This is a genomic window from Desulfolithobacter sp., from assembly GCF_054025815.1.
The window spans coordinates 57,672-115,342 of record NZ_JBPMMS010000035.1; the positions used below are offsets into that span (position 1 = coordinate 57,672).

Consider the following 57,671-nt stretch of genomic DNA (forward strand, 5'->3'; position numbering starts at 1 on the left):
TGATTTTTTTTCGGCCAGTCGGCGGATGACTTGATGGATATCTGTGCGGGTCCTGGTGCCGCAGGGGTCATGGACGGTGACATCGGAAGCCATGTCCGGGGTCCGGGGAAGTACGGTCATGTCGAGATGTTCGTACACTGTTATGACCTGGAGCCCCTGACCATACTCGGAAAAGATCCGGTGGCAGTTGGGACAGGCCACCAGGATTCTTTTGACGCCCTTCTCCAGGAGTGACCTTGTCAGTTTCCCAAACTTGACCTGGAAAGATTGCTGCCTGCCCAGGTCGTGGGATGGTTTGTTGCAACAGGCCAGTACTGTTCCCAGGCGCGGGATGGTCTGCCGGAGATGATCGAAAAGCTGCCTTACCCGGGTGGGTCGGGTTCCGGGCAGGGCGCAGCCGGGGAAGAACACCGTGTCACAGCCCCGGGGCAGACCATGGAAAGTTAATATTGGCGCATTCCCGGCCCGCTCGTAAAAGAGGATTCCCCGGTGGCGGGAAAAATCAACCACTCCGCGGGCAACCGCTTCCCGGCGGATGGCCAGGAAAAAAGCGGCCGGATCAAGACCGATTTTCGGTGGGCAGACAGCGGTGCACAATCCGCAGAGACTGCAGCCAAAGGCGATACCAAATATCCGCTGGTCAAAAGTTTCGGCAATGGATCCCGGGGAGCCGTGTTTCTGGAGAAAAGAGCATTCTCTCACGCACAACCCGCAGTGGACGCAGCGGGTGGCATGGTCATGGAGCAGCTTGTGAAGGGCAGGGTGTACCGGTCCTGGATCCGGGGATATTTTTTTCTCTTTCTTTTGGATCATCATCTTGTCGGACCGTCTCCAGGGCACCAGGATGGGGCCGGAGCCATAATCTGATTTTTTCCTCTCCGGCGCCGGCAATCGCTCTGCAAAGCTACCTGGTTATGCCTCTTTTGACAAGCGGTGATGGCTGTCACCGTTGCGGTTGAGCGACAAGCGGAGTATTGTGGCAGGGTTGTCCCTGGATCGGGCAACGACCGTATCTGTCTCCACTTCTTTTTTTGATATTCATCTGGACGTATGGACACACCTTTTGAGCTTGTATCCAGTTTTACCCCTGCCGGGGACCAGCCGCGGGCCATTGAGCTGCTCAGCCGGGGGATCGAAGATGGAGTCCGGGACCAGGTGCTCCTGGGGGTGACCGGCTCGGGCAAGACCTTCACCATGGCCCAGGTAGTGGCCCGGGTCCAGCGGCCCACCCTGGTCATTGCCCCCAACAAAACCCTGGCAGCCCAGCTCTTTTCCGAGTTCCGCGAGCTTTTTCCCCACAATGCGGTGGAATATTTTGTCAGTTATTACGACTATTACCAGCCAGAAGCCTACATTCCCCAGTCTGACACCTACATTGAAAAGGATTCATCGATCAACGATGCCATCGACAAGATGCGTCATTCGGCCACCCGTTCGTTGCTGACCCGGCGCGATGTGCTGATCGTGGCCTCGGTATCGTGCATCTACGGCCTTGGTTCGCCCGAAGAGTATCGGGATATGCACCTGTTTCTTCGCCGGGACACGGATTATCCCATGGAAGATGTCCAGCGGCGGCTGGTCTTCATGCTTTATGAACGCAACGAGACTTCGTTTCACCGCGGTACCTTCCGGGTCCGGGGTGACGTGATCGAGATTTTCCCGGTCCACGAGGATGACGTGGCCATCCGGGTGGAATTCTTCGGTGACACCGTGGAGACCATTTCGCTCATCGATCCTCTGCGCGGAGTGGTGCTCCGGGAAATGGATGAACTGACAGTGTTCCCGGGCAGCCATTTTGTCACCGGCCGGGAGCGGCTGCGCCTTGCCATGCACGCCATCCGCGAGGAACTGCGACTGCGCCTGGACGAGCTGCAGGCCGCGGGTCGGCTGGTGGAGGCCCAGCGGCTCGAGCAACGGACCATGTTTGATCTGGAAATGATCCAGGAACTGGGCTACTGTAACGGGATCGAAAACTACAGCCGCCATCTTACCGGCAAGGAACCTGGAGCGCCACCCCCCAACCTGCTTGACTACTTTCCCGACGACTACATCATGTTCATTGACGAGTCGCATATTGCCGTGCCGCAGATAGGCGGCATGTACAACGGAGACCGGTCCCGGAAGAAGACCCTGGTGGAGTACGGCTTTCGCCTGCCTTCGGCTCTGGATAACCGGCCGTTGCGGTTCGATGAATTCGAGGAGCGTGTCAACCAGGTGATCTATGTCTCGGCCACCCCGGGCGACTACGAGATGCAGCGAGCCGATGGCCGGGTGGTGGAGCAGCTGATTCGGCCCACAGGTCTGCTTGATCCACGGATCGAGGTCCGGCCGGCCACAACCCAGGTGGATGATCTGCTGGAAGAGATTCGTCAGCGGGAGGAATGTGGCGAGGCCGTGCTGGTAACCACCCTGACCAAGCGGATGGCTGAAGATCTGACCGAATACTATGAAAATGTCGGGGTCCGCGTCCGGTATCTCCATTCAGATATCGATACCCTGGAAAGGGTGGAGTTGATCCGCGAGATGCGCCGCGGCGCATTCAACGTCCTGATCGGCATAAACCTGCTGCGCGAGGGGCTCGATATTCCCGAGGTATCGCTGGTGGCCATCCTTGACGCCGACAAGGAGGGGTTTCTCCGCTCCGAGCGCTCTCTGGTCCAGACCTGCGGCCGGGCAGCCCGCAACGCAAACGGCATGGTCATCCTCTATGCCGACCGGGTGACCAGGTCCATGCAGTACACCATCGACGAGACCAACCGCCGCCGTGCCATACAGGACGCCTACAACCGCGAACACGGGATTGAGCCACAGACCATTATCTCACAGGTCAAGGATTCCATGACCGAGCATCTCAAGGCTTCGGGCTGGGAGGGACATGGTTTGGACAGCGCCCACGGTCTCCTGGAGGCTGCGGAACCGGAGCTGGACTATCGCGACCTTGGCGATCTTCGTTCCCGTATTCGCGAGCTGGAGAAAAAAATGCATGAGGCTGCTGCGGAACTGGAGTTCGAGGAGGCCGCCATTTACCGGGACCAGGTCAGGAGGCTTAAACAGCTGGAGCTGGAAGTTGGCTGATACCCTCTATCATCTCTCACTTGGTGTTCTGCCCCGGTTTTATCTGGGGTTGAGCCGCATCTGGTACGGCAGCTGCCGGGAACGGGTCTACGGGTTTGAGGGTGTTATCCCGTGGCTTGACAAGGGGCCGGTGGTTGCCTGCTGCTGGCACTACTCGGTATTGTACATGTTGTATCATCTGCGGCATTATCCATCCGCTGTCATGGTCAGTGCCAGTCGCGATGGTGAATATGTGGCCCGGATTACGGAGCAGATGGGCCATCTGCCGTTACGAGGTTCCCGCAACCATGATGGGGCGCGGGCCCTCAAGGGTATGCTCAGGGCCATGCGGGATGGATACAATTGCGGACTGATCGGTGACGGTTCCCAGGGTCCGCCCCGCATCCTGCAGCCCGGCGCTATTCTTCTTTCGAGCCGAACCCGCGCTCCCATCGTCCCGATATCCTGGTCGGCCAGCCGTCACCTGGCCTTTTCCAGCTGGGACCGGCTCTCTCTGCCCCTGCCTCTGGCCCGGGTCCATGTGGTCTACGGTGAACCCTATCTGGTCCCGGAGGGGCTGGACAGCCAGGGCCTGGAGGAACAGCGGCTCCTGGTGGAGGATTTGATGAACCGGGTGTACCATCAGGCCTGGGGCATGGTTGGCAAAGAAGGACATCATTACACGTGATACAGTCATGATCACCAATATCGGGAAGGATATTGGCTTGTGAGACAAACAATTTGTGGACAGCATATTCTATGATACTATGTTGTCTCACCAGGAACAGGCGAGGATGAGATGGCAGACAATATCATACTCATAGGCTTCATGGGGGTGGGCAAGGGGAGAACGGCGAGGGAGCTTGCCCGCCGGACCGGTCTTGTCGCTGTGGACACCGATGACCTGATAGAGAGCATGGTCAAAAAGAAGATCCGCAGGATCTTTGCACAAGAGGGTGAGAGCCGTTTTCGAGAGCTGGAAAAACAGGTTGCTCTCTGGCTTGAAAACCACGTGCGGCAGACCATCGTTTCCACCGGGGGCGGTTTTTTCATGGTCGGTGATCTGCAGAGGCTGGGCAGGGTTTTTTACCTCCACTCTTCGGTGGAAGGCATACTTCAGGCCATCAACATGCACCCCAAAGCTAAGAAAAAAATAAAGAAACGGCCCCTTCTTCAGAATCTTGACCAGGCCCGGGAGCTCTACTGTCAGCGGCTGCCGCTCTATCGGCGGGCCGCGGATCGGGAGATCAACGTGGAGGGCAGGACCATTGACGAGGTGGCGGCCGAGATCGCCGGCTGCCTGTGATGAAAGACCGGGAAAACCACGTCATGCGTGAGCCTGAAAAAAAAATAATCCGGGGCGGTGATCCGGACCGCGACGCCTGGCTGACCAATTTCTACACCGAGAACCACATGGCCTACGAGGCCTTCCCGGACATGGTCGCCTCGCCGGAACAGCTTAATTTCATCGTCCACATGGACAGGGAGCAGTACTACTATCCCTGTTCGGACGAACTGTTCACCGCAATTATTCAGAAGCGGGCCGACACGTTGCTGACCCCTGCCTATATCCGCATCTGGAGCCGACTGGAACAGCTGGTCCGGAAGGTGATCATCGATCCGTACCGGCGACAGTACCTTCTGAGCCTGCTCACCATCAAGTATCAGCACGATACCTCCTCCATGGTTCTGCTGCCCTCCAGACTGGAAAAACGGCTACTGGGCATCTTTACCAATATCTCGGATATCAGCCGGCCTCTGGCCTCCCGGCGGGAGCTGGAAAACAAGCGGGTGGCCCGTTTTCTGGCCTCGCGGGATTTTCTTGAAGCCTTCAACGGCCGCGAGGGATTGAAAATCACCGAGGGGACAACGCTTGATGATATCGACCTCCAGGTGCATCTTCTCCGGCTTCAGCGACTGCTGCTGCTGTCCACGGTCAGGGAAATCTGGGAAGAGGAACAGCCGCCGGACATGAAAAAGCTGCGCCGGATCATGAACACCCCCATAGAGACCGGGGGCTGGAAGTGGTTCTGCGAGCGGCTCGCCGGGGTAATCTCCGGCCAGCACAAGCCTTATCTGCTCTGGCTCGGGGGGCGGGCAGGGGAAATCGTCTTTGACCTGGCCATCATCCGAGTCCTCATGAAACTGGGGATCAAGGTGATTCTGGCTGTCAAGCAGGCCTTTTACTACGACTACATCTCCTTTGCCGACGTCCTGGAGGATCCGGTGCTGGAAAAGGCCATGTCCGGGGCCGAGGTGATCGGTGATCCCCGGATCTCCAAGAAGGAGCTCCTTGGCAGGCTGGACAAGGACAACCGGCTGCTGGTGATCTCCGATGGCACCGGCGAGCAGTTTAACCCTCTGTTGACCTCGGTCACCTTTGCCCGTGCCTTCAAGGAGTCTGATCTGGTGATCAGCCGCTGCCCGGAGAGCAGGGAGTGCATAAACAATCATTTTCAGTTCACCAGGGACCTGGTTTCCATCCTGGCCGAGGACACCGGCAGGCTGGCCATCCATCTCAAGCCGCGCCATCCGGCGGTGATCCGTTTTTCTGAAGCCGATCTGCGGGCCAAGGCCCAGCACCTGATCTACATGGCCCGTAAGGAAAAGGAGAGGGGCAAGAAGATCATGTTCTACTCGGCCATCGTCGGTTCCATCCCCGGCCAGCTCGGAACCGCCAAGAAGATTCTCAACGTCTTCGTCGAACACCTGCGCTCCACACTCACCGACGTGGTGATCATCAATCCCGGTGAACATTTCGAAGAGGGTATGGATGCCGACGATATCATGTACATGTGGGAAATCTTCCAACGCTCCGGGGTGATCGATATCTGGCGCTTCCAGACCTATTCCGACATTGAGAAATCCTTTGAACTCATGGGTGAAAAGGTGCCGCCGGAATGGACCGGCAAGGACGCCACCTATTCCACCGGCTGTACCAAGGAGATGCAGATCGCCCTTGAGATGCAGCGGAAATATCCCGAGATGCAGCTCATCGGTCCGTCCTGGGAGAAATTCAAGCGCCGCCAGGAATACGGGGTCGGCAAACTCTATGACCGTGTACTCACGGACAGCAAGTAGTTGCAAATGTTTATCAATGTATGCTATGTACCGGCAGGCTGGCATACAGGGAGACGGTTGAGATGGCTGTCCGGATGCGACTGATCCGTCATGGCCGGACCGTGGCCCCGGAGGGTGTCTATGTCGGCTCGAGCGATGTGGCCCTGGAACCTGGAGCAAAGGACATGTTGCAGCGGCTTCGGCCCCTGCTCGAGTCCCATGCCGGACCGGTTTATGTCAGTCCCATGCGCCGTACCCGGGAAACCCTGGAGGCGGTTGACCCCGGCTGGGCACCGCAGCAGGTCCGTATGGATCCCCGGATTCGGGAGATTGATTTCGGCCACTGGGAGATGTGTTCCTATGCTGATATCTCCCGGCGGGATCCAGAGCTGATGGATGACTGGGCCAGGTACAAAGGATTTGTCTTTCCAGGCGGCGAATCCGTGGCCGGGTTTACCGGCAGGGTGAGGGATTTCCTGGCCGCGGTTCAGCAGGGCGAGGAAAGGGAGGTGGTGGTTATCACCCACGCAGGGGTGATCCGGACCATGATTTGCCTGGCCCTGGGTCTGGCCGAGCGCCATTACCTGCTTTTCGATGTCCGGCCGGGAACCATGACCGAGCTTCTGCTCTATTCCCAGGGGGGCGTCCTCACTGGATTCAATATCTGACATGGGTCATGTTATTCTCATAAGCGGCGGCTGCCGGTCGGGTAAATCCGCCTTTGCCCAGCAGCTCGCCGAAGAGACCGGGGACCAGCTCATTTTTCTTGCCACCAGTCCACCCCTGGACCAGGAGATGCAGGAACGGATCAGGCTCCATCGGGAAGAGCGGGCCCACAGGGGCTGGCAGACTGTGGAGGAGCAGATCCACCTGGCCCGGGCCATCGGCCACAGTCCGCCTCAGGCCACGATCCTGCTCGATTGTCTGACTCTTTGGATTAACAATATGCTCTATCTTTCTGAAAAAAGGGGTATACTGGTTGATGAAAAAAGCGTCAAAGATAGGGCCGAAGAGTTGCTTTCAACGTGCCGTGAGCGGCCGGGTACAGTGATCATGGTGACCAACGAGGTGGGTCTGGGCATTGTCCCGGAAAACAGGCTGGCCAGGCGCTACCGTGACCTGGTCGGACGCTGTAACCAGTGTGTCGGCCGGCAGGCTGACCAGGTCTACCTGGTCAGCTGTGGCGTCCCTCTCAAGTTAAAAGGCTGACACTCTTTTGTCCCGGCATGGCCTGGTGGCCCCTGGACGATGGCCTTCTGTTCAGGCTGAGCTGTACAGCCGGAAATGAAGCTGAAAAACGAAGATTAAAAACGATACAGGAAGATGCGACCTAAATCATTTCAGCCCAGACAGGATCAGGTGAATTTTCTCGAGGCAACTTTTCGCAAGATCTTTCCCCAGGATACCGAGTATCGGGAGAAGGCCAGGGCCAGGCTGGAACAGTTGACCATGCCTCACTGGGCCCTGGGTGATCTCATGGATCTGGCCGTGGACCTGGCCGGCATTACACGTTCACTCAAACCACCGGTCAGGCGCAAGCGGGTGGTGGTCATGGCCGGAGACCATGGGGTCACTGCCGAGGGTGTTTCCAGGTATCCTTCCGAGGTCACGGCGCAGATGATCTATAATTTCGTCAATGGCGGGGCCGGGATCAACGCCCTGGCCCGGCAGGCGGGTGCCGAGGTCACGGTGGTGGATATGGGTACGGCCGCGGATCTCGACGACCTGGTCAAAGAGGGCAAGATTATTGCCCGCAAGATCGGCCACGGAACCCAGAACATGGCCCACGGTCCGGCCATGACCAGGACTCACGCTGTCATGGCGGTGGAGGCCGGGATCGAGGTGGCCAGCCAGCTGGCCCCCAGGACCGATGTCTTTGGCACCGGAGACATGGGGATTGGCAACACTACTCCTTCCACGGCCATTGTCGCGGCCATGACCGGCGCGCCTGTGGCCGATGTCACCGGTCGGGGTACCGGTCTTGATGATGAGCAGCTCCGGAAAAAGATCCAGGTGGTGGAACGGGCCCTGAAGATCAACCGCCCGGACCCGTCCGACGGCATCGACGTACTCTCCAAGGTGGGGGGGTTCGAGATCGGTGGTATTGCCGGGCTCATCATAGGTGCGGCCGCTCATCGTAAGCCCGTGCTGGTGGACGGCTTCATCTCCACCGCCGGCGCCCTTATCGCCTATTCCCTGGAACCCTTTGTCCGCGATTTCATCATCTGCGCTCATCGCAGTGTAGAAAAGGGGCATCGGGCCATGCACGAGCGGCTCGGGCTCAGGCCCCTGATGAACCTGAACATGCGGCTGGGCGAGGGAACCGGCGCTGCCCTGGCCATGAATCTGGTGGAGGCGGCAGTGGCCGTGCTCACGGAAGTGGCCACTTTTGACGAGGCCGGCGTCACCGGCACCCCGGTCGAGTGATTCCGCGTTCGCCCTTCACTCCCGGCCATCTGGCGGCGGCTTTCCGTTTTCTTACCATCCTTCCTTTGCCCGGCAGACTGGGGACCACAGAAGAGGAACTGGCCGGCTCGGTGGGCTCGTTTCCGCTTATCGGTCTCCTGCTTGGGCTGGTCTGCGCTGCCGGGGCCTGGGTTTTGTGGCTGGTTCTGCCGCCTCTTCCGGCGGCGGCCGGCCTGACCCTGATGTTGCTGGCCCTGTCGGGCGGACTGCATCTGGATGGGTTGGCCGATACCGCGGACGGTTTTTTCAGTGCCCGGCCGGACAGGGCGCAGATTCTTGCCATTATGCGCGATTCACGGATCGGCGCCATGGGAGTGATTGCTCTGATCATGCTGTTGCTTCTCAAGACCACAGCCCTTTCCTCTCTCGACAGGTCCTCGATAATGGCCGCCTCCCTTCTTCTTCCCCTGGCCGGCCGCTGTGGTATTGTTCTGATGATGGGGCTTTTGCCCTATGCCCGCCCCGAAGGAGGCCTGGGCGGGCTGTTCTACACCAGTCGTTCCCGGCTTGTTGCAATCTGGGCCCTGTTCTTCACCAGCCTGGTCACTCTGCTGATCTCCGGAGTTTATGGACTGGTCATCCTGGGCGGAGCCATGGCGGGAATATGCCTGTTTGCCGCCTATTGCCGCCGGAAAATCGGCGGGGCCACCGGTGATACCCTGGGAGCGGCCTGTGAACTGGCCGAACTCTTCATGGCCCTTGGCTTTTCAGCCATGGCAGGAGGTGGGCGATGAGTTCAGGACACGGGGGCAATCTTGTGCGCCTGGCCCGGAAATATGGCTGCAAACCAGGCGATATCCTCGATTTCAGCGCTAACCTCAACCCATTGGGACCACCTCCCGGGCTGCGCGATATCCTCTCCCGCCATATCGGTGAGTTGGTCCATTACCCTGATCCGGATTCGACCCTCTTTCTTGAACGGGTCGCCAGGACCTGGAACCTTGATCCGGCCATGCTGGTTGCCGGGAACGGCACGTCGGAGCTGCTGTTCACCACGGTCCGCAGCCTGCCCGTCCGTCGTGGCGTTGTCCCTGTCCCGTGCTACATAGACTACGAATCTGCCTGCCGGGTCTGCGGCCTGCCGGTGGAGCGGCTGTTCCTGAGTCCGGACAACGGATTCGCGGTGGATCTGGAGGAACTGGGAAATATGCTCCGGCCAGGGGACCTGGTCTTCCTGGGCCAGCCGGCCAACCCCACCGGGGTGGTCACAGATCATCACACCCTGTTGACGTGCATACAGAGCCATCCGGACGTGTTTTTTATTGTAGACGAAGCCTTTGCCGGTTTTGTTTCCGGCTTGCACTCCCTGGCCGGTGCAGCCGACAATTTGATTACCCTCCACTCGCTGACCAAGATATTCGCCATCCCCGGCCTGAGGCTGGGCTTTCTCGCCGCAGCGCCTTCCCTGGCCGGCCGGATTCGTGCCCAGCTGGCTCCCTGGAGCGTCAACACCCTGGCCCAGGCCTGTGGGACCGCTTTTCTTGACAAAAAGGAGTATCTGTCCCGGACCGTGACCGTCACCGGCGAACTGCGCGAGCGGCTTGGAGGAGAGCTGGCCCGATTTTCCGGCCTCTCTGTTTTCCCGGGACAGGCCAACTACCTGCTGCTCAGGTCAAGCACCATTGCAGCCGATGAGCTGGCCCACCGGCTGATGGCCGATCATCGGATCGCCATCCGGACCTGCGGCAACTATCCGGGCCTTGACCTGAGCTATTTCCGGGTCGCGGTACGGCCACAGGAGGACAACCGCGCCCTGGTCGCAGCCCTGGAGCAACTCCTGGCCCGGCCCGGGATCACAGGCCCTGATCGGAAAAACAAAAACAGGAGCAGAAACAGTCGCAACCCGGCCAGGGCCCGCTCCATCATGTTTGTCGGCACAGGCTCGGACGTGGGAAAATCCGTGCTGGCTGCTGCGCTCTGTCGTGTCCTGCTCCAGGAGGGCGTCAGGGTGGCACCGTTCAAGGCCCAGAACATGTCACTCAATTCCTACGTCACCCGTGACGGAGGTGAAATGGGAAGGGCTCAGGTGGTCCAGGCCCAGGCCTGCCGCCTGGACCCGGACGTGCGGATGAATCCGGTGCTGCTCAAGCCTTCGTCGGATGTGGGTTCCCAGGTCATCGTTCTTGGCAGCCCGGTGGGCAACATGCGGGTGGACGAGTACGTGCGCTACAAGGAAAAGGCATGGCAGGAGGTATGCCGGGCCTACGACGAGCTGGCGATGGAATTCGATGTGCTGGTCCTGGAAGGGGCGGGCAGCCCCGGAGAAGTCAACCTCAAGTCGCATGACATCGTCAATATGCGCATGGCCCGCTATGCCGAAAGCCCGGTGCTGCTGACCGGGGACATCGACCGGGGCGGGGTCTATGCCTCTTTTGTCGGCCACCTGGAGGTCATGGACGAGTGGGAACGGCAACTGGTGGCCGGCTTTCTGGTCAACCGTTTTCGGGGCGACAGTTCGCTGCTGGCTTCGGCCCACGACTATATCCTGGAGCGGACCGGCAAACCGGTGCTGGGTGTCTTGCCCTATATCAGAGACCTTGGTCTGCCCCAGGAGGATTCTGTTTCGTTCAAAGCCGGGCTTTTTGACAAGCCCGTGCCGGACCAGGTCCACGTGACCCTGGCCCTTATCGACCTGCCCCATATCTCCAATTTCACCGACGTGGAGCCGTTGTTGGCCGAGCCGGACGTAGATTTGCGCATCATTCGCCGGGCCGAGGATCTGGGCTGTCCGGACGCTGTGATCCTGCCTGGATCAAAAAACGTGATCAACGATATCACTTATCTCCAGGAATCAGGCCTGGCCGGACTCATCTGTGAACTGGCCGGCCGGGGATGCGAGATTGTCGGTATCTGCGGTGGATTCCAGATGCTTGGCCGGGAGATCGGTGATCCCCTGGGACTGGAAGGAGAGCCAGGATCGGTCTGTTGCGGGCTTGGCCTGCTCGAAATGCGAACCGAGCTGGCCCCGGAGAAGACCCTGATCCGACGCCAGGGTATCCATGTCCCCTCCGGATCACCGGTCCATGGCTATGAGATTCACCACGGGGTGACCAGCACCAGGGGAGAGCCGCTCCTGGTGTTCGAAGACAACGCCACCTGTGGCCTGGCCGCTGATCCTGAAGGAGCGCTCAGGGTCTGGGGATCCTACCTGCACGGAGTTTTCGACAGCGATCCCTTTCGCCGCTGGTTCATCAACCGGTTACGGCGGGAGAAAGGTCTGGAGCCTCTGTCGGGTCCCGGGGCCACCTATGATCTCGAACCGGCCCTGGATCGCCTGGCCGGTGTTTTCCGTGCTCACGTTGACCTGGACGAGCTTTTCCGCCTGTTGGCCCTATGATTTTCTGTGCCGCCATTTACCTGGCCTTTCTCCTTGATCTTTTGTTTGGCGATCCCCGCTGGTTTCCCCACCCGGTCCAGCTCATGGGACGGCTGGCTTTGTTCCTGGAGAAGAGGTTCCGGTTTCTTTTTCGAGACCCGGGACTGGCCGGAACCCTCACCGCTCTGGCTTTGCTCTCCACTGTGGCGCTGGTCACTGCCGGACTCCTTGGTTTGGCAGCAATGCTCTCCAGGGCAGCCCTTTTCGTTCTGGCGGTTTTTTTTCTCTATACTACCATGGCCCTGCGCGACCTGCTCCAGCATGCCCTGGAGGTTTATCGGGCGCTCATAGATAACAAAGAGAGCCTGGATCCGGCCAGGAAAAAGGTGGCTATGATCGTTGGCCGGGACACCACCACCCTGGACCGGTCAGGCATTGTCCGCGCCTGTGTGGAAAGTGTGGCGGAAAACATGGCCGACGGGGTCATTGCCCCTCTTTTCTGGAGCTCGGTCGCAGCCCTGGGGGTTGTGTGTGCCGGCTGGCCGCAGTACGCCCCGGCAGCGGGCGCGGTGAGCGGCATGCTCTACAAGGCCGTGAACACTCTGGATTCCATGTTTGGCTACAAGAATGAACAGTATCTCCTTTTCGGCCGTTTTGCCGCCTGTCTCGACGACCTGGCCAATCTGGTACCTGCCCGTCTTGCCGCCCTGTTGATTATCGGTGCCGCCCGCCCGGGCGGAGGAAACGCCATGCGGGCGTTTACCGTCTGGCGAAGAGACCGCCATAACCATACCAGCCCCAATGCAGGTCACCCTGAATCTGCCATGGCAGGAGCACTGGGTGTCCGGCTTGGTGGTCCGGCGGTCTATTTTGGCCGACCAGTGGAAAAACCAACCCTTGGTGATCCGGTTCATGTTCCTGCTCCGCAACATATCCAGCAGGCCGGCAGGATTGTTTTTACTGGCTCTCTTCTGGCCATTTTTACAGCAGGAATTCTGATTCTTCTTTTTGATGTTTCCTGACCCTGCGAGTGCGGCTGGGCACTCAAGGTAACTGGATTTTGTCGCCGATCAGGTGCTTGACATACACGGTGCCTGATGCTAACAATTGATGGGTAAAAAAATGGAGAACCTGCGCCATGAAGAAAATCTGTGCGGTTGTCATTGGAGGTTTCCTCTCCGTCCTGCCGGCTGATTTCAGCCATGCCGTTGACGAGGCGATCGCCTCGATTCATTCTTCACGGCCCCATGATGAATATCCTGCCCGGGAGCAGGAGTTGACCGAGCGGGAAAGGGCCTGGCTGGAAACCTTTTACAAGGGGAACATGCTGGCCGACGGCTGGGAGCGGGTCACTGAAGAGATCCTCGACAAGACCCCCCTGGAGATGCAGGAGGAGCAGAAAAAGGTGCTCGAGATCCTGGGGGAAAAGATCGGCCGGGAGTGGTGTCGTGACAACCGGGTACGGAGGATCGACACCAGGATGCTCCGGCAGTGGGGCGAAAAACTCAAGCAGGCGGCCGGAGAAGATTCCCGCAAGCTGGCCGAGACGATCCGGGAAATCGACCAGAAAGTCAACGAAATACTCAATTAATGCCTGTCTGAAGAAGAGGATTTCCTGAGTCGTTGCCTGCCCGGAGTCTCCCTTTGGGCGTCTTTTACCTGTTTAAGGTCAGATAAACGGAGATTTCAAGGGCTGCGAGAAAAATTACCGCAGGTATCTACTTTATAGTCCGTCCTTTTTGTTCTCGGTCCCGATAATCTGCTCCACCCGGCACCGAAGCCGGCCCTGGTGGAGCAGAACATCCAGCCGCTCGCCGATCCGCGTTTGCCTGCTGCTGGTGACCACGTGCCCCCTGTTTCCTTCTTTTCTGACAATGGCATAGCCCCTGGCCAGGGTGGCAAGCGGACTGACCGCATCCAGGACTCCGGCAAGATGGGCCAGGCGGGCCTGTTTGTCCTCCAGTATGCTGAGCATGGCCTGGCATATCCGTCGATGGAGTTCGTCCGCGCGTCGTCCGGCCAGGTCGATCTTCTGGGCCGGGCTGCGTGACCTGAGCCTGGTTTTGAGCTGATCCAGTTGCTGCTGCCGGAAGTCGAGCAGAACCTCCATGGCCCGGATCAGCCGCTCGGCAAGATGATCGACCTTGAGGAGCATGGTGGTCACGGGGTGGAGCCGGTCGCGGAGCTTGTCCTGAAGCAGGGTCAGCCGGTCACGGTAGATGTCCAGCTGGCGGGTCATGGCCCGGGTCAGGGTAGCGCGCAGCCGGGCAAGCCGGGTCCTGATTTCACTTGTATCGGGCAGGAGTATCTCGGCCGCCGCGCTGGGAGTGGGAGCACGCAGGTCAGCGACAAGGTCGGCAATGGTGAAGTCGATCTCGTGGCCCACAGCGCTGACCACCGGGATATCCGAGGCAAAGATGGCCCGGGCCAGCTCCTCTTCGTTGAACGGCTGCAGGTCCTCGATGGAGCCGCCGCCCCGGCAGAGGACGATGCAGTCGGTGTCGAGGTGGCGGTTGATGTCGCGTATGGCCTGGATCATTTCTTTGTGGGCCTGCTCACCCTGGACGGTCACCGGGTAGATGGCCAGGCGAACCAGGGGGAAGCGGCTGCGGGCCACCCGGATAAAGTCGTGGACCGCAGCTCCGCCGGGCGAGGTGACCAGGGTGATGTGCGCCGGACAGGAGGGTGCGTCCTTCTTGGCCTCACTGGCAAACAGCCCCTCGGCGGCCAGTTTGCGCTTCAGCTTTTCAAAGGCCAGCCGCAGATCTCCGGCTCCCTGGAGCTCCATGGTGTCGATGATCAACTGGTATTCGCCCCGAGGTTCGTAGACCGAAATCCGGCCCCGGCAAATCACCTGCTGGCCCTCTTGCGGCAAGTTTTCCAGGTAGCGCTGCTGCATTTTGAAGAGCACTGCCCTGATGGAAGCCTGGTCGTCTTTGAGGGTGAAGTAGAGATGACCGGAGCGGGGACGGCGCAGGTTGGAGATCTCTCCGGTCACGCTGACATGGGGAAATCTGGTTTCCAGGAGGCCGCGGATGGATCCGGTCAGCTCGGATACGGTGAAGATTCTCTGGCCGGTCATGGCTCTCTTTTTCCTCCCTCTGGATGCACTTTTCTCTTCCGGCTTAACCCGGTAGCGGGTATAGTTATCGGTTTACATGACAAGTGCAATACCAATTTCTATTTTCAGTCAGGGCCGCGGTTCCTGGCCAATATTCAAGGTACTGACAGGACAGACATGGCAGATAAGAGCGCCTTTGACAGACAGCATGTTGAAAAGACCGCCCTGGTGCAAGCATCCGGACTGCTGGAGCAGTTGAATCTGCCGCCGGGCGCCATCTCCTTTATCCGCAGGAACCAGCGGGCCATCTGGATCGGGGTGGCAGTGGTGGTCATCCTGGTTGTCGGCGTGGCCCTGTACGGATCCTGGCGCGAGTACCGGCTGGAAAAGGCTGCCTCGGTTCTGGACGCCGCCTTGATGGCTGATACGGGTAAACGGCTTGCGGCCCTGGAGGAGGTGGTCGACAAGTACGGCTCCACGCCTTCCGGAACCTGGGCCAGGATTGAGATCGCCCACCTGGTGACCGACCAGGGCGAGGTCGACCGGGCTATTGATGAACTGGTCGCGGTGAACAGGAAGGTGCGCGATTCCAACCCGCTCAAGCCTCTTCTGCTCTACAATCTCGGGGCCCTGTACGAGAAACAGGGTCAGCTCGACCAGGCCCTGGCCAGTTATCAGCCGCTTGGTGATTTCAAGGGTTTTGAAGTGGAGTCGTACCGGGCTCTTGGCCGGATTTATGAACTTCAGGGCAAAACCGACCGGGCCAGAGAGATGTATGAGAAATTTCTTGAAGCCGAAAGAGGGCGGGAAAGAGGCATGAATGGTGACCCGGAGACCGAGATCATCCAGTACCGTCTTGGCCGGCTCCAGTGACCGGCAGGCCGGGCTGTCGTTTTTGAAAAAATGAAGATTATCCGCAGTGTCGACGAGATGATCCGCTGGGCCCGGGAGTGCCGCGTCCGGCGAGAAAAACTGGCCCTGGTGCCGACCATGGGCTATTTCCATGAAGGTCATCTCTCGCTCATGCGGCTTGGGAATGAGCGGGCCGACCGGCTGGTGGTCAGCCTCTTTGTCAACCCGACCCAGTTTGGTCCCGGCGAGGATCTGGACACCTATCCCCGCGATTTCGACCGGGACCGGCAACTGGCTGAAAGTGAAGGGGTGGACGTGCTGTTCGCCCCCGCTTCGACGGAGATTTATCCGGATGGTTTCCAGACCAGGGTCGTGGTCTCCGGTCTCACAGGCTATCTTTGCGGAACCGACCGACCGGGACATTTTGCCGGCGTCACCACTGTGGTCTGCAAGCTCTTTAATATTGTCTGGCCCCACATTGCTGTTTTCGGCGAAAAGGATTTTCAGCAGCTGGCCGTTATTCGGCGCATGGTCCGGGATCTCAATATGGATGTGGAGGTCATTGGCCATCCAATTGTCCGGGAAAGTGATGGCCTGGCCATGAGTTCGCGTAACGCCTACCTGGACCCGGAAGACCGGAAATCGGCCCTTTGCCTGTCGCGGTCCATTGCCCGTGCCAGGAAGCTTGTGGCCGAAGGGCTCGTCGATGCCGGCCTGCTGCAGGAGGAGATAACCCGTTTTATTCAATCCCATCCGGCCACGGCCATTGATTATGTTTCACTGGTGGACTGCCGGACCCTGGAACCGGTTTCCCTGATCGACGACCATACCCTGCTGGCCCTGGCGGTCAGAATCCGCGACAAGGTCCGGTTGATCGACAACGGGATTCTGATCAAATCATGATTTTTCAGTACTGATATGCAACGAACACTGTTGAAGGCAAAAATACACCGGGCGACCATCACCGAGGCCGACCTTGAATACGAGGGGAGCCTGACCATTGACCGGGAACTTATGGATGCCGCCGGTATCGTTCCTTTTGAACGGGTTAAGGTGTACAATATCAACAATGGCGAGCGGTTTGACACCTATGCCATCGAGGGCGCTCCCGGCAGCGGGGTGATCGGGCTCAATGGAGCTGCGGCCCGCAAGGGGCTGAAGGGTGATCTGATCATCATCGTCACCTATGTCCAGGTGGAGGAGCAGGAGCTCGACAGGTTTCGGCCGGTTATTCTGCTCCTTGATGAGCAGAATAAGATTAAAGACAAACTGGATAAATAGGGGTTGTCATGCCTGGTTTTGAAGTGTTTGGGGAAGAGGAGAAGCAGCAGGTCCTGGAAGTGCTTGAAACAGGGGTTCTGTTTCGCTACGAATTTGGCGAGCAGCGCCGTGGGGTTTACAAGGTTCGGGAGTTCGAAGAGGCCTTTGCCCGCTACACCGGTGCTGGTCACGCCCAGGCCGTAACCTCGGGAACAGCCGCCCTCAAGGTGGCCCTGGCCGCTCTGGGCGTCGGAGCCGGGGACGAGGTCATTACTCAAGGGTTCACCTTTGTCGCTACCTGGGAGGCCATCTTCGATGCCGGGGCGATACCAGTGTTCACCGAGGTGGATGAAACCCTGAATATGGATCCGGCCGACCTGGAGAAGAAGATCACCGACAGGACCCGGGCTATCATTCCGGTGCACATGCTGGGTGCCCAGGCCAGAATCCGGGAGATCATGGCCATTGCCGACAAACACGGAATTCCGGTGATCGAGGACACGGCCCAGGCCGCTGGAGCCCGGCTTGACGGCCAGCATCTGGGCACCTTTGGCGCTTGCGGCACTTTTTCCTTTGACTCGGTCAAGACCATGACCACCGGAGAGGGTGGAATGGTGATCACCAACGACGAAGAGCTGTGGCGCAACATGTCGGAATATCACGACCATGGCCATGACCACGTGGTGAACCCCGGTGGTCGCGGCGGCGAGGGACGGCGCTTTATAGGTTTCAACTACCGGATGATGGAGCTTCAGGGCGCCATCGGCCTGGCCCAGCTGGTCAAACTCGACGATATGGTGGCGAGCCAGAAGAAGACCAAGGCACTACTCAAGGAAGCTGCGGCCGCCATTCCCGGGGTCGGTTTCCGCACCATCCTTGACGAAGAGGGCGATTCCGCCACGTTCCTGGCCTTCATGCTGGAGAGCGCAGAACGGGCCGCGGCCGTGAATCGGGTCCTGCGGGACAACAATGCCGGGGCTATCGCCTTTGGCGAAAACACCTGGCATTTCTATCCCAGGTGGGAGCATCTCATGGCCGGTTCCACCCTTTGCAACAACGGCTGGCCCTTTAGCCTGAAAGGAAAACGGCGGGTGATCTATCATCCTTCGGCCCTGCCGAAGTCGGCGGAGCTCATGTCCCGGACCCTGGTCTACCAGATACCGGTGAAGATGCAACGTGAGCAGATAGATACCATTACTGCCGCCCTGGGCAAGGCCGCTGCCCTGTAAACGGGGTTGGCCGAGCGGGACAGAGCCCGTTTTTCACTGTCCTTTGGTCAGGTAGATGTCAAATCGGGTTGAACGTCCCTTCAGGGTGTACGAGGGTTTCCGTTTACCCAGAAAGGGGCCTTTTCGCGGCCGCTTCACCACGACCCTGTTTCGGGCCGCTTGCATGGCTGTTGCCAACAGGATTGTTTCTTCCTTTTCCCGGTCCTGAGAATCGCCCAGCAACCACTGAAGGACCTGTAGTTCTTTCTTGGCCTTTGCTGCCTTGTTCCTGTCCCGATACATGGGGTCCAGGTATATGACCTGAAACGGTCTTATCCCGCTTGGCGGCAATGATGCAAGGTACTTGATGACATCTGTGCCGTGCAGGGTGATCCGTGCCGCCGCGTCCCTGGTTTCCGGGCTGTCCTTCGCCCGTTGCAGGCCGTCTTCGAGGAGCAGGGCCAGCACAGGATGACGTTCGAACATCTGCACCTGGCACCCGGCCTGGGCCAGGACAAAGCTGTCCCGGCCCAGGCCGCCGGTTCCGTCCAGGACATCGGGCCTTTCCCCTTTTCTGGCGCCCACCGCCCGTAGCAGCATTTCCCGGCCACCTTTTTCCCTTCGGTATCCGGCCGTTCCCTTGACAAATTCAACCCGTACGGCCAGGTCACCATGCTTCTGGTGGTGAACCAGCTCCAGGTGATCTGCTTCAACCCTCAGAAAAAGGGAGTCGGCAGGAGGATGGGTGAGGAGCGGGACCTCCATCCTTGCGGCCAGTTCAGCGGCTCTTCGGGCAGGCCTGTCACTGCTTGTGATGACCCCGGCCAATGGGTTTGGTCTGGTTTTGTTTTTCCAAGTCATACGGTCAAGTTATATTGCTATTTCTTGTTGTGCAATATATCATGATGCAAGTATATCGGAAAGGGTGTGTCAACCATTACCAGTCATCCGGCCGGAGAGGGTGGATGGCGTGCAGGCAGGACTGAAGATGAAAGAAGAACAACCAGGGGTAGTGGCCATTATTCCGGCCCGCTACCAGTCCAATCGTTTCGAGGGAAAGCCGCTGGCGTCCATAGCTGGAAAACCCATGATTCAGCACGTGGTGGAACGCGCCTGGCAGGTGGAAATGCTTTCCCGGGTCGTGGTCGCCACCGATGACGAGAGGATAGCCGCCAGGGTCAGGGATTTTGGCGGCGAGGTCGTGCTTACCCGCAACGATCACGCCTCGGGCACCGACCGGTTGGCCGAGGCAGCCGAGCTGCTTGATATCCCGGAACAGGACGTGGTGGTGAATATCCAGGGTGATCAACCCCTGTTTCATCCAGAAGTGGTCCGTCAGGTGGCGACTCCTCTTATCAGGGATCCGGCCCTGCCCATGGCAACCCTCATCTACAAGATCGTCCGGCCGGAAGAAATCGCCGATCCCAACCATGTGAAAACGGTTTTTGACTGCCATGGCAACGCACTCTATTTTTCCCGTTCGCCGATCCCGTTTCAGCGCAATCCCGAAGAGGACCGGCAACCCACCTATTACAAGCACCTGGGATTCTATGCCTACCGTAAGGGTTTTTTGCTGACTTTTGTCGGCCTGCCCGAGGGTGAATGGGAACAGTTTGAAAAACTCGAGCAGCTTCGCGCCCTGGAATACGGCTATACCATCCGGGTGGTGCTCACCGACCATGACTCCATCGAGGTTGATACACCCCGGGATGCCGAGCGGGTGGAAGCGCTGCTCAGCGGAAAAGACGATACTTATCCAATCATCGGCCATGCCGGTTGAGGAGGAAAACATGCAGAAGAAAATCACCATCATTGGTGCCGGAAATGTCGGTGCCACCGCCGCCCACTGGGCCCTTGTCCGTAAACTCGGCAACATTGTCTTGCTGGATGTCATGGAGGGCGTTCCCCAGGGAAAGGCTCTTGATCTCTGGCAGTCTGGTCCGCTGGATGGTTATGCCGGTTCTGTGATCGGCACCAATGACTATGCCGACACAGCGAACTCAGACGTGGTCATTATCACTGCCGGCCTGGCTCGCAAACCAGGCATGTCACGTGACGACCTGCTGGTAAAGAACGTGGCCATTGTCAAGGCCTGCGCCGAGGAGGCGGTCAAATACTCGCCTGACTGTTTCATGATTGTGGTCACCAATCCCATCGACGCCATGGTTCATACCGCCTTCAAGGTTTCGGGCCTGCCCAAGCAACGGATCGTCGGTATGGCCGGTGTCCTGGATTCGGCCCGCTACCGGACCTTTCTTGCCGATGCCATCGGGGTGGCGCCCCAGGATGTCTCGGCCATGGTCATGGGCATCCATGGAGACAACATGCTGCCCCTGGTCCGGCTGGCCAACGTTGCCGGAGTGCCAGTCACGGATCTGCTCTCCGAGGAGGAGATCGCCGCCATTGTCAAGCGGACGCAGATGGGAGGGATCGAGATCGTCAACCATCTCAAGACCGGCAGCGCCTTTTACACTCCTGGCCTGGCAGCCATTGAGATGGCCGAGGCCGTGCTCTGCGACAGTCGGCGGGTTATGCCCTGCGCCGCCTACCTGGAAGGGGAATTCGGTATCTCGGGATATTTTCTTGGCGTCCCGGTGGTCCTCGGAGTCAACGGGGTCGAGCGCATCATTGAGTTCGACCTCACCGAAGAGGAAAAGAAGGCCCTCGACGACTCCGTGGAAGCGGTCTCCCGGCAGATGGCCGCAACCGGACTCTAACACCCGTGCAGGCTCGCACAGCCTGCGCAACGAAAGATGAAAGCAGTTGTTGCCCCTGGAGGGCGGGACGGGACTTTCATGTAAACCGGCATCTCCGCTGCGCGGGGAACAACGAACAATGAAAGTCCGCCCGCCCGGCAACGGTGTTCTGGAGACTTTCGTAATAATCCCGGATTCATGCCCAGAGTCGAACCGCATCATATCCTGAGTCGGGAGCTGCAGGAGTTGACTACCCAGGCGGTTCCTGTGCTCGATTTCCTGCAGCACGATAACCTGGCGGAAAAAATAATCGACCTGTCTCTGTCCGGGGTCCCGGATTTCCTGGCCCCGGATCTGGGCCGTCGTTTGAGCCAACTTGTGCAGACCTTCTCTTTGGTCAATACCGATGGGGTCAAGGTCGTGGTCTTTGGCGGTGGGACAGGTTTGTCCAATATCATCGGCGGTGATTCCCGGCGGCCGGCCTGGCGTGATCACCCCTTCACCGGTCTCAAGGAGGTTTTTCCGGACCTGCACTCCATAGTCTGTGTCACCGATGACGGCGGTTCCACCGGAGAGCTGCTCAAGCACCTGCCCCTGGTGGCCCTGGGGGATATCCGCCATGTGCTGCTTTCTTCCATCCGGCGTCAGGACCTGCAGCGGCGTTACAGTCTGAATCGGCTTCAGGCCGAGGTTGTAGCCCGGGAGCTGCATGCGATCTTCAACTACAGGTTCATCTCCAGGCCCGGTTCCGCAGCCCAGCTTCTTGAGGACACTGGTGCCCGGCTCGATAACCTCCCGGACGAGCTTCGCGAACTGCTGGTCATCCTGACCGAACAGATCTTTGCCGACCAGAGGCTCTCTCCGTCTCTCAAGCGTCCACAGTGCCTGGGTAACCTGCTTCTTGCCAGCTCTGTTTTTCTCCTGCTCGATCCCGCTCTTTCTATTACTGACCTTGTGGCCGGCCACCGTATTGTCCGGACCGCCATGATCAAGGGACTGGGCAAGCTGGCGGTCAACATAGGGGCCGGCAAGTACAGCGTCCTGCCCTGCACCACCACCAATGCCCGACTCCAGGTCCAGTATGCAAACGGAGTGCGGGTGACATCGGAAGACAAGTCCTCCCGCGCTCAACGCGGCTATCCGGTTGATCGGGTCCTGGTCGAGTTTGCCCGGCAGCCTTTTCTTCCCACCGAGGCGCTGCAGCAGGTCCGGGAGGCCGATATCATTATCTTCGCCCCAGGCAGTCTTTATACATCCATCATTCCCATTATGCAGGTATCCGGGCTGCCGGAGGCCATCCGTGCCAATTCCCGTGCCATGAAACTGCTGGTGGCCAATATCTGGGTCCAGAAGGGCGAGACCGATGTGGCCCGTGACGCGCCCCATCGCAAGTTTCATGTCTCGGATCTTATCCACGCCTACCATCGCAATATCCCCGGCGGGGTCAATGGCCTTTTTTCCCATATCCTTGCCTTGAATCTGCGCGATATTCCCGGGTCTGTCCTCCAGAGTTATGCCCTGGAGTCCAAGGAGCCCATTTACCTGGACAGGTTCCGGCTCCGGGAGATGGGGTTCGAGGTAATTGAGGCCTCTATTTTTTCCCGCGAGCTGCTCAGCCAGCGCCGGGTGGTCCAGCACGATCCCGACGCCCTGGCCCGTGCGGTTCAGACCCTGTGGGGGCTCAAGGTCAGTGGCTATCTGCCGGACCATGCCCGTTCTCCTGCCTTGAACGGGCCCACAGGACTCAGGCCGGTGGTTCGCAGGGACAACCAGGTCCCCTGTGAGCGGTATGGACAGGTGCGGGTGCTCCTCCGATATCTCAGCACCGAACAGATATCAAGAAATTCCCGGTTCAGCGAGGGCATGCCGGAAACCGAAAGGAAGTGGCTCCTTGAGCGGGTTTCCGAGATTGTCTGGAACCATCCCGATATTCTCCTGGAGCACCTGGAGAACGTGCAGGGGATATCCCTGGTGGACCGGGACTGCTGGCACCGGAGCCAGAAATGGGATAACGTGTTCTCGTTCTACGATCCCTGCGATCGCCGGATCAAGATTCGCTGTGACATGACCGAAGGTCTGGAGCGGTTCGAGATGGCTTTTCTCCTCGCCCTCGGGCAGTCGCTGCTGGGTAATTATGCGGAAAAAAAGGAGATGGAGGATGTGCTGCTGGATGGGGAAAAGGTGGGGCGCATCTTTCGTCTCACGGTTCGGGAACAGCACCACCTGCAGTGTTTTTTTTCCCTTGATGAACTGGATACATTCCTCCGTCTGGCCCGGATGCAACCCTCTGTCAGGAGACCCAGATGCTATTTTCGCCTGGTGAACAGCGACGAGGGATTTACTCCGCCAGGCCTGCTTTTTGGGCTTTTTTATACCTGGTACCTGGACAACAGGTTCGCCACCCATATAGAATATAAAATGTCCATAATGCGGAATAAAATATCAAACTTGATCCCGGAGCAGATCCGTATCGTCGGGCGGAGGAAGGGGTTGATCCGTTTTTTCCGTGAGACCGTGTTTCGGCATCCCGGCGAATTGGCAATCGACGACAGGCTGCAGGAGACAGTTGAGCCGCCCCGGGCCGGCGAGACCGGGCAAATGGGCCGGCCGGCAGGCGGATCAGGGCTCCCTTTATCTACCGGGCGGCGAGCCTGAAAGGAAACCGTAGCGCATCGGTTTTCCGGCAACGACGCCGCTTTGTTCCGCCTTTATCCTGGCGGTTAACGTTTCTATCGAGAGCATTCATGTTTGGGAAAAAAAAGAAAGATGTACATCAGGCATTGAGCCCAGACATTACCTCGGCCCCGCAGCGATCCAGCCGGGAGATGGTTCAGGAGATCGAAAGCCTTCGTCAGACCCTTAAGGCCTTGCGCCAGACAGAACAGGAGTGGCAGCGAACCTTTGATGCGATAAAGGATCCTGTCTTGATCCTGAGCCCGGACCTGAAGGTGAAAAAGGGCAATGCTGCGGCCAGGAAACTGCTTGACGACGGCAAGCCGATCGAAGGTAAATACTGCCATGAGCTTTTTGCCGGCAGCGGTGAAACCTGCCGCAGCTGTCCGGCTACAGTAAACAGTACCAGTACCGACATTCATGTCCAGGAAGTCGAGCACAGGTATCTGGGCCGGGTTTTCCATATCACCTGCACCCCAATCGTTGAAGATGGGAAACTTGCCGGTTATGCCCATACAGCCAGGGATATTACCCTGCAGCGGACCCTGGAAAAACAGTTGATCCAGGCTCAGAAAATGGAGGCCATTGCCACCCTTGCCGGTGGTATCGCCCACGATTTCAACAATATTTTGGGTGCTATTCTCGGTAATACCGATTTGCTGCTCTATCGTCTGCCCGGACAGAACAGCGATGGTGATCCCACGCTTACCTTTCCGGAGGTAACCCAGCACCTGCAGGCAGTCAAGAAGGCAGCCAACCGGGCCAGGGATCTGGTCAGTCAGATTTTGGCCTTCAGCCGTCAGTCAGCCTCCCGACGCAAGAATGTCAGTATCGTCCCGGCCATCAAGGAGGCAATCAAGCTGCTGCGCTCCTCCCTGCCGGCCACTATCGAGATCAAGGCCGATCTTGATCCCGATGTCTGCCGCATCCATGCTGATCTTACCCAGATCCATCAGGTGTTCATGAACCTCTGTACCAACGCTGCTCAGGCCATCGACCATGAAGAGGGACGGCTGGAGATAGTCCTTCGCAGTGTGGACGCTGGTCCCGATGAGCTGCAGCGCTACCCTGACCTGCGGACGGGCAGGTACCTGATGCTCCAGGTCAAGGATAACGGCCACGGAATCCCGGCTGATCTTCTGGAGCGGATTTTTGATCCCTTTTTTACCACCAGGGAGGTGGGCGAGGGGACCGGTATGGGGTTGGCCGTAATCCACGGAATCGTCACCAGCCATGATGGCATTATCGATGTCCGCTCCAGGGAGGGTAAAGGCTCCGAGTTTACCGTTTTTATCCCCTGTGCATCGGAGGAGTCCCAGGACCAGGACGATGTGGTGGTCGCCCTGCCACTGGGTAAGGAAACGATCCTCTTTGTCGACGACGAGGAGGAAATCGTTGCCATGCGTACGAGAATGCTTCAATATCTCGGCTATACCGTCCTGCCGGCCACCTCGCCCGAGCAGGCCCTCGATCACGTGCGGACCGAGGGGCAGCGTATTGATCTGGTGATCACCGATCAGACCATGCCGCGTATGACCGGGCTGCATCTTGCCCGGGAAATTCACAAGCTGCGGCCGGAGATACCGGTTATTCTCTGTTCCGGCTTCAGCGAAGCCGTGACCCCGGATGAGGCCCGCCAGGCCGGCATCAGCACTTTTTTGATGAAACCACTTGATATGCGTCTTCTTGCCCAGACCATCCGTAAAACATTGAACACCAGTGCCAGCTCGCAGGACCAGCGCAAAGAGTCATGAAAGTCGTTGTTCGTCTGCCTGGTGCAACAGGTCTTTCATAAAAAGTCGGAGAAAAGAATGAGAATTCTGGTTATAGATGACGATGAACATATGCGCGAATTGCTCAGCCACGTCATCAAATGGGCCGGCTATGAAGTGTTGCTTGCGGAAAACGGGCGCATTGCCATGGAGATACAGCGGGAAAATCCTGCGGATCTGGTGATTACGGACTTGATTATGCCCGAACAGGAGGGGCTGGAAACCATCAGCACTCTGAAAAAAGAATACAGCAGTGTGAAAATCATTGCCATTTCAGGAGGGGGCAGGATCGGTCCCGAAGCCTATCTGCCCGCAGCATCCGAGCTTGGTGCTGACCGGGTATTCTGCAAGCCTTTTGATATTCAGGAAATGGTCACTGCCGTGAGGGAACTTCTCGGTGATGAAAAAACTCAAGGTTCTGGTAGTTGATAACAGTCCTGTTGTACTAAAAATTCTCAGCGTCATCCTTGAGCAGGAAGGCTGTGAGGTCTGTACGGCGGATAATGGTCTGCAGGCCCTTGAGATGGTGCCTCAACTTGAACCAGATATCATTTTTACTGACCTGATCATGCCCAAGATCGACGGAGCCAAGCTCTGTCGGGTCATTCGCAGCACCTCCCGCTACAGACACATTTTCCTTGTGGTTCTCTCCGGTGTCGCCCTGGAAGATGGTGTGAATGTCCAGGAACTGGAAGCGGATGTCTGTATTGCCAAGGGACCGGCTTCGGTCATGCGCCGGTATATTCTCGATGCCCTTGCCCAATATCGCCGGGGAGAGAGATACGACTGCACTGTCAAGGGGCTGGATGGCCTGCATGTCAGGGAAGTGACCCGTGAACTTCTGACAGCCAAGCGCCATAACGATATCATCCTTGACCGAATGAGCGAAGGGGTGGTGGAGCTCGATGGCAGCGGGCGGGTGCTCATGGCCAACCGGGCCATGCTGCAGATACTTGGCCAGCCAGAGGTCAGGTTGTTGGCCAGCCGGCTCCCTGAATACCTGTTGGGCGAAGAAGGCAGGCAGATAGAGAGCTGGCTGGAAAGCCTGGAAAAAGGTGTTCTCGAGCCGCTTGTCTTCGACGGTGAAGACCCCCTGCATATCCGGGACCGCCTGGTAACGGTCAATCTCGTCCCCTTGGTCGAAGATGATCATATCTTCATTGTCGGTATTTTTCGTGATATCACCCGGCGCAAACAGGCCCAGGAGCGTCAAAAACTGCTGGAACGGGAACTACAGCGGATCCGTAAGCTGGACGCGATGTCCATGATGGCCAGTGGTATATCGCACGATTTCAACAATCTGCTGGCAATAATCAAGGGCAATGTGGAAATGGCCCTGCTCTGCTGCAGGGAACGCCCCAAGATGCTTGAGCTTCTCAAAGAGGCGGACAGGGCCCTGCAGCACACCACCGATCTCATCCGGCAGTTCACGACCTTTTCCGACAATTATCTGCCATCCAGGAGTCAGGTTGATATTCGCGACCTGATAGCCGATGTGCTGGAGCACGCAGTCAAGGGAACCGAGGTGCGGACCGTGCTGGAGGCTTCCGATGGTCTGGAGCCTGTGGATGTTGATCCGTCCCAGATCATCCTTGTGCTTTCCAACATACTTCAAAATGCCCTGGAAGCTGTGGGACATGACGGAGAGATCACCATCCGGATAGACGGCGTGGATGGTGCCCGGGAGGGGGAGAAAACCGGGCTTCTGTTTCGACCGGGACCGTATATCCATGTGGCTGTCATCGATAACGGCCCGGGAATCGATCCTGAGCTGCTCGACCGGGTCTTTGATCCCTATTTTTCCACCAAGCAGAAGGGAATACAGAAAGGCATGGGGTTGGGATTGACCATTGTCCATGCTATTGTCAAGAAACATGGCGGGGTTGTCCGTATCGAATCCGAGGCAGGCCGGGGTTGCACCGTCCATCTCTATTTTCCGCTGGCCTTTGCCCCGGAACAGGATCAGGCCTGTTCATCTGATGATATCAGTATACGGGCTCTGATTATGGACGATGATGAGATGATACGCATTGTCAGCTCCAAGATGTTTTCCCTGCTGGGCTGCTCGGTGGAACTGGCTGAAAATGGAGAACAGGCCGTCCGTCTCTACGAACAGGCCATGGAGGAAAACAGACCGTTTCAACTGGTGGTTCTTGACCTGCGTGTCTCCGGCGGGATGGGGGGCCGGGAGGCGGCAGGCAAGATCCACAGGCTTGATCCGAACGCCAACATGATTGCTGCCAGTGGCGACTCTGCCGATCAGGTCATCCTCAATCCCGGGGCCTATCATTTTAAGGGGACCCTGGTCAAGCCCTATTCCATCGATATGGTGAAGGATATTATCCGTCAGGTGGAAAGGAGCATGGCTTGAGATCTCCTCAGGCATAAAAGGTATGTCAGCATCCATGTATCTCGCACGCCGGTTGGTTTCCGGACAGATCCATTACACCATTTGCCAAAGTTGTGAACTGGACGGGCGCCTGGTCCACAGGGACCTGGTGGAGCTTGGTCCGTCACCCGGGGATTATATCGTCTATCCCGGTGGAACCTCCTACTACATCGATTCCCGGATTCTCGAGCGCCTCCGTCGGTGCGGCCTGGAGCCGGATCCTTTTCAGGTGGAGAAACTGTTCTTCATCTTTCTCGACCCCTATATCCGGGATCGAATCACCCCCTTCATGGACCGTCAGAGTCATCGGCGCTGGAAACCGATGAACGGCGAGCTGCGGCGGCGGGCCGTGCAGGAGACCCACGAATTTGATCGGAGGCGGCAGCATTTTCTCCGCTTCGGCCAGATCGATCAGCGGGAACTCAACCGCTCCCCGGCGCTGTTTCGGGTCTTGCTGGACAAATCACGTGATGAACTGGAGCAGTATTTCATAGAGCAGGAACAGAGCCTGAAACCGCACGAGTATAAGCGCTACGTGTTCACTATCTTCAACCTGCAGCGGTTTTTCAGGACCACGGTCTCCCGTAGCCATCCCGAAGCTCTGGATGAGCAGCAGCTTGATCAATTCTTCCTCAAGGAGATTTGCCGCCTGGACAGGGAAGAAGATTTCTGGCTCGGTATAGAGCGTCACGCAAGGCTCGCCTCCTACCTGGTTCGCTACGTGGTCATGTATTTTGACTATGGTTTTCCCGGTGGTCACAGCTTAAACGATTTCGCCCGGAGGTTCATCGGCTCCGGCCATCGCCGGCCCGCCGGAGGCCGGGTATCCATGTCGGTGGGAGAGGCCAGCTCAGTCTTTGGTATCAGCCAGGCGGAACTGGTGACCATGGACCGAAAGGCCCTGACTGCGCTGTACCGGAAAAAGGCTCATGAACTCCACCCGGACAAGGGAGGAGATCACGACCGGTTTATCGAGCTGACCAATGCGTACCGGGAGCTTCTCAAAGGGAGGAGATAGCCCGGGAAATACCAGGGAAGTCACTACCTGGTCTGCCAGACGACAAGCATCCCTTGCAAGACGATATCCCACAACAAAAGGAAAGCGCACCTGAATCCACCGAGACCACCACGGGCGAGGCGCTTGGCCTGATCCTGCCGATTTTTCACCGGTACCGCCGCCGGCTCCTGCTGGGCTTCATGGCCCTTCTCGGGGTGGATTTTCTCCAGTTGCTCATTCCCCGTCTGCTCGGTTTCGGTGTTGACCGTCTGGCTGCCGGTACCGCCACCGGCCAGACCCTGCTCCAAACCGGCGGGCTCATTCTGCTCGCCGGTCTGGGTGTGGCCGGGCTGCGTTTTGTCTGGCGCTACCAGATCATCGGATTTTCACGTCGCCTTGAGCGGGCCCTCCGCGACAGGATATTTAAGCATGTCCTGGGCCTGGACCGGTATTTTTTCGAGCGCTCTTCCACCGGCGAAATCATGGCCCACGCCACCAATGATACGGCCGCAGTACAGATGGCCTGCGGCATGGGGCTGGTGGCGGCCATCGATGCCCTGGTCATGGCCGTTGCCGTCATCGCCTTTATGCTTCACATCAATATTTTTCTTACCTTGATCGCTCTTCTGCCCATGCCCTTCCTGGTGCTCCTTACCAGGATACTGGCCACCAGGATGCACCGACGATTCAACCGGGTCCAACACCATTTTTCCCTGCTCACCGAGTTTGCCCGCTCCACCCTGGTTTCCATCCGGTTCATCAAGGTCTATACTCTCGAGGGGCTTCAGATCCGCCATTTTGACCGCTTCGGTCGCGACCTGGTCCGGGAGAACCTTAAGGTAGCTACAATCCAGGGTCTTCTCTTTCCTGCCGCCACTCTGGTTGGAAATCTGGGCATGCTGCTGGTTCTTTACTTCGGAGGCAGGCTGGTCATCCTTTCGGTGATTTCGCTTGGTGAATTTGTCGCGTTCACTTCCTATCTTTTCATGCTCGTCTGGCCCATGATGGCGGTGGGCTGGGTAACAAATATCATGCAGAGGGGAATGACCTCGCTGCGCCGGGTTTCGACCCTGCTGTGTGCCAGGCCTATACTGACTGACCCTCCCCGGACCGACGAGCGGCCTGTGCGGGATCCTGTCTTTACCCTGCGCCGATTGAATTTTTCCTGTCCCGCTACCGGTCAACGGATACTCAGGGAGATCGAGCTTGAGATCGGTCCCGGACTTATCGGGATCACCGGACGCAGCGGCAGCGGCAAGTCCTCTCTCTGCCGATTGCTTGCCCGCATGTATCCGGTGGCCGACGGAACGCTTTTTTTCGACCACCGTGATGTCAACACCCTGACCCTTGATCTGGTGCGGAGCCATATTGCCTGGGTGGAGCAGGAGCCTGTTTTGTTTGGGGACACCATCTATGAAAACATTCTCCTGGGTCGGCCCGGAGCCTCCAGGCGCGAGGTGGAGGAGGCTGCCAGGAGAGCGTGTATCCACGATGAGATCCTCGATCTGCCCAAAGGGTATCAGACCCTGGTCGGTGAGCGTGGAGTCAATCTCTCCGGCGGTCAGCGCCAGCGCCTTGCCCTGGCCAGAGCCCTGCTCAGCAACAGGCCGGTCCTCATCATCGACGACGGACTGTCGGCCATTGACGTGGATACCGAGGAGAAGATTCTCTCCTGGCTTTTGCATCCCCGGGCTGCCCGGACCGTGGTGGTCGTTTCCCACCGGATAAAACTGCTGCGCAGTATGGACCGTATTGTCATCCTGGACCAGGGGAGGGTGATTCACCAGGGATCCCACCGGGAACTGCTTGAGCGCAGCCGGCTCTATCGGATCATGCACGAGAAACAGCACCGCAGCAGGGAGCTCGGCCGATAAGTGCGAAACTTTGGTTACTTCGAAGGGGATCAGGTAGGCAGCCTGACCGATGCCAGGCTTTGGCGGCGGATACTGGGCTATGTGCGCCATCATGGTTCTCGCCTGGTTCTGGCCCTGGTCCTGGCACTGCTTGTAACGGCGGCAAGTTTGTGGCTGCCAAAGCTCATGCAGGCCGGTATTGACCGCTACATCACCGCCCAGGACCTGGACACGGCCTCCAGGATACAGGGGCTGGGACGGATCGCCTCCCTCTATGCGGTCCTGGTGGTTTTTATCTTTCTTGCCGGTTTTCTGCAGACCGTGGTCCTTGAACGGGTCGGCCAGTCCATCATGCACGGTCTGCGGCAGCAGCTTTTTGCCCACATGCTCCGCCTGGACATGAACTTTTTCAATAACCAGCCGGCTGGCCGGCTGGTGACCAGACTGACCAACGATATTCAGAACATGCATGAGATGTTTACCTCGGTCCTGGTGACCATGGTGGGAGACCTACTCAAGCTTGGTGGTATCGTCGCTCTGCTGTTCTGGATGAACGCCAGGCTGGCATCTCTGATGGCGCTGTTTCTTCCCCTGTCCCTGGTGATGGTCATGGTTTTTTCCAGGCTTGCCAGGGAACGGTTTCGCGCCATTCGCACTCATCTGGCCAGACTGAACAGTTTCCTCCAGGAGGCTCTGTCCGGAGTGCACATTTTCCAGCTTTTCGGCGGTGGGCAGAGAAGTATGGAGAAGTTCCACCGTCTCAACACGGATTACCTCCGCAGTGGTCTGGCCCAGGTCCGGCTTTTTGCCGTCTTCATGCCGCTCACCGAACTCATGGGCACGGTGGCCGTGGCCGCCATACTGTGGTATGGAGGACATGAAATTCTCAAAGACCGGCTGACCTTTGGCGAGCTGGCGGCCTTCCTCTCTTACATGCGGCTCTTTTTCCAACCCATCCGTGAACTGTCGCAGAAATATTCCATTGTCCAGTCGGCCCTGGCCTCTGCCGAGCGTATTTTTTCCCTGCTTGATACCAGGCCAACCATCGAGACGCTACCGGTTATGCCCGGCGGACCCAGGCCTGTGCGTCCGTCCAGAGTACGGGGGCGGATTTTTTTTGAGCATGTTACGTTTGGCTACCAGGAAGAGGATCTGGTGCTGAGGGATTTCAACCTGGAGGTTCGCGCCGGTGAGTCCATAGCTCTGGTGGGTTCTACGGGGGCTGGCAAATCGACGATCCTGTCGCTGCTGGTCCGGCTCCATGATCCACTCCGTGGCCGGATTCTTCTGGATGGGGTCAACCTGCGAGTCTTTGACCTCCATTATCTGCGTCGGGTGATCGGGGTCATCCTTCAGGAGGTCTTTATTCTGCCAGACAGCCTGGAGACCAATATTATCCTCGATGATCCCCTGGATCGTGACCGGCTGGACAGGGTTATCCGTCTGGCCGGGATGGAGGAGTTTGTGGCTGGTCTTGCCGATGGCCTGAAAACACGCATCGGTGAGACCGGCCGCACCCTGTCGGTCGGAGAAAAGCAGATGCTGGGGTTTGCCCGGATTCATTACCGCAACCCGGCGGTACTTATCTTTGACGAGGCCACGGCTTCGGTGGACACCCAGACGGAAAACCTGCTGGAGCAGGCCATGAACAAGGCCTTTCAGGGACGGACATCCATCATCATTGCCCATCGTCTATCCACCATCCGACGGGTGGATCGGGTGGTGGTTCTGGAGCAGGGAGAGATCGTGGAGCAGGGCAGCCATGAGGAACTGATGGCCCGGAGGGGGGCCTACTACCACCTGGTGCGGCTTGATCTGCAGTCCTTCGAGAGGACCTCCATGTCCGTTCCTGCCGGGCCTTGATTCTTTCCTGCCATAGAGCCAGTTCAAAAGCCTGTTATGAGGGGAGGTTTTGAAACAGGAGCTTGAGAAAATACCTGCCTCCAGACAGCGGCGGCAGGTGATTGTGCAGCAGGGGCCCCTGTCGCTCAGGTGGACAGGGAGCGCCGGTCTCTGAAAAAGGAGTTTCCCTCGATAGCCTTGGCCAGGGCCTTGATCTCTGCGGCCCGTTCACCTATCTGCTGCAGGCTGCAGGGAAAGGCAGAGCTTTTCTGGCAGTCGACGATGGCGAGGGAAACGGAAACCAGGTTGAACCATGATTCTCTACCGTCTCTTCCTTTTGCTCTTACCCGGCCCCTTTTTCTGTCTTCTTCCGAATAATGCTGGCGTACCAGTCGCTTGAAGCACCGGATAATCGCCACCGAGATCCTTTCCGCCCGCTCCGGAGTGGTGAGGAGGATGAAATCGTCTCCGCCAACGTGTCCGAGAAAATCATCTGTATTGCCATGTCTCCTGGCAGCCCAGTTCATGACGTAGCCCAGAAGCTTGATAAGCTCATCTCCTTTCTTGAACCCATAGGTGTCGTTGTACACCTTGAAGTTGTCCAGATCGGCGTAGATGATACTGAAAGGTGCCCGGGAAACAGCTTTTTTCTCAATGATCTGTTCGATGGCGCAGTTGCCGGGCAGGCCGGTCAGCGGGTTGCTTCCCTTGGCCATCTCGAGCTGGACCTGGACCATGTAGTCGATGAGCTTCTGGACCGAGACAATACCGACCAGCCGGTTGTCCGCCGTTACGATGATGTCGTCGTAGGCCTTGAAACGCTCTCTGCAGGTCGCTTTTTGCGCCACCTGTTCCGAGGGAGCGCTCTGGTCGACAATGATAGGGTTCTTGTCCATGAGGAAGGATGCTTTTTCCTTGTAGTACAGAGAGATACCATACTGGGAGGCCAGTTTCTTGATGAGGTTGTGTGTCATGATCAACCCGACCGGGCGTTCATGATCGTCACAGACGACTATGCTCGCGATGTCAGGATCTTCATTGATCATTTTGTGCAGTTCTTCGATCCTGGTGTGCCGGTGGACTGACAGGACGTTTTCGGTCAGGTCTCCTATTGGCAAAAGACAGGTGGAACTCCTGGATGATATCTTGGACAGAATGGAAACCTGACTTGTATGAACCGGAGTTGCTACCTCGTGCGATGGTGGATATCCCGGCCTGGCGATATAATAGCCCTGACCGAAGTGAACCCCCATGTCGATGATCGCGTTGAGTTCAGTTTCGCTTTCTATGCCCTCGGCAATGATTTTCGAGCTCACCTTTTCGGCAAAGGTAACCAGTGTCTCCATCAGTGCCCTTTTTATGGGATTGCGATCGATGTTGTGCACCAGATCCATGTCGATCTTGATAAAGTCCGGCCGCAGCTCCGCCATGCTCCACAGACCGGAATATCCGGCTCCAGCATCGTCCAGTGCTATTTTGAAGCCCTGGTTTCGGTAATGGTCCAGGGTTTTGTGGAAGACAGAAAAGTCTTTGATACTGTGTTTTTCCGTGATCTCAAAAACGATGTTTCGGGGTTCACAGTTGTATTTTTGTAAAATTTCATGGGTTTTTCCAGGGGTAAACTCCGGGTCGGCAAGAGTGCGGGGATGAATGTTGATAAAGATTTTCTGTTCAGGAAGTATGGGGCCAAAGGAACCTATGGCCTTTTCGCGGCAGGTTTTTTCCAGAGCAAACAGTTCGCCCGATTTTTCGGCAAAATCAAACAGGGTCACCGGAGAGCGGAAGATGCTGCCTTCGGGTCCACGGCTTAGAGCTTCCCAGCCGTATATTTTACCGTCAGCGAAGTTCAGGATCGGCTGGTAAAGGACTTCTATTTTCTTTTTCTGAAGAATATGCTGGAATTCTTCGGCCAGCTTCAACTTTTTCACATTGATGTCGAACCGGGCCCGTTTTCTCAAAAGGGCAAGGCACTCTTTAAAGTTTTCTCTGAATGCGTGACCGGTGACCTGGAAGTCGGAGACATGGGATGCTTTTATTCGCGGTTTCTGTCCTATTTCCTGGATAAATATACTGAGGATTGTATTTTCAAGATTCATCTTGAAAAGAAATGCCAGGTCGGAATTGAGTTCGTCATTGTCATCCGGGTGTTCTTTTTTCCAGTAAATTATGAACTCGTGTTTCGATGCTGACATATAATGCACAGACGATTTTATGTATCTGTTAATACATTTTATTTCGCTGTTGAGAAAAGTTTTTATCTGATTTGTCACTTTCCTGGTGAAGTTGTCTCCATACAGTTTGTTGAGGCTGTCCCCGTCGTAGACTTTGATATAGATGGCGTTGATGACTTCATGCCCGGCGTCCTTCCTTCTGAGCTCTTTTTGCATCGGGGTCCTGGTTTGGCTGTGCATTGAATAAAGATGAAACTTCTGGTCCCGTGTCCGGTCAGGACGGGAAATCGACTGTGCCTCAACCGTGAACCTATACCCGCTGTTTTTCAGTTGAATTACAATACGGTTAGGATTTGGTAATGCAGGGGTTGATATCCGGTTAAGATCTGTATGAGACAGGGGCGGAAGGGTTTTTAACGGTCGACTGTCGAGGAGCCTGCATCCAGGATAGCCACGGCTATTTCCCGGGCCAGTTTGTGCAGGGCCTGGGAACCTGTCTGGACATAGGTGTCGTAGCTCGGGTCTTCCATGGCCAGGACAGCCTGGAAGGTACGGCACTGGAGCAGATGCCTTTTTTTGATGTTCCCCAGGCTCCATATGGCTTCACAGGTGAATGCCCCGCCGGGTTGTCCGGCAAACGAGAGCAGAGTGATCTCCACCTGAAGAACCGGATTGCCAAACCGGGGGCCAGGCCAGGGTGCCACCAGGCTGGAACCAAGAAGCCGGGACAGATCGGCAACCAGGGTGTCCCTGATCATGGTAGCCGGAGGTCCGGCCCAGAAATGACGGCTGGAGCGGTTGATGCCGCTGTCTCCGGTCCGGGTTACGATGCCGGGTCCGTTGATGTAAGGCGGCATATGTACCGGACCAACCAGGAGAAGACCGGACAGCTCCCGGGCAGATGCCAGCGGTTCCCGGGCCAGGGGTACCAGGGTGTACTGGTGGACGGGAACGGCCCGGGTGATGCAACCGCCCTGCCCGAGCAGGAGCAGGAGCCCAAGTATGGGCAGAAGGAGAGAACGAAGGGATTTCATCTTGTTTCCTCTCTGGGGGTGGCGATAAGAGCGTTGGGGTGACGCTGCAGGTAGTCGATGAACTGGCGCACAGAGGACGACGTACGTGAGATTTCGTCCACGGTCCGGGTCAGGGTGAAAAAGAGGGGTGAGTCTTCGGAGAGGACCTCCTGCAGGATTTTGAGTGTTGTCTCCAGGCTGGCCATGGTTTTGTCTGCGTTGTTCAGGCTCTCCTGGAGTTGCCTGCCGAGAAGATCTGTGTTTCTGGTGGTGCTTTGCACCAGGGTGTCGGTGTTCTTTGCCAGGGTGGCAAACCGGTCAAGGGCCAGGTTTAACCCGCTGCTGATCCGGGGCAGTTCCCGGTCCAGGTCCTTCAGCAGGATGTCAAGGTCCTTCAGGGTAGTGTTGAAAGTAGCCATACCTTCGTGGAAAGCGCTGGATGTCAGGATGGAGTTGATGTTGTCGAGAATGGATACGGTTTTGCCGATGATCTCCTCCAGGTGGAGATTTTCCAGGGCCTGGGTCAGCCGTTCCAGCTCCGAAGGTACCGTGGGGATCTCCATGCAGGAACCTTCTGTCTTGCGCAGCCTGGTTTCGGTGCCCGGAAAATAGGAGAGCTCTATATAGAGCTTTCCGGTGACCAGGCTCTGCATCTTGAGCTTGGCCCGAAGTCCTCTTTCTATCTGGGCCTGGAAAAAGGAACCGGCATCCTTGAAACCGGCCTCTTCGAAATAGGATTTGCCGCTTGAGTCCCTGACCGTGATTTCGACGTAGACCGGGGTCAGGTATTCGCCGGTGTTTTTGTCGTAGAGAATTTCGATCCCGGCCACATGGCCCACCGGAACCCCTTTGTAGGTTACCGGCGCTCCGGTGTCCAGGCCGTTAAGAGAGCCGTTGAAAAAGAGAACGAAACGGTTGGTCTGTTCGCGGAGCTTGATGTTGCCGATGATGAAGATCCCGGCGACAAGCAGGAACAGGGCCCCGATGACAAAGGTTCCGATCAGGGTCGGGCTTGCCTTTTTGCTCATATCAGCCGTACCTCTCTGTTTCCGGTGCCTCTGGTCAGGAAATCGATCACTGGTTGCTGGTCGCTTTCCCGGAGAAGATCTCTGGGGTTGCCGGTGGCGAGCATGGTGCGTGATTCGGCATCCAGAAATACGGAATTGGTGGCGATGGAGTAGATGGATGCCAGCTCGTGGGTGACCATGACAACGGTCGCTCCCAGGGAATCCCTGAGTTCAATAATCAGTTCATCGAGCCGCCGGGCGCTGACCGGGTCCAGGCCGGCCGAGGGCTCGTCAAAAAAAAGAAATTCAGGATCCAGGGCAATGGCCCGGGCCAGAGCCGCCCGTTTGCGCATCCCGCCGGAAAGCTGGGAGGGGTAAAAGGACTCGAATCCTGCCAGCCCTACCAGGGCCAGCTTGAAGGCCACCTGGTCGGCGATGGCCTTTTCAGACAGGTTCGTATAAAGCTGAAGGGGCAAGGCCACGTTCTCCTCCAGGGTCATGGAACTCCACAGGGCGCTGGACTGGTAGAGGATGCCGGCCCGCTGCAGTATCCGGGCCCGCTGTGCTTCGTCCACTTCCCAGAAATTCGTCTCCCGGTACCAGATCCTGCCGGACGCCGGCCGTTTGAGGCCGATAAGATGGCGCAGCAGGGTCGACTTGCCGCACCCCGATCCTCCCATGATGACAAAAATGTCCCCTTTACGCACCTCAAAGCTGATATTGCGCATCAGAATGAAACTGCCATAGGCCATGGTCAGGCTCTCGACCCGCAGCGGGCATTGGTCCTTATTGCGCTTTTTTTTCTCTTGCGGGTCGCCGGTCATCAGAACACCGTCTTGATAAAATGGATAACAATATTCATGATCGCATCGGAAACCACAATAAGGACGATGGAGGTCACCACCGCCGAGGTAGTGGCATCGCCGACCGCCGAGGCGCTGCGGCCGCACTGCATGCCGCGCAGGCAGCCGGCAAAAGAGACCAGGAAACCATAGACAGTGGACTTGATCAAACCCTCGACCAGATGGTCGAGCTGGAGCGCGTTCTGTGTCTGTTGCAGGTAGCTGACAGGTGAGATATCCAGCATGCCGATGCCGATACCGGCCCCGCCGATAATGCCGAGCAGGTTGGCATAGAGACAGAGTAGCGGCATCATCAGGATAAGGGCTATCATCCTTGGCAGGACCAGGTAGGCGACTGGGGAGAGGCCCAGGGTCTGCAGGGCGTCGATCTCCTCGTTGACCTGCATGGTTCCGAGCTGGGCCGCGTAAGCGGCGCCGATCCGGCCGGCCATGATCACGCCGGTCATCATGGCTCCCATTTCCAGAAGCATGGAGATGCCCACCAGGTCAGCCACGTAGATCTGGGCTCCGAAGAGCTTTAGCTGGATGGCACCGACAAAGCCGAGGATGACCCCGACCAGCAATGCGATCAGCGAAACAATGGGCAGGGAATTGGCCCCGCATTCCTGGATGAAGAACCACAACTCCTGGCGTCGGAATTGGCCCCGACCGCGGAGAATATGGTACATGGCGGTCACCAGCTCACCGGTGAAGGCGGCCAGCTCTCCACCTTCCCGGTACAGGCTGATGGCCTTGAGACCGGTTCTGTGCAGAAGGGGAAAGCGGACTTGATGTTCCCGGGCAGGTTCGGCACGCTCGACCGCGAAGGCCAGCCTGAGCAGGGTCTGGACCCCGTCGGGCAGGCCGGAGAAATCCATGGTGACGGTATTGGCAGCCGGCTTGAGCAGAGTGAAAATAAAAACCGGCAGGGCCGAGTCCCAGCCGCTGAGCCCGCGACAGTCGAAACGCACCTTTCCGGCAGCCTGGAGGTCCGCAGTGGCGGTTTCCGGCTGGGGAAGGTCCTGGCTGGTTTTCCAGTGGCCCTGGAAAACCAGCACTGTTTCGCCTTCAGGGGACTGTTTGCTGTGAAAAGTGGGCGGCTCCATGGAGCAGGTGTCCGGTTGGCAAAGATACGGGTACCTGGACCATCTGCAGGTTCAGGTACCGGAGGGATCAGGCCAGAACGTAGTATCTGAGCCAGACATAGATCATGGAGATAAACACGGTCAGAACCATGATCGGCACACCGTAGGAGACGAATTTCATGAAAGTGATCCGGTGCCCGGCCTTCTCGGCCATGCCGACCACAATCACGTTGGCCGAGGCGCCGATGGGCGAGCCGTTGCCGCCCAGGCAGGCACCCAGAGCCAGGGACCACCAGACGGGCATGAGGTCGGGATGCTGAAGCAGGGCTTTGCCCGAAAGCTCGGGCCATATTTCCCCGGCCATATCGATAACGAGCGGGTTCATGGTGGCCACGTAGGGAATGTTGTCCACCACGGCCGAGGCAATGGCCGAAAACCACATGAGCACCATGGAGGTGGCGAACAGGTTGCCCTGGGTCAGGGCCAGCATCTTCTGGGACATCAGGCTGATGGCGCCGACTTTGACCATGGCGCCGACCATGATGAACAAGCCGATGAAAAAGAAGATCACCGGCCACTCCACCTCGGCCAGGACATGGTGCGGTTCACGGGTGCCGGAGAGCAGAAGCAGCAGTCCTGCTCCGAACAGGGCGATGGTGGCAGGTTCGTAATGAAAGACCCCGTGGAGGACGAACCCGACCAGGACAATGCCCAGCACGATCAGAGACTTGGTCAGCATGACCGGGTCCTTGATAGCTTCCTTCTCGCTCATCATCATGATCCTCTCTTTGAGTTCATCACGGGTCTCGAGCCGTTTGCCAAAGACCAGCTTTATCAGCACAAGGAAGACAAGCATCATGATAATGACCACCGGGGTCAGGTGGATGACGAAGTCAAGGAAGCTGAGTTTGGCCTTGGAAGCGATCATGATATTGGGCGGATCACCGATCAGGGTGGCGGTGCCGCCGATGTTGGAGGACAGGGCCTCGACGAGCAGGTAGGGAATGGGGTCCACCTCCAGGGCGTCGGCGATGAGCAGGGTTACAGGGGCCAGCAGGAGGACAGTGGTTACGTTGTCGAGCAGGGCCGAGAGTACGGCGGTGATGACGGCAAAGATGATCATGATCCGCAATGGATCACCCTTGCCGGCTTTGGCGCTCTTGATGGCGATGTACTCGAAAAATCCAGTGGGTCGTATCAGGTTGATGATGGTCATCATGCCTATCAGGAGGAAGATGACGTTCCAGTCCACCCCGAATTTTTCCAGGTGAAACGCCTCGTGCTGCTCGAGCAGCTTCAGGACAAGGACCAGCGAGGCCCCGAAAATGGCGACGATGGTTTTGTGGATTTTTTCGGAAATAATGATGGTCAGGGCGATAAAAAAAATGCCACAGGCGAGCCAGAAAGAAGTGTCCAGGGCAAGAGTCTGCGCGGCCTGCACCGCTTCACTGTGGTCCATCATTTCTCCTCCTTGACCAGGATATCAGCAATCAGGTTGTAGACGTCGCGAATGTAGACCATTCCGACGATCTCTCCGTCCTTGTTTTTGACCGGCAGACGTTGCAATCCTTTTCTGATCATTATATCAACACAGACCATGAGCGGGGCGTCATCCGCAACAGAAATAACTTCTTTTGTCATGACATCTGCCACGGTTTTCTCCCTGGCCCTTCTTGTCATGTCCTCAAGCATGTTATCCCAGGAAAAGACACTGAGATCCACAGTCAGGTAGGGAGGAATCACAGCCCGCATGATGTCCTTGATCGACAGCATGCCGACCACTTTGTTGTTCTGCCTGTCCCGGACCAGCATGCCCTTGACCGCCAGCCCATGGTGCCGCTTGCTGCTGCGCATCCGGAGTACAGCTTCCCGGAGTGTCGTGTCCGGATCCAGATAGTCACGTATGGTGACCATTATATCTCTTGCCTTCACGCATTCTCCTTTTTACGTATGTTGTTTATGGGGTTTGGCAGAAAACACCCGGATACATGTCGGCATCGGGGGGCGTTTTCGCATGTCGCGGTGCAGAAGTGTGTCCCCTCCTAGGGGTGATCAATGACCCAGAGGTTTTCCTGGGGTCTTGTCCTTTTTTCTGTCCGGCAGCAGGACCCCGATTCCCGGCATGGCCGCCACCAGGTTGTCCGCCTGCGGGTTTCTGACCGAATGTCTGATCAAAATGTCTGCCGGCAGAACAGGTCTACCGTAATACATCTCGTTCCATTCATGCCGGGGAGCGATGATCGCTCCTTCGACGCTGAGCCCGCCAAAGGCACCCTTTGAACGGCCGAAGGCGAGGATGTCCACGGTCTGAACTTTGGCCGAGGCACCCACAGGGCCGGCGGCGATGGAAATGTCGCCGCCCAGCTTGAATTCAGTGGATAGAAACGCATTCATGCCGGAGTTGGTCATGACCATCAGGATGATTTCCGATGCATCCGCCCCCATCTGCAGGCCGAAAGAGATCGAAGCTGCGGTATAGAAAGCGGGATAGCTCCATTCCCCGGTTTGAGGATCCCGGGCCAGGACAACGCCTGAGCCGCCTGAGCCGCCGATGAAAAAGCCACCGCGCAGCATTTGCGGGATAATGAAGATCCCCTTGGCGCGATCGATGTTTTTCCGCAGCCATTCCATGTTGGGATCATTCATGAAGCTCCTGAACACCCCTTCGCTCTGCAGGACCAGCTGTTCAGGTTTGTCAAAGCCCCTGGCGTGCAGGGTCGTGACTCCCAGGATCAGAACAAGAATCAAGGTTAGGAACCCGGTCCGTTGTCTTTGCGTTGAAAGCATGATGCAGCTCCTGGAATTATGGAAGATAAATAGATTTTTTCTACAGTTTCTCAGGAAATAGTATAAAAAAAAAACGTAATGTACAACCGGAATCGGAGAGGGAAATTTTTTTTACTGCAGTTGGAAACAGGGCTCTACAGGTGGTGTGGGGCGGGTGTCAACGTGTGGGTGAGTGGATGGAGGTTGCTGACGTGCAGCCGCGGGACGTTGTGGCGATATCAAGGAATGTCGCCGGGAAGAAGTCGGCTTGCCGGTGCAGGAAAGCTCTCAGGGACCGGCAAGCCGTGTCACGGTCAATCAACCGGATAAAAGTGCTCTTTCTCAGCTCCACATTTTGGGCAGACCCAGTCGTCTGGAATCTCCTCGAACGGGGTTCCGGGATCGACCCCGTTTTCATAATCACCTTCCTCGGGATCATAAACGTAGCCACAGGGACATTCATATTTTTGCATGGGTTTTTTCCTCTGTCTGGTGTTGTTTTCGGATAAGTTGGATTAATGAGTTCTGTTTTTTTGCAGACTATCTGAAACAAGCAGCCTGTTCAAGAAAAAACCTGGACTTTGTGGTACTCTCGGATGTTTTTTTCGGCCCAGAAGAAGGAAAAAATGTGTCGATCCCTGGTAAACGTCATTTATACTTGACAGGATCCTGGTCTGTAGAGTTTAATATATTATTTCGCTGAGCTTTCAGATTGTTTTTAGCTTTGATTATATGGAGGAGTCGCATGTATGCTATAATCCGTACCGGAGGCAAGCAGTACCAGGTTGCCGCCGGCGATACACTGCGTGTGGAAAAACTGCAGGGCAATGTGGGTGATGAAATCGAGCTTTCCGATGTTCTGCTGGTGGCCGACGGGGACGATGTCAAGATCGGTCAGCCTGTGGTCGACGGTGCCGTGGTCAAGGCCCGGATCGCCGAGCATGGCAAGGCCAAGAAAGTGCTTGTGATGAAGAAGAAACGCCGGAAAGGCTATAAGGTCAAGCGTGGTCATCGTCAGCAATATACGGCTCTGACCATCGAGGAAATTTCTGCATAGCCGGATTTACAGGGAGATACAACCATGGCACATAAAAAGGCAGGCGGCAGTTCCCGTAACGGTCGCGACAGTATAGGGCAGCGCCGCGGAGTGAAGCGATTCGGCGGCCAGGAAGTCAAAGCAGGGAATATTCTGGTCCGGCAGTTGGGGACCAGGATTCATCCGGGTGAAAATGTCGGTTGCGGCAAGGATTACACCCTGTTTGCCAAGATTGATGGTGTGGTCAAGTTTGAATCCTTCGGGAAGGGCCGTAAAAGGGTTTCCGTGTATCCCGCCGCCTGAAAACGGATAACGGTTTTTTCCGGCGATAAACATATTGTCCTCCTTCCCGGGTGTCGGATGGGCAAGAAGTCTCAAAGACTCGATACCAGGCCAATTTGGTATCGAGTCTTTTTTGTATTTGATCACTGTTGCAACTCAGCCAGGATAGAGTCAAATCTCAGAAAGCGGTAGCAGAAATAGGGCAATGTTACGCAGTGGCAATTTTCTGCAGGCCGGACGGAGCGATGTCAGGCTTGATGCCGGTTATGACGGAGCTTGGGAGGTACAACCTTTTTGCAGGGTAAGCTGAATAAAAAGAAAAAAAGAAAAAAAAAGAAAACCTGGAGCGAAGTGATCCGTTGCTGGACGGGGTATAGCTGCAGGTATAATGTGTGGATGATCTATGGCATTTGCGGATGAAGCAAAATTTTTCGTCAAGGCCGGAGACGGCGGCAATGGTTGCGTGTCATTCCGGCGCGAAAAATATGTGCCCAGGGGTGGGCCCAACGGCGGTGATGGCGGCCGGGGAGGCAACGTGTATCTTGTTGCGGATGCGCGCAAGATATCCCTGATGGACTTCCGTTACCGCTCTCATTTCAAGGCCGAGCGCGGTGCCAACGGTATGGGCAAGGACAAGCACGGCAAGGGTGGCCGGGACTGTTATGTTCCGGTGCCGCTGGGATCTGTGATTCGGGATGCCGAGACAGACGAGATCCTCGCCGACCTGGTGGAGCCGGATCAGGTTTTTCTTGCCGCCCGGGGAGGCAAGGGCGGGTTTGGTAACAGCCGTTTCGCCACCTCGACCAACCGGGCACCGAGAAAGGCAACCCCTGGCCAGCCGGGCGAGGAACGGTGGCTCAAGATAGAGCTCAAGCTGCTCGCGGACGTTGGGCTCATCGGCCTGCCCAACGCCGGCAAGTCGACCCTGCTGTCCCGGCTTTCGGCAGCTAATCCCAAGATCGCTTCCTACCCGTTTACCACGCTTGAGCCTCAGCTTGGAGTGCTCCAGTTCATGTACAGAGATCCCTGCATCATTGCTGATATCCCCGGCCTCATCGAGGGCGCCCACCAGGGAGTTGGCCTTGGTCACAGATTCCTGCGCCACGTGGAGCGGACATCGATCCTCCTGCATGTGATCGATGGCTCCAGTGAGAATGAACAGGCGTTGGCCGATTACCGGGTACTGGAAAACGAGCTCAGGCAATACAGGGACGAGCTGCTGAACCGACAGCATGTCGTGATACTCAACAAGATCGACCTGATCGGTCCTGAGCGACGGGCAAAACTGTTGGAACTGCTTGGTCAGACCGGCAGGCATGTACATGCCATTTCCGCCAGGACCGGGGAGGGTGTCGAAGAGCTCAAGGAACTGCTGGCCGAGCTCATGGAGCGTGGAGAGTATCTGTGACTTTCCAGGTGAACCGAGAGGACGGGCTTTTTTACCGTCAGACCCTGTTTGATCAGGCCCGGCGGGTAGTGATCAAGGTTGGCAGCGCGGTGTTGACCTATGCAGACGGTCTGAACCTGGAGGTGATCGACAACCTGGCCCGGGAGATTTCCTTTCTCTGTTCCACCGGCAGAGAGGTGATTCTGGTTTCTTCCGGTGCCGTGGCCGCGGGCCGTCAGCGGCTTGGAATGACCAGGCGGCAGCCCGGCGAGGAGCTGCGGGTCAAACAGGCCCTGGCCGCCATGGGGCAGGGATTGTTGATGCAGGCTTACGAGCAGGCATTTGATTTCCATGACCAACTGGTTGCTCAGGTACTTCTCACCCACGAGGATCTGGCCCACAGGGACCGGTACCTCAATGTCCGCAACACCATCTACACCCTGTTTGAGTTCGGGGTTGTCCCCATCATCAACGAAAACGACACAGTGTCGGTCAAGGAACTGCGTTTTGGTGACAACGACACCCTGGGGGCGCTGATTACCAATATGATCGGGGCCGATATGTATATCATGCTCACCGACGTGGACGGGCTGTACACAGCCAATCCTGTCACTGATCCCGGGGCCGAACCGGTCTACACCGTGGCCGAGATCACGCCGGAGGTGGAGCGCATGGCCGGTCATACCACCAGCCGGCTCGGGACCGGCGGTATGCAGACCAAAATCCGGGCCGCGCGGATGGTTTCGGCCTGCGGCGGCTCTTCCTTTATCGGCCCAGGGAGGAACCGGGATATTCTTCGCCAGCTTTTCAGCGGCGACATGGTGGGCACATTTTTCCTCCCGGCCCGGGACAAGATAACCAGCCGCAAGCACTGGATCGGACATGTGCTCAGGCCCAAGGGCTTTCTGATTCTGGATGACGGCGCCTGCCGGGCTGTCCGGGACCAGGGCAAGAGCCTGTTGCCTTCCGGCATCCTCGATGTTCGGGGTGATTTCGGTGTAGGGGCACCGGTCCACTGCCTCGACCGGCGGGAAAGGCTTGTGGCTGCCGGTTTGATCAATTACAGTGCTGATGATACCAGGAAGATCATGGGACACCGGTCCAGCGATATTACCGGTATTCTCGGATACAAGGACAGTGATGTAATTATCCATCGTGATAACCTGGTATTGCTCGACAGAAGTGACAATATCGCCCCAGGCGATGTTTCCTGAAGAAGTGAAGGAGGAAGACTGTATGGACCAGGGTCGCATAGAAGAAACAGTGGTTGAAATGGCCCGGGCAGCCAGGGTGGCGGCGCGGCAGCTGGCCACTTTGCCGGGTTCGGTTAAGGATCGGGTTCTGCTGCGTACAGCCGACCGGCTGCAGGAAGAGCGGGAGTATATTGGTCGTAAAAACGAGCTCGACCTGGCCGCCGGCCGGGAGAAGGGGCTGTCCCCGGCCATGCTGGACCGGCTGGCGCTGACCGACAAGGTCATCGATTCCATGGTTCTGGGCCTTCGCGAGGTGGCAGCCCTTCCCGATCCTGTGGGCGAGGTCGACGACATGAAGCGCCGGCCCTCCGGGATCATGGTAGGCCGAATGCGGGTGCCTCTGGGGGTTGTTGGTATGATCTACGAGTCACGGCCCAATGTGACCATAGACGCGGCAGCGCTCTGCCTGAAGTCGGGTAACGCCATCCTGCTGCGCGGCGGCTCCGAGGCCCTCCATTCCAACCTTGCCCTGGCCTCCATTGTCCAGGATGTTCTCCGGGAGGAGGGGGTCGATCCGGCGGTGATTCAGGTCATTCCCACCACCGACCGCCAGGCGGTCAACGTGATGCTGGCCCAGGAGGAATACCTGGACGTGATCATCCCCCGGGGCGGGGAGGGGCTTATCCGTTTTGTCTCAGAGACATCGCGCATCCCGGTGCTCAAGCATTACAAGGGGGTTTGCCATGTGTACATGGATGCGGAAGCAGATATCGACATGGGGGTCCGCATTGTCATGAATGGCAAGACCCAGCGGCCCGGAGTTTGTAACGCCCTGGAAGGGTTGTTGGTCCATCGGGACATTGCCGAAACCTTCCTACCGGCGGTGGCGGCGGAGCTGCGGAAGGCCGGGGTGGAGCTGCGGGGCTGCAAGCGCAGCTGTATCATTGTTCCGGATATGGTTCCTGCCGGCGAGTCGGACTGGGGTACAGAATTCCTCGACCTGATCATGGCGGTTCGGGTGGTGGACGATATGGACGAGGCCATGGCCTACATTCAGCAGTACGGATCCCAGCACACTGAAACCATTGTTACCCGTTCCTACTTCAATGGCCAGCGGTTCCTGCGCGAGGTGGACGCCTCGGCAGTGATGATCAATGCCTCGACCAGGTTCAACGACGGCGGCCAGTTCGGTCTCGGGGCCGAGATAGGCATCTCCACCACCAAGCTGCACGCCTATGGCCCCATGGGGCTCAAGGAGCTGACCACCCAAAAATTTATCGTCTACGGGGAAGGAGAGATTCGCTCGTAAGGCCGTCGGGTCGGGAGGTGTGTCGCGGTTGTGTTCAGCCCATGTTTTCGTTCCGGTCTCGACCGATTTCCGGCTTGTTAAAAGGTGAAAAACAAACAGCACATCGGGGTATTCGGAGGCACTTTTGATCCTGTGCATGAGGGTCATGTCCGGATTGCCGAGGCGGTACTGGCCTGCACCAGGCTGGATCTGTTCTTGTTTGTCCCGGCTTATCTTCCGCCGCATAAATGCGTTCCCGTGGCCCCCTTTGACCATCGGGTCGCCATGCTGGAGCTGGTCCTGGACGAAAAGAAATGCACAGGATGGCCCGAGCCTGGACAGGCCGAGGTCGCTGTCTCCCGGATCGAGGCCGAACTCAAGACCCCGTCCTACACCATAGATACTCTCAAAGGCCTGGAGGGACGACTGGGGCCTGCTGTTTTTCATCTGGTCATCGGGGCCGATTCCCTGGTCGAGCTTCATCTCTGGTACCGTTACAGAGAGATTCTGCACAGGTGTCACCTGCTGGTGGCCGCCCGGGTCGGTATCTCTTTTGCCGCTGTGCAGCACGCCATTGGCAGACTGCCCGGTGGATATGTCCGTCAGGGCTTCTCAACTACCTGGTGTTCCACGGTTTCGGGAAGAAAGATGACCATCACGTACATCGAGTCGGTTCAGGTACCGGTCTCTTCCACCGGAATCCGTCGGGAGCTGGCGGCCGGACAACGGCCGGCCATGGTCGCACCGGTGGTCCTGGAGTATATCGAAAAACACGGGCTCTACCGGTTCCAGGGTAGAAAAACAAAAACCGGAGCTTGACAAGCGATTCACTGTGGGGCACTGACCAGGTGGCAGGCCGGTATCCGGTTCGCTGGCTTGATTTTGTAACCCGATCCGGAAGGACCGATGCGTTATATTGCCGATCTGCATATTCATTCCATGTATTCGCGGGCCACGAGCAAGGCCAGCCACATTCCCGGTCTTGCAGCCTGGGCCGCTGTCAAGGGGATCCAGGTTATCGGAACCGGTGATTTTACCCATCCGGCCTGGTTCGCCCACCTTCAGGAACATCTGGAAGAGGCAGAGCCGGGACTGTACCGTCTGCGCCAGGATGTACGATCGGTCGACCCAGGCGGGATTTTGCCAGGAGGAATGCAGCTTCCCGACACCTCCCGGGTCCGTTTTGTCCTCAGCGCCGAGATCAGCCTGATCTATAAACGGGACGGCCGGGTGCGCAAGGTTCATAACGTGATCTTTGCTCCGGATTTCGCCTCGGTCAAACGGCTGAACAATCGGCTGGCCGGTATCGGCAACCTGGAAGCCGACGGCCGCCCCATTCTCGGGCTGGATTCCCGCGATCTGCTGGAAATTGTCCTGGAGACAGTGCCCGACGGAGTCCTGGTTCCGGCCCATATCTGGACTCCCTGGTTTTCCCTCTTTGGCTCCAGATCCGGTTTTGATGATATTAAAGAGTGTTTCGGAGACTTGACGCCGCACGTCTTTGCTCTGGAAACTGGACTCTCTTCGGATCCGGACATGAATCGCCGGATCTCAGGCCTTGACCGTTACACCCTGATTTCCAATTCCGATTGTCACTCCCCTCAAAAGCTCGGCCGTGAAGCCAACCTCTTTGATACCGGGTTCAGCTATCCGGAGATGATGGCTGCCATCCGCAGGCCGCAGGACGAATCCGGTAAACAGGTCTTTGCGGCCACCATCGAGTTCTATCCAGAAGAAGGAAAATATCACTGCGACGGCCACCGGAAATGCGGGGTCTGCCTGGAGCCGGCTCAGTCTGTAGAGCATGGAGGAACCTGCCCGGTCTGCGGCCGGCCGCTCACCATTGGCGTTCTCTACCGGGTCATGGAGCTGGCAGATCGGCCTGAAGCTGTCTATCCGCCAGGCTCACCGGCAGTTCACAGCCTGATTCCCTTACCGGAAATTCTCAGCGAGCTGCTGGGTACCGGTCCGGCGACCAAGAGGGTCATGACTGCCTATGCCGGGCTGATCAACCGGTTCGGCTCGGAATTTGAAATTCTGCTGCAGTTGCCGATCAAGGATATTGCCGACCACGGTTCGCCGATGCTGGCCGAGGCCATCGACCGGGTTCGAAAAGGGGATGTGATCCGCCAGCCAGGATTTGACGGCCAGTTCGGGGTGATCAGGGTTTTCTCCCCACAGGAGCGGGATCGGCTGGCCGGGCAGTTGCAGCTCTTCGGGGTGTCACCGGTCCGGAAACGTAAAAAAAAAGAATTAAACCCACCAGCCTTTTCCGAAAAAGATCCTGTCAGAAATGACCGGGATCAAACGCAGCAGATTGCCAACAGAGAGCAGGATGCAGCCATCAACAGTACCGCCCGCCGTATCATAGTTACTGCCGGACCGGGTACCGGAAAGACCTATACCCTGGTCCAGCGGGTTATCCAACGGCTCCGGTCCGAACCCGATTCGGTCCACACTGTCATCACCTTTACCAACAAGGCGGCCGACGAGGTGCGGGACCGGATCCGGGTCGCGATCGGTAGAGGGGACGGTGCTCGGGTCGCTACCTTCCATGGCTTCTGTCTCCACTGGCTCAGGCGGTTTCGGCCGCAGCTTCAGGTCGCCGGACCGGAACTGCGGCGCCTGGTTCTTCGCCGCTTGTTTCCGGATCTTTCGACCAGCCTCTTATGCCGGCGGGCAACCAGGATCGGGGTTCTTCTCGGGCATCGCTCAAGCCCCCGACCGGCGTGGTTTGCTTCTTACACGGAATACCTGAGAGAGAACCGCCTGGTGGACATCGATGGGGTGGTGCCGGCTATGCTTGAACTCCTGGGAAACACCGACATCCGGGACCAGGTCGTGCGTCATACCGGCCATCTCTTTGTTGACGAGTTCCAGGACTGCAACGAAACCCAGTATCTCTTGGTCCGTGAGCTTGCCGGTGGATGCCCGGTTTTTGTGATCGGTGATCCCGACCAGGCCATCTACGGCTTCCGCGGTGCCGATCCCTGCTGGTTTTTTCGTTTTATCGACGAGTTGACTCCGGAGCAGTACCATCTCTTTCAGAATTACCGCTCCGGCGAGATCATAGTCAGGGCGGCCGCCCGGGTCATTGCCAACAACCGGAGGAGTTCAACCGGACAACCTGTGGTCTGTCACCGGAAAGCAGAGGCCCGGATATACCTCCACCAGGCCGATAACGAGTCGACAGAGGCTCGTTTTGTCGTTGACCGGATCCAGGATCTCCTTGGCGGGACAAGCCACCGGGTCATCGACGGTCTACAGCATAACCAGCTGTTTGTCGACAATGAGCTAAGCGGGCTCGAGGCAGGTCTTGGCGACATAGCTGTCCTCTATCGCACCGGAAGGCAGGCCGAGGCTCTGGCCAAGGCCTGCGCTGAGGCTTCCATTCCGGTCCAGGTGGTCGATATTGAACCTTACTACTGCAAGGGCGATCTGCGGATACTCTACCTCTGGATTATCCTGGCTGCCGGGCGGGCGGACAGCGGTCATCTCTTCGATCTTCTGCGCCGGGAAGACGGGGTCGGCAGGCAGACCCTTGCCAGCCTTGAGGGGGCATTGCCGTGCAGCGGACCGATTCCTGTCAGGGATCTTGTCAACTTCCTCGCCTCCGGTGTTGAACCTGGAGCGGACAGGCGATTAAGCTCCTTTTTGTCCCAGGTCCGCCGGATGCAGGACCTGTGGAATCAAGGAGACCTGGAACCGCTCCTTTCCGAACTCATCGACCGGTACAGGCTTGACCGGGAAGAAGATGATATGGTGCGTTTTTTTCAGCTGGCGGCGACCTTTGGCCAGGACCTGGACGGATTTGCCCGTCACTTGCAGGACTACAGCACCTCCCAGGTGTATGATCCAGGAGCCGAAGCCGTCTCCCTGATGACCATTCACGCTGCCAAAGGCCTGGAATTTCCGGTGGTTTTCCTGGTGGGGCTGGAGGAGGAGCTTCTACCACTGTGCCGGAGGCAGCCAGCCGGGCAGGACTGCGTGGAAAGCACTGATGGCGGGGATGAGGTCGCCCACCTGGAAGAGGAGCGTCGACTTTTTTATGTGGGCATGACACGGAGCAGCAGGCTGCTCTTTCTTTCCCACTGCCGGACGCGCATGGTGCACGGACAGCGACTCCTGTGCACCCGGTCCCGTTTTATCGACGAAATCGGTCCGGACCTCTTGGAGGAAACAACCCATGCCACACTCCGGCCCAGGCGGAGGAAAAAGTCCCCACGTCAACTGCCGCTTTTCTGATATGACCCGGAAGCCAGATACCCAACTCAGGATTGAAGAACTCAGCCGGGAAGTTGCCCGTCTCAAGCAGGACAACAGGATCCTGCGGGAAAAGGTGAACCGGTCGGATGCGGTCAGCAAGGCGAAATCCGACTTCCTGGCCATGATCAGTCACGAGATCCGGACTCCCATGAACGGGGTGATAGGCCTGACCGAGTTGCTGCTCGGCACCGGTCTGGACGACAAACAGCGTCATTTCGCCCGTCTCATCCTGACATCGGCCCAGAGCCTCATGACCCTGATCAATTCCCTGCTCGATTTCAGCAAGATCGAGGCCCGGAAAATGGTCATTGAATCCCGCTCCTTTGATTTGCGTCGGCTGGTCAGGGAGGTGAGCCAACTTTACACCCCCACTGCGGATCGAAAGGGGATCAGGATGAATACCGAGGTGGATCAAGCTCTGGCCAGGATGTATGTGGGAGATCCCCAACGGATCCGTCAGGTGCTGACGAACCTGATCGGCAACGCGGTCAAGTTTACCGCCCAGGGGACTATTTCTCTTCAGGTCCAGCTCACCTCCCGTCGTGACCGTCATGACACCGTCCTTTTTTCAGTAAGCGATACCGGGCCCGGCATTCCGGGGGACAAGATCGATACCATCTTCGAACCGTTCAGCCAGGTCGACGCCTCGGCCACCCGGCACCACGGCGGTACCGGCCTGGGACTTGCTATCAGCCATGACCTGGTTTCGCTCATGGGGGGTGAGATCGGGGTGGACTCCATTCCGGAACGGGAAACCACCTTTCTCTTTACCCTGCCTCTGGTTCGCAGCGACGCGTCGCTGCGGAGGGAAAAAAAGGCCGACGGATCGGTCTCCGCTCCCCGGTCCGGGCCTGAACGACCGACTCAACCTGTGCCGACCGGCTTCCGGTCCCCCCGGATTCTCATCGTTGACGACGATAGCACCAACCGGATCGTTGTCGAGGAAATCTTCAAGCGCAGTGGGGTCGTGCCGACGGTGGTCAGCAGCGGAATGGAGGCCGTGGACCGTTGCCTGAAAGAGAAGTTTGATCTCATCTTCATGGATTGCCAGATGCCGGATATGGACGGTTTTCAGACCGCGGTCCAGATCCGGGCCAATGCCGAATCCAGAGGAGTCCGCTGTCCGGTTATCATTGCCCTGACCGCCGATATCACCGAGGAGACCAGGAGGCGATGCCAGCGGTGTGGGATGGAGGGTTATCTGGCCAAGCCCTTTTCGCGCCGGGACCTGCAGCAGGTTCTCGACACCTGGCTGTCTCCTGGAGTCATCCAGGTAGCTCTGGAAGAGGGAGCCGATGAAAAAGAATCGTTTCAGCGGGATTCTGCCGGTAAAACCGAGGTTGTCGATCAGGTGGTGATTGACAGGCTTATCCGTAATGTCGGCAAGATAGACAGAGTTGTTAATGTGTTTGTTGCAGACCTTGAGAATCGTATTCAGCAGATGGAGGAGGCGATCCGGGCCGGGGACCGGGAAGGACTGCAACGGGCTGCCCATACCCTGAAGGGCAGTTGCAGCCAGTTCGGGGCCCGGCAACTGACCCGGTTGTGTCTGCAGGCGGAGCAGATGGGACAGGATGGAAACCTGGGCAATATATGGCCGCTGATCGGCCAGATCGGTCGTGAGGCTGAAATGGTTCGGGAAAAACTTATTGAGTTTCTTGAAAACAGGTAAGTTATCCTGCAGAATAAGACGACGGCAAGGTAGATGGGCTCTTGCTCTTACAGGGAGGAGAAGACCGTGACAGCAGCTTTGTTTTCAGGAGGCATTTCCCGTATTCTGGTCGCCGACGATGACGAAGTCATCCGAATGCTGTTGATCCAGTTTCTGGAAGGTGAGGGGTATGAAGTCCAGGGAGCGGCTACCGGCAGTGAAGCCATGGATATGGCTTCCTCGGCCAGCTTTGATCTGATTATCCTGGACATTGCCATGCCCGACTACGATGGTTATACCATCTGCGAGAATATCCGGGCCTCCCTGGAAAGTCCGCCACCTGTCTTGATGGTGACCGCCCTGGAAAACGAAGAGAGCGTCGATCGATCCTTTGAGGCCGGGGCCGTGGATTATATCCGTAAGCCGATCCAGTGGTCGGTCCTGAAGAACCGGATCCGTTACATCCTCGGGGCCAGCCTGGCCCGTCATGAGCTGGAACAGCTTACCCGCAGCTACGAGATGATCCTGGACGCGGCGGCCAACGGTATCTGCGGGGTCGATGAGGATCGGCGCATCAGTTTCATCAACCCGGCCGCTCTGGCCATGCTCGGCTACGAGCGTGACGAGGTCGTCGGCCGGCGATGCGACATCGTTTTCAAGCTTTCCATGCCGGGCACCACCGATTTCAACGTCAATGCCTGTCCTTTTCTAGTCCCGGAAAACATCCAGCCCGCATCCATCCATCACGACGAAATCCGCATGCTCCGCCACGACGGCAGCAGCTTCCTGGCCGACTATCGGGCGACGCCGATAATGAGCGAAGGTCGGATCAAGGGCGGGGTCATCGTCTTCCAGGATATCACCGAACGCCACGCCGCTGCCGAGATTATCCGTTACATGGCCAATCACGACTCTCTCACCAGCCTGCGCAACCGCAACTATTTTCACCGGAGGTTGCCTCAGGCCATTTCCCTGGCCAAGCGCTACGGCCATATGCTTTGTCTGCTGTTCATCGACCTGGATCGCTTCAAGCCGGTGAACGACACCTACGGCCATGCGGTAGGGGATCTGGTCCTCAAGGAGGTGGCCCGCCGGCTGACCAGCATGCTTCGTTCCTCGGACTCGGTCTGTCGGCTGGGCGGGGACGAGTTCGTCATCCTGCTGGAGAGTTCCAGCTCGGCGGAAGGAGCCAGGAAGGTAGCCCGGAAGGCCATTGATCTGCTCAGTAAACCCATCGAAGCGGGCAAGCACGTGTGCTACATCGGTGCCAGTATCGGTATATCCATCTATCCCCTGGACAGTGAGGACGCGGAGACCATGATCCGTCATGCCGATATCGCCATGTACCGGGCCAAGGAAAAGGGTCGAAACCGCTTCGAGTTTTACGCCGAAGGTTGTTCCGAGCTGCCTGCCACCGGCGGATAGGGTGCCGGATCTGCTTCGGGCTCAGGAGTAGATGGACCGGATGATGTCGGATTTGCCGATGACGCCCACAAGGTTTTCTCCCTCCATGACCGGCAGGGTATGCACCCCTTTTTCCGACATCAGGGTGGCTATTTCATCCAGTGGGGTGTCCGGAGTCACGGCGATCAGCTCCCGGGTGAAAATATCACCTACTCGCGTACCGGCCATCTTGCGAAGATCCTTTTCCATTTTTTCCGGGCTTTCCAGGAAGATGAAGCTGTCAAGGATGGCCAGCACCGTCGGAATATGGACCTTTTTGTTCTGGTCGATCAGGTCACTTTCCGTGACCACACCGACTACCTTGCCCTGCTTGTCCAGGACCGGGGCGCCGCTGACCCTGTTTTCCGACAGGGTCCGGGCAAGGTCTTTTACCGGGAGATCCTCGTTCACCGTGATGACCTTGCGGGTCATGATGTCTTTTGCCTGCAGCATGTTGGTCTCCTGTCATTTGTTGTCGTCTTTTCTTTAAAAAATGGTGCTGTCAGTGGCTGTTGTGCGTCATAAGGTCTGTCATGGCTTCCGGTATCATGGCTGCAACCTCCGAAGCTGTGAAACCGATCTTTTTGCGGTCCTGCAGCAGGTCAGCGGCCAGGCCGTGGAGATAAACTCCCAGACGGGCCGCGTCCCAGGGGTCGTATCTCTGAGCCAGGAGACCTCCAATCAGGCCGGATAGCACATCTCCCATGCCACCGGTGGCCATGCCGGGATTTCCGCTGGTGTTGACGGCCCAGGAACCGCGGGAATGAGCGATCATGGTGCCGGCACCTTTAAGCACGGTGATGATTTCGCCCTGGCCACCTGCCCGTCCGGAAAAAAAGGTTGCCGCCTTCACCCGGTCGGCCTGGATGGCTCTGGTGGAGAGTCCGGTCAGACGCGCCATTTCGCCGGGATGCGGGGTTAGTATCCGCGGAGCCGGCGGATTGTCGATGAGATGTGGCTCAAGCGCAAGGATATTCAAGGCATCGGCATCGAGTACCATGGGCAGGGTCACGTCCCGGTACAGGTGGAAGACAAGTTCCCTGGTCCGGGAATCGGTACCTATTCCCGGGCCGATAACCAGGGCTCTCTTGCCTCTGGTGGCTTCCAGGATCAGGTCATAGTCCTCATATCCGGGGGCTGTTTCGCTGCCCGGGAGAGATATGGTCATGGCTTCCGGCAGGGCGGTTTCGAAGATTGGGTTCAGTCCGTGGGGTACCGCCAGGCTGACCAGTCCTGTGCCGGAGTGGAGTCCTCCCAAAGCGCTGAGAATGGCTGCCCCGGTCTTGCCGATAGAGCCGGCAATGATGAGCAGGTGACCGCAGCTACCCTTGTGGGTCACCGGGGACCTGTGTCGCAGCAGGCGGCCGATCCCCGGACCCACTGTTTCTCCTTCGAGCCCTGCTTCAACCACTGCCCGGGACGGTATGGTGATGTCGATCACCTGGAGACGGCCCACGTTTTCGGCTCCATTGAGAAAATGGGCTGGTTTGGCTACGCCGTAGGTGGCGGTCAGGTCGGCGCGCACCACAGTGCCCAGAATCTGGCCGGTGTCGGCGTTCAGGCCGGAAGGGATGTCCACCGCCACAACGGGCCATCCCGCATGGCGGGAGAGATCGTTTAGCAGCTCGATAACCCTGGCAAAACGGCCCTGTATTTCCCGGGCAAGCCCGGTGCCGAACAGGCCGTCGACCAGGACAAGGACCGGGTTGCGACCATGATGATGGTGGATTGTTTCCCGGATGCGGGCTGGATCGGTATCGTCGTCCACCACCTCACAGTCCAGGCCCAGTGCCTGAACAATCCGGGCATTGATCCGGGCATCACCGCGGAGACTGTCCGGGTCGACCAGGAAAAAAAGCAGCGGATGGCCACCCTGGTTGTGGACGTGGCGACCGATGACCAGAGCGTCTCCGCCGTTATTGCCCGGACCAATGAAGAGGACGACAGTCCGGCCGGCAACCGGCCCGAGTTCATTGCAGATGAACTCCAGGGTTCCCCGTCCGGCGTTTTCCATCAGGACGATTCCCGGGATCCCGAACTCTTCTATGGCCCTGCGGTCCAGGGCCTGCATCTGTGAAGCAGTGGCGAGTTTCATGACTTTATGTTTTCTGCTCGGCTGTCGGGCAACAGTATGGCGTTGCCCGGGAAGGTAGGATTCCTTGTTCGACAATCCCGTCTGCAACGGATAAAGTGGCAGAGGGTCACTCAAACTATATATCTTTTTTTGCTGGTGGGCAATTTGTATGCAGATAGTTGTCTTTGAACAGAATGGTTCCGGGCGGGAAAAAATCGATGGCATAGGACGCTTTGGCCGGGGAATCGAGATCAGACGGATTATCCGCATCGATGAGGCGTTGCCTGATTTCATCGATGAACCGGAGGTCTACATCAAGGATGATTTCAGCGCTGATCTGGTGCTCGATTATTTGACCCATCCCGATCTATCCCATTACCTGGTTTCGGTTTGTCTCCGGAAAGGAATACCGGTCATTGCCTCGGGCCGCAAAAGCGAGGGTGCCCTGACCCCGTTTACATGCTGTGGCCTTGGCCGCCATAAAAATCTGGGACTCTATGGAGACCAGTTCGGGCTGCCAGAATACCGGGTAACGCTTGCAGAAAACCGCATTATAAGCCTTGAGGTACTGCGCGGGGCGCCCTGCGGTGCTACCTGGGACGTGCTTTCTCAAGTGGTCGGTGTCGAGGTCGACGAGGCCCTGAATCTCCTGCCGCGGGAAATTCAGTACCTCTGCGTGGCCAACCCGTCCCGTTTTGATCCTGTAAGTGGCAAGAGCCCCGTCCATTACGCCGGCCATGTACACCGGGCCGCGCTCCAGAAGGGAATCGACCAGGCCCTGAAGGACCGAAAAAAAGGGAGCTGATTCCAGCCCCGTCCCGGCCTCGTTCTTGTTGTCTCTGTTGGGGAGGATTGAAATTTTCTCCTTGAGTTTCCCTTTGTGGGTTATGGATGATTTTTTCCTGACGACCACTGAAAATCTCTCAAATCAGATGGCAGTCACATATCTTTTTGCTCTTTTGCCTGGAGGCTTTGGCAGAAGGGACAGGGGGCAAAACCGGCTCTTTGCGCCACCTGGATATCCTTGAAGTGAATGGTGCAGCGTCGGTCATGATAGAATGCACAGCGGGGCAGGTGAAAGATGCGGCGCTGGGGATCGGCATGGATGAGCAGATGTGTGTCCTGCGCTGCTCTTCCCCGGGGAGTGGGCCGTCGTCCCCGGATATGGCGGGCAAACAGTTGGACGAGCTTACGTTTGGCCGGGTCCATGAATCGCCGCCAGAGGGTGAAAAACAGATTCTGTACCGGTTCCGGAACCAGGCTTTTTTCCTGTTCAGTCCGAAAAAAAAGATAGATTGTGATCAGGGCCAGCACACCATTGGCCATCCACATCCCGAACACCAGGGGCAGCTTGCGATTTTCCACCAGGTTGGAGCCGGTGGTGAACAAAATGTAGTAGAATATAAAAAAGAACAATCCAAGGGGAATGCCGATGGCCCTCTTGCCAGGTGCAGCCTGCAGCCCAAGGGGTACACCAAGCAGGCTGAGAATGAAGCAGCCCACTGGCAGGGTGAGCCGTTTATGCAGCTCCATCAGGTAGCGGATACCTTGCCTGGTCTCCGGGCCGGCCTGTTTTGACGCATCCCTGAGCTGTGGCAGAGTCATGGAGCCCTTGCCCTGCTTGACACTTTTGAAACCGCCGGGAGTCTTGACCGGGATCTGCAGCAG

At 57.6% G+C, this 57,671-nt stretch carries 49 protein-coding genes (2 of these 49 cut by a window edge); 34 read left to right on the plus strand and 15 right to left on the minus strand.

Translation table 11 applies throughout. From position 1 onward, the window contains the following. Nucleotides 1–816, minus strand: partial view of a (Fe-S)-binding protein gene (locus ACXJJY_RS10195; RefSeq protein WP_456387453.1) — the 5' portion only. Its footprint begins 324 nt before the window's first position; only the first 816 of its 1,140 coding nucleotides appear in the window; it begins with the start codon at nucleotides 814–816; its stop codon lies beyond the left edge, outside the window. Between the two features lie 234 nt (nucleotides 817–1,050). Here ACXJJY_RS10195 and uvrB point away from each other — a divergent pair, with 234 nt between their 5' ends. The 11 genes from uvrB to ACXJJY_RS10250 all read left to right on the plus strand — a co-directional run bounded on the left by uvrB (nucleotide 1,051) and on the right by ACXJJY_RS10250 (nucleotide 13,487). Then, nucleotides 1,051–3,075 carry an excinuclease ABC subunit UvrB gene (uvrB, locus tag ACXJJY_RS10200; RefSeq protein WP_456387454.1) on the plus strand — a complete coding sequence of 675 codons (2,025 nt, stop codon included), beginning with the start codon at nucleotides 1,051–1,053 and terminating at the stop codon, nucleotides 3,073–3,075. Beyond that, nucleotides 3,068–3,742, plus strand: coding sequence for a lysophospholipid acyltransferase family protein (locus ACXJJY_RS10205; RefSeq protein ID WP_456387455.1), 675 nt, complete (start codon nucleotides 3,068–3,070; stop codon nucleotides 3,740–3,742). The genes uvrB and ACXJJY_RS10205 overlap by 8 nt, the downstream gene beginning before the upstream one ends. Before the next feature lie 111 nt (nucleotides 3,743–3,853). Beyond that, on the plus strand, nucleotides 3,854–4,360 hold the full coding sequence (locus ACXJJY_RS10210; protein WP_456387456.1) for a shikimate kinase: 507 nt from the start codon (nucleotides 3,854–3,856) through the stop codon (nucleotides 4,358–4,360). A 23-nt stretch (nucleotides 4,361–4,383) separates the two neighbouring features. After that, nucleotides 4,384–6,135, plus strand: coding sequence for an ARMT1-like domain-containing protein (locus ACXJJY_RS10215; RefSeq protein ID WP_456387457.1), 1,752 nt, complete (start codon nucleotides 4,384–4,386; stop codon nucleotides 6,133–6,135). 62 nt (nucleotides 6,136–6,197) lie between these two features. After that, nucleotides 6,198–6,782, plus strand: coding sequence for a histidine phosphatase family protein (locus tag ACXJJY_RS10220; RefSeq protein ID WP_456387458.1), 585 nt, complete (start codon nucleotides 6,198–6,200; stop codon nucleotides 6,780–6,782). 1 nt (nucleotide 6,783) lies between these two features. Beyond that, nucleotides 6,784–7,323, plus strand: coding sequence for a bifunctional adenosylcobinamide kinase/adenosylcobinamide-phosphate guanylyltransferase (gene cobU / locus ACXJJY_RS10225; RefSeq protein ID WP_456387459.1), 540 nt, complete (start codon nucleotides 6,784–6,786; stop codon nucleotides 7,321–7,323). 114 nt (nucleotides 7,324–7,437) lie between these two features. Beyond that, nucleotides 7,438–8,541: a nicotinate-nucleotide--dimethylbenzimidazole phosphoribosyltransferase gene (cobT, locus tag ACXJJY_RS10230; RefSeq protein WP_456387460.1), complete on the plus strand. Its 1,104-nt coding sequence runs from the start codon at nucleotides 7,438–7,440 to the stop codon at nucleotides 8,539–8,541. Next, nucleotides 8,538–9,314, plus strand: coding sequence for an adenosylcobinamide-GDP ribazoletransferase (gene cobS, locus ACXJJY_RS10235; RefSeq protein ID WP_456387461.1), 777 nt, complete (start codon nucleotides 8,538–8,540; stop codon nucleotides 9,312–9,314). Before cobT ends, cobS begins: the two co-directional genes overlap by 4 nt. After that, the gene (locus ACXJJY_RS10240; RefSeq protein ID WP_456387462.1) at nucleotides 9,311–11,917 is read left to right on the plus strand and encodes a cobyric acid synthase; all 2,607 of its coding nucleotides are present in this window, start codon (nucleotides 9,311–9,313) and stop codon (nucleotides 11,915–11,917) included. Before cobS ends, ACXJJY_RS10240 begins: the two co-directional genes overlap by 4 nt. Then, nucleotides 11,914–12,918 (plus strand): adenosylcobinamide-phosphate synthase CbiB, encoded by a 1,005-nt coding sequence (gene cbiB / locus ACXJJY_RS10245; protein ID WP_456387463.1) that lies wholly within the window; start codon nucleotides 11,914–11,916, stop codon nucleotides 12,916–12,918. The genes ACXJJY_RS10240 and cbiB overlap by 4 nt, the downstream gene beginning before the upstream one ends. A 116-nt stretch (nucleotides 12,919–13,034) precedes the next feature. After that, complete coding sequence (locus ACXJJY_RS10250; RefSeq protein ID WP_456387464.1) at nucleotides 13,035–13,487, plus strand: hypothetical protein; 453 nt, start codon at nucleotides 13,035–13,037, stop codon at nucleotides 13,485–13,487. A gap of 132 nt (nucleotides 13,488–13,619) precedes the next feature. On the opposite strand, the gene xseA is transcribed toward ACXJJY_RS10250, so the two are convergent. Then, complete coding sequence (xseA, locus tag ACXJJY_RS10255) at nucleotides 13,620–14,978, minus strand: exodeoxyribonuclease VII large subunit (RefSeq protein ID WP_456387465.1); 1,359 nt, start codon at nucleotides 14,976–14,978, stop codon at nucleotides 13,620–13,622. 156 nt (nucleotides 14,979–15,134) lie between these two features. Between xseA and ACXJJY_RS10260 the strand changes: the two genes are divergently transcribed. From ACXJJY_RS10260 to ACXJJY_RS10275, 4 genes are read left to right on the plus strand one after another with little or no spacing between them, the layout of a single operon-like run. Next, nucleotides 15,135–15,830 carry a YfgM family protein gene (locus tag ACXJJY_RS10260; protein WP_456387466.1) on the plus strand — a complete coding sequence of 232 codons (696 nt, stop codon included), beginning with the start codon at nucleotides 15,135–15,137 and terminating at the stop codon, nucleotides 15,828–15,830. A gap of 30 nt (nucleotides 15,831–15,860) precedes the next feature. Beyond that, nucleotides 15,861–16,712 (plus strand): pantoate--beta-alanine ligase, encoded by an 852-nt coding sequence (gene panC / locus ACXJJY_RS10265; protein WP_456387467.1) that lies wholly within the window; start codon nucleotides 15,861–15,863, stop codon nucleotides 16,710–16,712. 15 nt (nucleotides 16,713–16,727) lie between these two features. Beyond that, the gene (panD, locus tag ACXJJY_RS10270; RefSeq protein WP_456387468.1) at nucleotides 16,728–17,090 is read left to right on the plus strand and encodes an aspartate 1-decarboxylase; all 363 of its coding nucleotides are present in this window, start codon (nucleotides 16,728–16,730) and stop codon (nucleotides 17,088–17,090) included. An 8-nt stretch (nucleotides 17,091–17,098) separates the two neighbouring features. Continuing rightward, nucleotides 17,099–18,298: a DegT/DnrJ/EryC1/StrS family aminotransferase gene (locus tag ACXJJY_RS10275; protein ID WP_456387469.1), complete on the plus strand. Its 1,200-nt coding sequence runs from the start codon at nucleotides 17,099–17,101 to the stop codon at nucleotides 18,296–18,298. Between the two features lie 33 nt (nucleotides 18,299–18,331). On the opposite strand, the gene ACXJJY_RS10280 is transcribed toward ACXJJY_RS10275, so the two are convergent. Next, complete coding sequence (locus ACXJJY_RS10280; RefSeq protein WP_456387470.1) at nucleotides 18,332–19,138, minus strand: class I SAM-dependent methyltransferase; 807 nt, start codon at nucleotides 19,136–19,138, stop codon at nucleotides 18,332–18,334. Nucleotides 19,139–19,265: 127 nt separating this feature from the next. Here ACXJJY_RS10280 and kdsB point away from each other — a divergent pair, with 127 nt between their 5' ends. The 9 genes from kdsB to ACXJJY_RS10325 all read left to right on the plus strand — a co-directional run bounded on the left by kdsB (nucleotide 19,266) and on the right by ACXJJY_RS10325 (nucleotide 32,520). Then, entirely contained in the window at nucleotides 19,266–20,057 is a 792-nt protein-coding gene (gene kdsB / locus ACXJJY_RS10285; RefSeq protein ID WP_456387471.1) for a 3-deoxy-manno-octulosonate cytidylyltransferase, read from the plus strand. 10 nt (nucleotides 20,058–20,067) lie between these two features. After that, complete coding sequence (mdh, locus tag ACXJJY_RS10290) at nucleotides 20,068–20,994, plus strand: malate dehydrogenase (RefSeq protein WP_456387472.1); 927 nt, start codon at nucleotides 20,068–20,070, stop codon at nucleotides 20,992–20,994. A gap of 177 nt (nucleotides 20,995–21,171) precedes the next feature. Then, nucleotides 21,172–23,628, plus strand: a complete 2,457-nt coding sequence (locus ACXJJY_RS10295; protein WP_456387473.1) for a 2-phospho-L-lactate transferase CofD family protein — start codon at nucleotides 21,172–21,174, stop codon at nucleotides 23,626–23,628. Nucleotides 23,629–23,717: 89 nt separating this feature from the next. After that, the gene (locus ACXJJY_RS10300) at nucleotides 23,718–25,400 is read left to right on the plus strand and encodes a hybrid sensor histidine kinase/response regulator (RefSeq protein ID WP_456387474.1); all 1,683 of its coding nucleotides are present in this window, start codon (nucleotides 23,718–23,720) and stop codon (nucleotides 25,398–25,400) included. A 57-nt stretch (nucleotides 25,401–25,457) separates the two neighbouring features. Next, nucleotides 25,458–25,847 carry a response regulator gene (locus ACXJJY_RS10305; protein ID WP_456387475.1) on the plus strand — a complete coding sequence of 130 codons (390 nt, stop codon included), beginning with the start codon at nucleotides 25,458–25,460 and terminating at the stop codon, nucleotides 25,845–25,847. Further along, nucleotides 25,819–27,789, plus strand: a complete 1,971-nt coding sequence (locus ACXJJY_RS10310; protein WP_456387476.1) for an ATP-binding response regulator — start codon at nucleotides 25,819–25,821, stop codon at nucleotides 27,787–27,789. The genes ACXJJY_RS10305 and ACXJJY_RS10310 overlap by 29 nt, the downstream gene beginning before the upstream one ends. Before the next feature lie 34 nt (nucleotides 27,790–27,823). Further along, nucleotides 27,824–28,825: a J domain-containing protein gene (locus ACXJJY_RS10315; RefSeq protein ID WP_456387478.1), complete on the plus strand. Its 1,002-nt coding sequence runs from the start codon at nucleotides 27,824–27,826 to the stop codon at nucleotides 28,823–28,825. A 53-nt stretch (nucleotides 28,826–28,878) separates the two neighbouring features. Beyond that, a complete protein-coding gene (locus ACXJJY_RS10320) occupies nucleotides 28,879–30,678 on the plus strand; it encodes an ABC transporter ATP-binding protein (RefSeq protein WP_456387479.1) in 1,800 nt (599 codons plus the stop codon). Continuing rightward, complete coding sequence (locus ACXJJY_RS10325; RefSeq protein ID WP_456387480.1) at nucleotides 30,679–32,520, plus strand: ABC transporter ATP-binding protein; 1,842 nt, start codon at nucleotides 30,679–30,681, stop codon at nucleotides 32,518–32,520. Nucleotides 32,521–32,645: 125 nt separating this feature from the next. Here ACXJJY_RS10325 and ACXJJY_RS10330 read toward each other — a convergent pair whose 3' ends face one another. From ACXJJY_RS10330 to ACXJJY_RS10370, 9 genes are all read right to left on the minus strand, one after another. Then, nucleotides 32,646–34,886, minus strand: coding sequence for a GGDEF domain-containing protein (locus ACXJJY_RS10330; RefSeq protein WP_456387481.1), 2,241 nt, complete (start codon nucleotides 34,884–34,886; stop codon nucleotides 32,646–32,648). Between the two features lie 197 nt (nucleotides 34,887–35,083). Further along, complete coding sequence (locus ACXJJY_RS10335; RefSeq protein WP_456387482.1) at nucleotides 35,084–35,704, minus strand: PqiC family protein; 621 nt, start codon at nucleotides 35,702–35,704, stop codon at nucleotides 35,084–35,086. Next, a complete protein-coding gene (locus ACXJJY_RS10340) occupies nucleotides 35,701–36,711 on the minus strand; it encodes an MlaD family protein (RefSeq protein WP_456387483.1) in 1,011 nt (336 codons plus the stop codon). The genes ACXJJY_RS10335 and ACXJJY_RS10340 overlap by 4 nt, the downstream gene beginning before the upstream one ends. Continuing rightward, entirely contained in the window at nucleotides 36,708–37,514 is an 807-nt protein-coding gene (locus ACXJJY_RS10345; protein WP_456387484.1) for an ABC transporter ATP-binding protein, read from the minus strand. The genes ACXJJY_RS10340 and ACXJJY_RS10345 overlap by 4 nt, the downstream gene beginning before the upstream one ends. After that, a complete protein-coding gene (locus ACXJJY_RS10350) occupies nucleotides 37,514–38,638 on the minus strand; it encodes an ABC transporter permease (RefSeq protein ID WP_456387485.1) in 1,125 nt (374 codons plus the stop codon). The genes ACXJJY_RS10345 and ACXJJY_RS10350 overlap by 1 nt, the downstream gene beginning before the upstream one ends. 67 nt (nucleotides 38,639–38,705) lie before the next feature. Continuing rightward, nucleotides 38,706–40,076, minus strand: coding sequence for an ArsB/NhaD family transporter (locus tag ACXJJY_RS10355; RefSeq protein ID WP_456387573.1), 1,371 nt, complete (start codon nucleotides 40,074–40,076; stop codon nucleotides 38,706–38,708). Beyond that, nucleotides 40,076–40,549: a CBS domain-containing protein gene (locus ACXJJY_RS10360; protein WP_456387486.1), complete on the minus strand. Its 474-nt coding sequence runs from the start codon at nucleotides 40,547–40,549 to the stop codon at nucleotides 40,076–40,078. Before ACXJJY_RS10360 ends, ACXJJY_RS10355 begins: the two co-directional genes overlap by 1 nt. Before the next feature lie 120 nt (nucleotides 40,550–40,669). Further along, on the minus strand, nucleotides 40,670–41,404 hold the full coding sequence (locus tag ACXJJY_RS10365) for a lipid-binding SYLF domain-containing protein (protein ID WP_456387487.1): 735 nt from the start codon (nucleotides 41,402–41,404) through the stop codon (nucleotides 40,670–40,672). A gap of 293 nt (nucleotides 41,405–41,697) precedes the next feature. Continuing rightward, complete coding sequence (locus tag ACXJJY_RS10370) at nucleotides 41,698–41,856, minus strand: rubredoxin (protein WP_456387488.1); 159 nt, start codon at nucleotides 41,854–41,856, stop codon at nucleotides 41,698–41,700. 272 nt (nucleotides 41,857–42,128) lie between these two features. Here ACXJJY_RS10370 and rplU point away from each other — a divergent pair, with 272 nt between their 5' ends. The 9 genes from rplU (at nucleotide 42,129) to ACXJJY_RS10415 (ending at nucleotide 53,911) form a co-directional block, all read left to right on the plus strand. After that, entirely contained in the window at nucleotides 42,129–42,440 is a 312-nt protein-coding gene (rplU, locus tag ACXJJY_RS10375; protein WP_267928999.1) for a 50S ribosomal protein L21, read from the plus strand. 24 nt (nucleotides 42,441–42,464) lie between these two features. Further along, nucleotides 42,465–42,722, plus strand: a complete 258-nt coding sequence (rpmA, locus tag ACXJJY_RS10380) for a 50S ribosomal protein L27 (protein ID WP_267928998.1) — start codon at nucleotides 42,465–42,467, stop codon at nucleotides 42,720–42,722. Nucleotides 42,723–43,104: 382 nt separating this feature from the next. Then, entirely contained in the window at nucleotides 43,105–44,109 is a 1,005-nt protein-coding gene (gene obgE, locus ACXJJY_RS10385; protein ID WP_456387489.1) for a GTPase ObgE, read from the plus strand. After that, on the plus strand, nucleotides 44,106–45,302 hold the full coding sequence (proB, locus tag ACXJJY_RS10390; protein WP_456387490.1) for a glutamate 5-kinase: 1,197 nt from the start codon (nucleotides 44,106–44,108) through the stop codon (nucleotides 45,300–45,302). The genes obgE and proB overlap by 4 nt, the downstream gene beginning before the upstream one ends. Before the next feature lie 22 nt (nucleotides 45,303–45,324). Next, the gene (locus ACXJJY_RS10395) at nucleotides 45,325–46,590 is read left to right on the plus strand and encodes a glutamate-5-semialdehyde dehydrogenase (protein ID WP_456387491.1); all 1,266 of its coding nucleotides are present in this window, start codon (nucleotides 45,325–45,327) and stop codon (nucleotides 46,588–46,590) included. Nucleotides 46,591–46,674: 84 nt separating this feature from the next. After that, nucleotides 46,675–47,388: a nicotinate (nicotinamide) nucleotide adenylyltransferase gene (gene nadD, locus ACXJJY_RS10400; RefSeq protein ID WP_456387492.1), complete on the plus strand. Its 714-nt coding sequence runs from the start codon at nucleotides 46,675–46,677 to the stop codon at nucleotides 47,386–47,388. An 87-nt stretch (nucleotides 47,389–47,475) separates the two neighbouring features. Next, the gene (locus ACXJJY_RS10405; protein ID WP_456387493.1) at nucleotides 47,476–50,814 is read left to right on the plus strand and encodes a UvrD-helicase domain-containing protein; all 3,339 of its coding nucleotides are present in this window, start codon (nucleotides 47,476–47,478) and stop codon (nucleotides 50,812–50,814) included. 1 nt (nucleotide 50,815) lies between these two features. Continuing rightward, a complete protein-coding gene (locus ACXJJY_RS10410; protein WP_456387494.1) occupies nucleotides 50,816–52,507 on the plus strand; it encodes an ATP-binding protein in 1,692 nt (563 codons plus the stop codon). A 66-nt stretch (nucleotides 52,508–52,573) separates the two neighbouring features. Then, nucleotides 52,574–53,911, plus strand: coding sequence for a two-component system response regulator (locus ACXJJY_RS10415; protein WP_456387495.1), 1,338 nt, complete (start codon nucleotides 52,574–52,576; stop codon nucleotides 53,909–53,911). A 21-nt stretch (nucleotides 53,912–53,932) separates the two neighbouring features. On the opposite strand, the gene ACXJJY_RS10420 is transcribed toward ACXJJY_RS10415, so the two are convergent. Both ACXJJY_RS10420 and ACXJJY_RS10425 read right to left on the minus strand, forming a co-directional pair. Further along, on the minus strand, nucleotides 53,933–54,382 hold the full coding sequence (locus ACXJJY_RS10420; RefSeq protein WP_456387496.1) for a CBS domain-containing protein: 450 nt from the start codon (nucleotides 54,380–54,382) through the stop codon (nucleotides 53,933–53,935). A gap of 49 nt (nucleotides 54,383–54,431) precedes the next feature. Next, nucleotides 54,432–56,024 carry an NAD(P)H-hydrate dehydratase gene (locus ACXJJY_RS10425; protein WP_456387497.1) on the minus strand — a complete coding sequence of 531 codons (1,593 nt, stop codon included), beginning with the start codon at nucleotides 56,022–56,024 and terminating at the stop codon, nucleotides 54,432–54,434. 148 nt (nucleotides 56,025–56,172) lie between these two features. Here ACXJJY_RS10425 and dfsP point away from each other — a divergent pair, with 148 nt between their 5' ends. After that, nucleotides 56,173–56,808, plus strand: coding sequence for a DUF166 family (seleno)protein DfsP (gene dfsP / locus ACXJJY_RS10430; protein WP_456387499.1), 636 nt, complete (start codon nucleotides 56,173–56,175; stop codon nucleotides 56,806–56,808). A gap of 134 nt (nucleotides 56,809–56,942) precedes the next feature. Here dfsP and lptF read toward each other — a convergent pair whose 3' ends face one another. Further along, a protein-coding gene (gene lptF, locus ACXJJY_RS10435; protein ID WP_456387501.1) for an LPS export ABC transporter permease LptF crosses the window boundary here: on the minus strand, nucleotides 56,943–57,671 show its 3' portion. The gene runs 702 nt beyond the window's last position; the window shows 729 of its 1,431 coding nt (coding positions 703–1,431); the start codon falls outside the window, past its right edge; the stop codon is at nucleotides 56,943–56,945.

What these genes read in the sequence shown, in the direction of transcription:
- ACXJJY_RS10345 (WP_456387484.1), bottom strand. Translation starts at nt 37,514, where the DNA reads ATGACCGGCGACCCGCAAGAGAAAAAAAAGCGCAATAAGGACCAATGC.
- dfsP (WP_456387499.1), top strand. Translation starts at nt 56,173, where the DNA reads ATGCAGATAGTTGTCTTTGAACAGAATGGTTCCGGGCGGGAAAAAATC.
- ACXJJY_RS10405 (WP_456387493.1), top strand. Translation starts at nt 47,476, where the DNA reads ATGCGTTATATTGCCGATCTGCATATTCATTCCATGTATTCGCGGGCC.
- cbiB (WP_456387463.1), top strand. Translation starts at nt 11,914, where the DNA reads ATGATTTTCTGTGCCGCCATTTACCTGGCCTTTCTCCTTGATCTTTTG.
- ACXJJY_RS10395 (WP_456387491.1), top strand. Translation starts at nt 45,325, where the DNA reads ATGGACCAGGGTCGCATAGAAGAAACAGTGGTTGAAATGGCCCGGGCA.
- panC (WP_456387467.1), top strand. Translation starts at nt 15,861, where the DNA reads ATGAAGATTATCCGCAGTGTCGACGAGATGATCCGCTGGGCCCGGGAG.
- ACXJJY_RS10310 (WP_456387476.1), top strand. Translation starts at nt 25,819, where the DNA reads ATGAAAAAACTCAAGGTTCTGGTAGTTGATAACAGTCCTGTTGTACTA.
- ACXJJY_RS10425 (WP_456387497.1), bottom strand. Translation starts at nt 56,024, where the DNA reads ATGAAACTCGCCACTGCTTCACAGATGCAGGCCCTGGACCGCAGGGCC.
- ACXJJY_RS10370 (WP_456387488.1), bottom strand. Translation starts at nt 41,856, where the DNA reads ATGCAAAAATATGAATGTCCCTGTGGCTACGTTTATGATCCCGAGGAA.
- ACXJJY_RS10355 (WP_456387573.1), bottom strand. Translation starts at nt 40,076, where the DNA reads ATGGACCACAGTGAAGCGGTGCAGGCCGCGCAGACTCTTGCCCTGGAC.
- ACXJJY_RS10220 (WP_456387458.1), top strand. Translation starts at nt 6,198, where the DNA reads ATGGCTGTCCGGATGCGACTGATCCGTCATGGCCGGACCGTGGCCCCG.
- ACXJJY_RS10240 (WP_456387462.1), top strand. Translation starts at nt 9,311, where the DNA reads ATGAGTTCAGGACACGGGGGCAATCTTGTGCGCCTGGCCCGGAAATAT.
- ACXJJY_RS10280 (WP_456387470.1), bottom strand. Translation starts at nt 19,138, where the DNA reads ATGACTTGGAAAAACAAAACCAGACCAAACCCATTGGCCGGGGTCATC.
- ACXJJY_RS10350 (WP_456387485.1), bottom strand. Translation starts at nt 38,638, where the DNA reads ATGGAGCCGCCCACTTTTCACAGCAAACAGTCCCCTGAAGGCGAAACA.
- cobT (WP_456387460.1), top strand. Translation starts at nt 7,438, where the DNA reads ATGCGACCTAAATCATTTCAGCCCAGACAGGATCAGGTGAATTTTCTC.
- ACXJJY_RS10260 (WP_456387466.1), top strand. Translation starts at nt 15,135, where the DNA reads ATGGCAGATAAGAGCGCCTTTGACAGACAGCATGTTGAAAAGACCGCC.
- cobU (WP_456387459.1), top strand. Translation starts at nt 6,784, where the DNA reads ATGGGTCATGTTATTCTCATAAGCGGCGGCTGCCGGTCGGGTAAATCC.
- xseA (WP_456387465.1), bottom strand. Translation starts at nt 14,978, where the DNA reads ATGACCGGCCAGAGAATCTTCACCGTATCCGAGCTGACCGGATCCATC.
- ACXJJY_RS10330 (WP_456387481.1), bottom strand. Translation starts at nt 34,886, where the DNA reads ATGCAAAAAGAGCTCAGAAGGAAGGACGCCGGGCATGAAGTCATCAAC.
- ACXJJY_RS10365 (WP_456387487.1), bottom strand. Translation starts at nt 41,404, where the DNA reads ATGCTTTCAACGCAAAGACAACGGACCGGGTTCCTAACCTTGATTCTT.
- ACXJJY_RS10250 (WP_456387464.1), top strand. Translation starts at nt 13,035, where the DNA reads ATGAAGAAAATCTGTGCGGTTGTCATTGGAGGTTTCCTCTCCGTCCTG.
- rplU (WP_267928999.1), top strand. Translation starts at nt 42,129, where the DNA reads ATGTATGCTATAATCCGTACCGGAGGCAAGCAGTACCAGGTTGCCGCC.
- ACXJJY_RS10410 (WP_456387494.1), top strand. Translation starts at nt 50,816, where the DNA reads ATGACCCGGAAGCCAGATACCCAACTCAGGATTGAAGAACTCAGCCGG.
- mdh (WP_456387472.1), top strand. Translation starts at nt 20,068, where the DNA reads ATGCAGAAGAAAATCACCATCATTGGTGCCGGAAATGTCGGTGCCACC.
- ACXJJY_RS10295 (WP_456387473.1), top strand. Translation starts at nt 21,172, where the DNA reads ATGCCCAGAGTCGAACCGCATCATATCCTGAGTCGGGAGCTGCAGGAG.
- ACXJJY_RS10275 (WP_456387469.1), top strand. Translation starts at nt 17,099, where the DNA reads ATGCCTGGTTTTGAAGTGTTTGGGGAAGAGGAGAAGCAGCAGGTCCTG.
- ACXJJY_RS10210 (WP_456387456.1), top strand. Translation starts at nt 3,854, where the DNA reads ATGGCAGACAATATCATACTCATAGGCTTCATGGGGGTGGGCAAGGGG.
- obgE (WP_456387489.1), top strand. Translation starts at nt 43,105, where the DNA reads ATGGCATTTGCGGATGAAGCAAAATTTTTCGTCAAGGCCGGAGACGGC.
- ACXJJY_RS10300 (WP_456387474.1), top strand. Translation starts at nt 23,718, where the DNA reads ATGTTTGGGAAAAAAAAGAAAGATGTACATCAGGCATTGAGCCCAGAC.
- ACXJJY_RS10335 (WP_456387482.1), bottom strand. Translation starts at nt 35,704, where the DNA reads ATGAAATCCCTTCGTTCTCTCCTTCTGCCCATACTTGGGCTCCTGCTC.
- rpmA (WP_267928998.1), top strand. Translation starts at nt 42,465, where the DNA reads ATGGCACATAAAAAGGCAGGCGGCAGTTCCCGTAACGGTCGCGACAGT.
- ACXJJY_RS10340 (WP_456387483.1), bottom strand. Translation starts at nt 36,711, where the DNA reads ATGAGCAAAAAGGCAAGCCCGACCCTGATCGGAACCTTTGTCATCGGG.
- kdsB (WP_456387471.1), top strand. Translation starts at nt 19,266, where the DNA reads ATGAAAGAAGAACAACCAGGGGTAGTGGCCATTATTCCGGCCCGCTAC.
- ACXJJY_RS10315 (WP_456387478.1), top strand. Translation starts at nt 27,824, where the DNA reads ATGTATCTCGCACGCCGGTTGGTTTCCGGACAGATCCATTACACCATT.
- uvrB (WP_456387454.1), top strand. Translation starts at nt 1,051, where the DNA reads ATGGACACACCTTTTGAGCTTGTATCCAGTTTTACCCCTGCCGGGGAC.
- ACXJJY_RS10420 (WP_456387496.1), bottom strand. Translation starts at nt 54,382, where the DNA reads ATGCTGCAGGCAAAAGACATCATGACCCGCAAGGTCATCACGGTGAAC.
- panD (WP_456387468.1), top strand. Translation starts at nt 16,728, where the DNA reads ATGCAACGAACACTGTTGAAGGCAAAAATACACCGGGCGACCATCACC.
- ACXJJY_RS10215 (WP_456387457.1), top strand. Translation starts at nt 4,384, where the DNA reads ATGCGTGAGCCTGAAAAAAAAATAATCCGGGGCGGTGATCCGGACCGC.
- ACXJJY_RS10305 (WP_456387475.1), top strand. Translation starts at nt 25,458, where the DNA reads ATGAGAATTCTGGTTATAGATGACGATGAACATATGCGCGAATTGCTC.